Below are 56,809 nucleotides of genomic sequence, written 5' to 3' on the forward strand. Positions count from 1 at the left end.
AGGCCGGTGGAGAGCGAACCGATGGAGCTCGTAGCCGACGACAAACCGGTCGAGGTCGAAGTCGAGAGCGACGTGATCGAGCTATTGGCCGTGGACAGACCCGTCGAAGTCGAAGTCGACAGCGAGGTGATCGAGCTGTTGGCCGACGACAGGCCCGTCGAAGTCGACGTGGACAGCGAGGTGACGGAGCTGTTGGTCGAGCTCAGGCCGGTGGAGAGCGAACCGATGGAGCTCGTAGCCGACGACAAACCGGTCGAAGTCGAAGTCGAGAGCGACGTGATGGAGCTGTTAGCCGACGACAGACCCGTCGAAGTCGACGTGGACAGCGAGGTGACGGAGCTGTTGGTCGAGCTCAGGCCGGTGGAGAGCGAACCGATGGAGCTCGTAGCCGACGACAGACCCGTCGAAGTCGACGTGGACAGCGACGTGATCGAACTGTTGGCCGTCGACAGACCCGTCGAAGTCGAAGTCGAGAGCGACGTGATCGAGCTATTGGCCGTGGACAGGCCCGTCGAAGTCGAGGTCGACAGCGACGTGATCGAGCTGTTGGCCGTGGACAGGCCCGTCGAAGTCGAGGTCGACAGCGACGTAATCGAGCTGTTGGCCGTGGACAGGCCCGTCGAAGTCGAGGTCGAGAGCGACGTGATCGAACTGTTGGCCGACGACAGACCCGTCGACGCCGACGTCGACAGGCTCGTGATGCTCGACGTCGTCGTGCTCGCAACCGAATAGAGCTGGCTGCCGTTGATCGCGTCGGTGCTGGTTGCGGTGACGAGACCTGCCGCGACGTTCTGGATGCGGCGTTCCGAGCCCGACTGCCCGACGCTGACCACACCGCCCGCCGAATTGGCGCCGGCGAAGTTGCCGAACGTCTGGCCGCCGATCGTGGCGCTGCTGACGGTGGTGGTGCCGCCGGACGTCGCCGTTGCTGCGCTGGTCGTCAGCGCGTTGTAGCCGAGGGCGACCGAGTTTGCGACGCTTGCGGTCGAATTCGAACCGAGTGCCGTGCCATAGTTTGCAGACGCCACGGCTGCCGCGCCGACGGCGACCGCGCCGGAGGTGCCGCTGGCCGTCGAGCCGTTACCGAGCGCGAGTGCGTCCGCACCGCTTGCGATCGAATTGGCGGCAAAGCTGCCGACGTTACCGAGCGCGATTGCGCCGGTGCCGTTCGCGGTTGCCGCATTACCGATGGCAACCGCGCCGTTGGTACCGGTCGCCGACGCCGAGCTGCCGATGGCGACGGAGCTGTTGGTCGCCGTGCTGCTGTTGCCGAGCGCAACGGAACCCGTGCCGCTCGCGGAGTTGTTGTTGCCGAGCGCGATGGCGCCGGAACCGTTCGACGTGTCGTTCGCGCCGATTGCCAGCGCGCCCGTGCCGGTCGCGCTGTTCGGATCGCCGATCGCAACGGCGCCGTCGCCGCTGGCGCTCTGGCCCCGGCCGATCGCGACCGCGCCGCCGGCCGAGGTCGCGCTGTTCGCCGTCGTGCCCGACGAGCCGATTGCGACGTTTCGGCCCGTTGCGCCGGAGACGACGCCATCGCCTTGCGCGATGCCGTACGCACCGTTGACGGTCGCGCCACGGCCGACTGCGATACCCGACGTGGCAGCCGATGCGACCGACGACTGCCCGCCGATCGCGATGCCGTCCGACGCGGCGGACTGCGCGCCCTTCGTCGCGTTGCTGCCGATGGCGACTGCGCCCGCGCCCGAAGCGATGGTCGAGTTTGCATAGGAAAGCGGGGTGGTGCCGTTACCGGCTGCACCGCCGATCGCGACCGAATTCAATGCGTTGGCCGTTGCCCCGAAGCCGAGCGCGGTAGAACCGGCGCCGCTGGCGGTCGACTCGAGACCGGCAGACGTGCCCCAGAGCGCAGCAGACGACAGAAAGCCCGTCGCCGTACCACCGGTGCCGGTCACTTGCGCGAATGCACCATAAACCGTGGCCGCGAGATTGTTGTTGCCGCTGGAGTTGCAGCCCGCAACCGTGGAGTAGGTGCCGGAGCCGTCGACGGGATAGGCATTGGTGTTGCCTGTCGTCGTGCGGCCGACGGTGCCGCTGCCACCGCTCGACGTACACGACGACACGGTGAATTGGGTACCGTTCGTCGTGCCTGGCACGAAGGTATTGGCGCCGGCGAGCGACGGGAGCATGGCGACGGCGGCCAATACTGCGGCAGCAACGGCCGACTTGTTCGGCTTGCCCCGTGCCGAATCGAGTTCCGATGCCGCTACCCAGGCGCCAAGCGCTTCGTTCCAGATCGAGCGGTATGTGCGGTTCATGTCCTGCTACCTCCAAATGTGCACGACACACACCGGTCTCTTTCGTTAGAGGATTGCTCCGTGCGCTCGCGCGAATCTCAAAATTGATGGGCGGAGTTTATTGGAGGTGGATTTTAGAGATTGACAAACAGTGATAAATGAGGCGGTTTTAAAGTTAAAGAATGGTTAATGCATCGTGTTTTGATGCATCTGGAGCGAATGAATTTGAAAGACCGTGGAACGCTAGATGTAGGGGGCGGAATCGTCTGTTGCAGTAAAAAATTTTCCTTCTAAATCAATGCGTTGATCGAGTTTTGTGCGAGAGGTTACACATCGGAGCGCTCAAAAAGTAAGACAAATGAAATAGCAAACGTTTGCGCGCCATCGAATCCTTTCATGTTTGTAATATAAATGGATGTGCTGGCGAATAATGCGTTCGTCATTTACTTAACTTGTTAATATTTTGGTTTTGATCGGATTTGAGTTTGTATTTCGTGGTTATCTGATAATTAAATTTATCCGATTCAGAGGGAATTGAATTATGCCGATATGCGCATCTCGGCCGGCGCAGGAGCCCGCGCGGCGGGCATTCCGGGGCGACCGGTCGGGGGAAGTTGTAAAAAAGTGCTACAGGGCGCGGTGATGAAACAATTCGCGTCAATTTATCGGATTTGTCCTATTGACGATTGCATCGAAGCGGCGTCAAGGCGGAATAGGCGCACATGCCGGAAGTCGAGCTGGCGCGCTCGCGGCAGGCGTTTCGCGTGATGTCGACAGGGCGTCAGATACGGTGGGTCAGCGTCGGGCCGGCGGCGCCTGAAATGTCAGATCCAGGGCGCGGCAATGTGTCGCCCATGCCGTTCGCGTGCTGGCGTGGCGAAGAAAAATAGGGATGGATTGAATGTGTCGGACACGCCACATTCGTTCCAGGGCCGTGGACTGAATGAACCAGGCGCTTGCCGCACGACCGGCGGCAAGCGCCCGACTTTACTTCTTCATGAACCGCAGCGCGAACCGCGCCATGCGCGGCACGAACATCGGGCGCAGCAGGCGCTCGTCGTAACCGGCCATCCGACGGTCGTTTTCCGCGAGACACAGCTCGATCAGCTCGCGCGGGTTCAGCGCATCGCCGATGTCGGCGGTGCTCGTTGCCGGGAAGTTCGCGTCGTGCGCGACGCCATCGGCGTCGATGCCGCGCGCAATGCCGATGCGCTCGCGGATCAGGTGCACCCATACGGCCGCGACGCGTACGAAGAACCACGGCCGGCGCCACCACGGCAGGTTGCGCCAGTGCCACGCGAACCAGTTCACGAAGAACAGGATGTGGCGGCCTTCTTCCTGGATCACCGGTTCGAAGGTTTCGACGAGTTCGGGCGGGAAATAGCCGGAGCGCTGCGCGGAACGGAACAGGCCGAACGCGAAGAAGCTGTCGATGCACTCGCTGAAGCCCGTGACCATCCATGCCCATTCGGCATGCTTCGGCGCCGGGTAGGGCGGTTCCGGCGCGAGCGCGATGCCGTACGCCTCGACGAGCTTCGACAGCACGACCTTGTGGCGGGCCTCCTCGCCGCCGTCCATCTCGAGCGCGCGGCGCAGCAGCGGATCGTCGACCGTCGCGGCGTAGGTCGCCACGCGGATCGACGCGCGGCCTTCGGTTTGCACGGCGATGTCCCAGATCGGCAACGACGTGAGCCGCCGGAGTTCGGCCGGCTGGAGCGTCGGCCAGTCGATCACGGCCGGCTTGTACGGGTTGTGTGTGTCGAGCAGCATCCGACAGAACATCTGCTTGTGCGCATCGGAACCGATTCGGACCGGGCCTTGCCTCTCGAAGGTCCAGTTGCGCATCGCGTGATCTGCGGCTGCATGCTCTTCGTGCAGCGTGTCGGTCATGGCTATTGTTATGCGATTACGGATCGAAAGATTCTTGCACAGCTTCCGTCATCGCGTATTTTCGAGCGGCCATGGGCACGCCGGCCCCGCGCGCGTCACGGTCACGCGTTCGTGTCGACCCAGAGGCGGCCCCAGCGCGACGCGTAGGCGAGGGCGTGTTCTTCCTCGAAGAAGAAATCGATTGCGTCGAACGACACGGAGCGCGGCGACGGCCCGCCGCTCGCGCGTTCGATCGTCAGGTTGGCGGCGAACAGCCCGTTCGGCAACCGGGCGGCAGCGGGAGCGACTTCGTAGCCCTTGTAGCGGATCGTACGGTTCATGGGGTGGCGCGCAAAAAAGTTCGGACTTTCAGCGTACGAAAACGGGCCGCCTGCGTGAACCAATCTTTCGGCCAATGCAAATGACGCGCGGAGCTGAATCGTTATCGGGGCGGTGCGCGGGAATCGTGCTTTCGGGAGGCGTGGCGGCGCGCCCCGGCACCTCGCCACGCGTCGGAAGAGGCGGCGCGCACGCCCTCGTCGAATCCTGTCGAGTGAGGGCGCGCGGCGGAATGCGGAGGTTACTGGTTGGCGACTTTCAGCACGGGTGCGAGCGCATCGACCGATGCCGCATGCGAGGCCGCACGATGCGACGCGAACGCGAGCGCGAATTCGGCGGCTTGCGCACCGACCGTCTCGAGTTGCGCGACGACCTTCGGATCCGAGCAGCTATCGGCGCTTTCGAAGCGGGTTTCCAGCGTGTTGACGGTGGCGCCGAACGGCGTCGGCCAGCCGCGCAGCGCATGGACGATCGAGCGCAGCGACGTCAGTACGGTGCCGGCCGCCTGCCAGCCGTACGCGGTGACGATCAAACCGACCGCACGGCCGTCGAGATACGGGCGGTCGTCCGCGCGCAGCTCCTCGAGCGTGTCGAGCGCGTTCTTCACGAGACCGGACACGCCGCCGTGATAGCCGGGCGTGGCGATGATGATCGCGTCGGCCTGACGCACGGCGTCGATCAGCTCGCGCTGCGCGTCGGTCAGCGTTTCGTGTTCGGGGGCGTAGTGCGGCAGCGTATGCAGGAACGGGCCGTCGAACAGGCGCGTGCGCGCGCCGGCGGCTTGCGCGCCGCGCAGTGCGAACGACAGCGCGCGTTCGGTGGACGACGCGGCTCGGGTGGTCCCGCCGATGCCGACGACGAACGGGCGGCGGTGTTGATCGAATGCAGTCAAGGGGCGCTCCTCGGGAATGGCTTGCCCAGCTAAGCACAGGCTTAAAACCAGATGGTAACGACCCCGTCGCCACTCTGAAAACGACTTTTCGTTCTATCGATATGCCGCGCGGCGACGGCACGCGTGCGCGCGGCCCCGCAGATCGATAGCAGAAATGCTTGGTTGGGACGGTGCGCCACGGTCGATAAGATGGGCTCGTCTCCTCCATGATGTCTCTACTGACATGGGTTGGCCCCGCCGCGCGGATGCTGGCGGGGCTTTTTTTCGTCCTCGGCCGGAAAACGGGGCGGGATGCGCGGTGGCGCGGGTTCGTTACTCGAACACCGGCCGGAAGAAGCTGCGCTCGTAGCTGACGATGCACCGGGTTTCCTCCGCGTAGCGGAACGCGGCTTGGCAGGCGGGATCGTCCTTCGAGCGTTCGCGGTAGCGCTCGTATTCGGCGAGGCTCGGGAACGAGAACATCGCGAGCGCGATGTTGCTCGCGCCTTCGGACGGCAGGAAGTAGCCGTGATGCGTGCCGCCGAACTGCTCGACGAGCGGAATCCACATCTTGCCGTAGGTTTCGAATTCGTCGAGTTTGTACGGATCGACGACGTAGCGAAGGAAGCAGGTGATCATGGGCGCTCGCGGTGGGGTGACGGAGCGGCGAGTCTGGAGCGCGGGGCGGCACGTGTCAACGGCGAGCGCGCCGGACAGGCGCATCATCACGCGACGTCATCGCACGACGCGCTGCCTGCGCGGACGACGATCGATGCTTCGATGCGCTCGTACGCGACGCGCACGAGGTGCGTTCCCTCCGCCAGCTGCGTTACCCCGGGATCTACTCGTCGCGGCTGCGCGTTTCGCCGCCGCCTTTCGCGAGGCGCCATGCGATCGCGCCGAGCACGCCGGCCGCGACGATCAGCGCGCCCCACAGCACGTAGCGGCGCCCGGCATCCGCATCGGCGGCTGCCGCCGGCACGACCGCCGATGCCGGCAGCGCCGCGCCGACGCGGGCGGGCCGCACTTCCGGCACCATGCCGACCAGCAGTGCGTCGCGGCTCACGGCCGACGATACGAGCGACGCGTCGCCGACGCCGAGCGTAAACGGCGGCGTGCCGCGCGCGACGAAGGTCAGCACGGCCGGATGCCAGCCGAGCGCGACGGCCGGCTGGCCGCCGCCGAGCCCGCCGTTGAGCATGTCGACGACGATTCGCCATGCGCGATCCGTGTTCGCGACGAACTCGAGCGGCGGATTGCGCTGCTCGCCGCCCTTGCCCTGCAGCCGGAACAGCACGGCGGCCGCGACGTCGCGCCACGGCGCCTGCGCATCGGCGCGGCTTTGCAGCGTCGCGCGCGCGACGGTGTTCGGCTGCGGCAGGTCGATGCGCACGCGGTCGACCGGATACGCGCCGTCGGTGTCGAACAGATACTCGCCCGGCGCAGCGCCGGCGCGTATCCGCACGGCGTCGCGCCACTGGCGCGGCACGGATGCCGTGTCGACGCCGCGTGCGTCGCGCGGATGCGTCTCGACGTCGACCGACGCGATCGACGGCGCGCCGTCGGGCCAGTCCAGCCGAAGATAGCGCGGCGCCGCGCCGTCGAGCGCGATGCGCTCCTGCACCAGCATGTCGTTGCCGCGGCCGACCTTCAGCAACTGCGTGCTGCCGAGCGGCCGCCAGGTGCGCAGGTCGTCGCTGGCTTCGACGGACACACGTCCCTGGTAGCTGTCGTCGCCCACGTGTACGAGCAGCGCGTCGACGCTGCCGTCGGCATGCGACAGATCGACGAGGTCCGCGCCGTGCCGGGTGAGCGAAGGCGTCGCGACGGCCGCGCGCAGCGCGCCGTCCGGGCCGACCGTCACGCCGGGCGGCGCGTTGCCGTGTTCGGCGCGCGTGGGCGGCAGCGAGAACCAATGCACCGGCGTGCGGGACGGCGGCACGGCGGGCGCGGCCGCGGCGGGTGCGTCGAGCGAGTACGGCACCGGCTCGCCCGCGCCGTTGAAGACGCGCACGTCGCCGAGATCGTCGCGCCGGCTCGCCGCATACACGGGCTGAGGCACGGTGAGCTGGTAATACGCGGCGCTGCCGTCGAGATCGAGCGCGAAGCGCTGCATGGCGCGTCCGGCGTTCGGTGCGCCGTCGGCCGCCGCGAACGACGCGAGCAGGCTCAGCCCGAGCAGGGCGGCGCGTCGCTTCATGGCCGGCCGTCCTGTTGCGCGGCGGCCTTCGGCGGCAGCGGCGAAAAATAGCCGATCAACAGCAGCAGCACGCCGATGCCGATGAACGACACGATACGCTCGATGCCGGTGACGTGCGACAGGTCGAACAGGAACAGCTTGACGACCGTGAGCGCGAGCAGCGCGGCGCCGACGAACCACAGCGGTCGCAGCCCGCGGCGCGTGGCCCAGATCGTGATGGCGAGCGCGCAGACCGTCCAGTACACGGACACCGATGCCTGCACGAGCGTCGATTCGGTCATCGCGCCGAATGCGTACGGCACGCCGGCCCAGTGATGCAGCGTGCGCAGCATCAGCACGTTGAACCACAGGAACACGGTCGCGATCGCCAGATAGCCGACGACGCGCGGATGCCACGCGATGCCGAGCGCTTTCAGGCGACGCAGCCACGCGGCGAATGCGACGAAGACGAGACCCTGCGCGACGTCGAGCGGATTGAGCAGCGGCAGCCAGAAGAGCGGCGCTGCGTCGCCGTCGCTCACCGTGCTGGCGAGACTCCACAGCCACAGCAGCGCGGCGAGCGGCGCGGCCCCCCACACCTGATAGGCGCGCGGGAACGCCGCGACGGGCCAGCGCGCCGAAGCCGTACGCCCATGCGCTCCAGCTCCATGCGCCTTCCGGGACGAACGCGCGCAGGCGCCAGAAACCTTCGAGCGACAGCAGCGCGCACAGGGTCCAGAACGTCAGCGTATGCAGCGGCGCGAGCAGGCGCGCTGCAACGGAGGGCGTTGCACCGCGCGCGTCGGCGGCGCCGGTCGTGCCGCGCGACTGGCGCCACAGCAGCGCAAGTCCCGCGCCGACGACCACGGGCCACGCGAACGCGCCCATGCCGGACAGCGGCGCTTCGTGCGCATCGAACGCACGCAGCGCGAGCAGCGCCAGCACGGGCGCGAGCGCGAGCGCGGGCCATTCGGCGAGCGGCCACGCGAGCCGGCGGCGCGTGGCGTGCGCGAGCCACGCGGTGCCGGCCGCGAACAGCGCGGTCGTATCGACGACGAAGCGCTCGACATGCAGGTCGACGTGTCGGCTCGCATAGACGAGGATCTCGTGCAGCCCGCCGCTGACCCACCACAGCAGCCCCCACGCGGCGGCCGCGACACCGATCTCGGGCATCCATGCGTGCCAGGCGCGCGCTTCGCCGCGTCCGTGCAGCCACCAGCCGGTGAACAGGCCGGCGAGCGCGATCAGCAGCATCGCGACATACGGGCTGTTGAGCACCGGCAGCGCGGCCGTGTCGGCCGGGCCAAGCAGGCTCGTGAAGAACGCGCCGGCCGCGGCGACCTGCATCAGCAGCCCGAAGCCGAACGGCAGCGGGCGTTTCTGGCGCACGCCGAGCCACACGACGGCCGCGCCTTCGATGGCCCACGCGGCGCTGGTCGTCGGCCCCGAGAACGCGAACGGCACCGCGAGCGTCGCGAAGATCGCCGCGAGCGCGAGCATCGATTCGAACAGCAGCCCGAGGCGATCGCGGCGCCGCGCGAGCCAGGCGGCCACCGCGACGTAGAACGCCGACAGCGCGACCGCGCTCCATGCGAGCCCGAACGGCATGCCTTTCACGAGCGACGCCTGCAGCGCGGTCGCGACGATCGGCGTGCCGAACACGAGCGTGCCGTCCACATAGTGTCGCAGCGCGAGTTCGCGTTTCACCGCATACAGCAGCGCGATGCCGACATACATCAGGAAGAACAGGACGAGGAACGGCTCGGTGCTCGCGAACAGCGTGGGGCGATAGGCCGTCACGCCCCACGCGGAGCCGATCGCGAACGTGAACACGAAGCCGAGCAGGTTCAGCGGGCGCCAGGCCTTGAACCACGCGATCGCGAAGATGCCCGCGTTCAGCAGTGCGTAGTAGCTGAACAGCGCGACGTGGTTGCCGTGGCCGGTCGACAGCAGGATCGGCGCGAGGAAGCCGCCCGCACTGCCCATGAACGCGAGCGGCAGCGCGTTCTGCCGCACCGCGAGGAATGCGCTCAGCGCGCAGACCGCGACCATCAGCGGGAACGCGGCGCCGACGGGCAGCAACGCATCGAGCCTGGTCGCGGCGAAGATCGTCAGGTACAGGATGCCGACGCCGCCACCCTGCAGCACGAGGCCGTATGCGGCGCGGCGCGCACGCACGCGCCAGCCGATCGCGAGCAGCGCGGCCGCCGCGAGCGCCGTGCCCGCGAGACGGAATTCGATCGGCAGCATGTCGTTGTCGGCCGCGTACTTGAGCAGGAACGCGACGCCGAAGAACAGCACGACGATCCCGACACGCACGACCGTGTTGCCGCCGAGCAGCCAGTCGCGCGCGGCGCCGAACGCGCGTTCGGCGATGCCGGGTTCGCGCGGCGCGGGCGGTTCGGGCGGAGCGGCAGGCGCGCCGGCGGGGGTGTCGGCGCGAGCGGACGCCGCTGCGGCGCGTGCCGCGGTGGCCGGCGCGGGCGGTGGAGTGGGCGCCGGCGTCGAAGAGGAGGCCGGCGTGTCCGCGCGTGCGGCGGCCGGTCGTGGCGCGGGCGGTGTCGGGAAGTGCGTCGGCAGCGGTGCGGAGGCGGCCGAAGCCGTCGACGCGATGCCGCCGGATGTCGCCGCGCCGGCCTTCGCACCCGCCAGTTGAGCGCGCAGCGCGTCGAGTTCGCGCGTGAGCGTGTCGACGGTGGCTTCGAGGCGCGCGACGCGATCGGCGAGCGGTAACGAGGTGGGAGGCGGCGCGGCGGCGGCCCATGCGTCGGGCATGGCGCGCCGGCTCTGCAGCTTGCGTCGCCGCAGCGTTTGCCCGACCCAGAACCCCGCGGCGGCCCCGAGCAGCGCGCCGCTCGCGGCCGGGAAGTCCCCGATCAAGGCGGCGATGCCGCCCACGACGAAACCGATTACGGCGAATGCCCAGTTCAACGCCTTGCTCCCTCTCACTATCGTTATCGTCCTTCGACCGGGATCGCACCGGATCGAGGCGGTTTCGGCACGGCCGGCAGGCGAACCGGCATGCGCGCGCCATGCGGCTGGCGCCCTCGTGCGGAAGGCCCGCGGCAACGTCGCGATCGGCGTGTTTGCGGCGAATGTATCACAGCGTGCCTGCCCGGATTTCCGCGGTTGGCGCGGTATCGCGGCGTGCGCCGTTCGGTGTCGCCAAACGGCTTTTTTGCACGATCATGCTTTTTATCGGCGCATGCGGTGGGCGTTTTCGTCTGAGTAGAGGCGCGTCGGAACGGACGTCAACTTGTCGGAAAGCGACGCGTGCCGGATGCGGCCTGGCGCAAAATCCCATGTGCCGTTCGCCGCGCTGCTGCGCACAAGTCCGAAGGGCGATGCCCGTCGCAGCGGGCCGTGCGCGTATTGCGCCGCCGCAATCGGCCGCGCGGCCCGCCGGACGGGGCTGCCGGCCGTGTCGTATTTGCGCAAGCGTTTGTCGTAATTCGTCGGCAGGCCGGGGTTTTTTCTGGCAACTATGTAGGCACGCTATGACAAGCGCGAGTCCCCGCTACACGAGGAGAAGGTTTCGATGGATGCCCCCAAGGTTGTGGTCGAAGGTCTGTGCAAGGTGTTTGGAAGCAATCCGCAGCAGGCGCTCGACATGCTCGCCGCCGGCGCGACGAAGGACGATGTGCTCAAGCGCACCGGTCAGGTCGTCGGCGTGCACAACGTCTCCTTCGATGTGCAGGAAGGCGAAATTTTCGTGCTGATGGGCCTGTCCGGTTCCGGCAAGTCCACGCTGATCCGCCTCGTGAACCGGCTGGTCGATCCGAGCGCCGGCAAGGTGCTGATCGACGGGCTCGACGTCGCATCGGCGCGCCGCTCGGCGCTGACCGCGCTGCGCCGCAAGGACATGAGCATGGTGTTCCAGTCGTTCGCGCTGATGCCGCATCGCACCGTGGTGTCGAATGCCGCGTTCGGGCTGGAAGTCGCGGGCATGGGCAAGAAGGAGCGCGAGCGCCGTGCGATGGAAGTGCTCGAGCAGGTCGGCCTCGCACCGTTTTCGCACAAGCTGCCGTCCGAGCTGTCGGGCGGGATGCAGCAGCGCGTCGGCCTTGCCCGCGCGCTGGCCGTGAACCCGTCGCTGATGATCATGGACGAGGCGTTCTCCGCGCTCGATCCGCTCAAGCGCCGCGAAATGCAGGACGTCTTGCTGCAACTGCAGAAGGACCAGCGCCGCACGATCATGTTCGTGTCGCACGATCTCGAGGAAGCGCTGCGCATCGGCAACCGCATCGCGATCATGGAAGGCGGCCGCCTCGTGCAGGTCGGCACGCCGCAGGACATCATCGCGAACCCGGCCGACGATTACGTGCGCGCGTTCTTCGACGGCATCGACACCAGCCGCTACCTCACCGCGGGCGACCTGATGCAGACGGGCGCCGTGCCTACCATGTCGAAGTGCGATGCCGCGAACGTCGCCGCGTCGCTGAACGGCAGCGCCGACTACGCGTTCGTGCTCGATGCCGAACGCAAGATTCGCGGTTTCGTCACGCGCGAGGCGCTCGGTCAGGACACGCCGTCCGTGCGGCCGATCGAAAGCATCCGGCGCGATGCATCGCTCGAACACGTCGTCGCGCGCGTGGTCGCGAGCCCGAATGCACTGCCCGTCGTCGACGACGACGGCTGTTACTGCGGCTCGGTCGATCGTGCGCTCATCCTGAAGGCCATCACGCGTTCGCGAGGTTCCCATGTCTGAAATGATTCCGCTCGGTACCTGGGTCGACCAGTCCGTTCACTACCTGCTCGACCACGACGCGAAGACGTTCGACGCGATCGGTCGGGCGATCGAGGGGCTCGCGGCATTCGTCGAGCATGGCCTGCAGGCGATCCCGATGTGGCTGATGATGGCGATCTTCATCGGCGTCGGGCTGTGGCGGGTGGGCTGGCGTTTCGCGCTGTTCACCACCGCGTCGCTGCTGCTGATCTTCGCGACCGGCTTCTGGGACCAGACGGTCATCACGCTCGGCCTCACGCTGTCGTCGACGATCATCAGCCTCGTGCTCGGCATCCCGCTCGGCATCTGGGCCGCGAAGAGCAAGTGGGTCGCCGCGATCGTGCGCCCGATTCTCGACCTGATGCAGACGATGCCCGCGTTCGTCTACCTGATTCCGGCCGCGATGCTGTTCGGTCTCGGCCGCGTGCCGGGGATCCTGTCGACGGTGATCTTCGCGATGCCGCCCGCGGTGCGTCTCACGAGCCTCGGCATCCGCCACGTGAACCGCGAGATCGTCGAAGCCGGCCAGGCGTTCGGCTGCACGCCGTGGCAACTGCTGTACAAGGTGCAGTTCCCGAACGCGCTGCCGTCGATCATGCAGGGCGTGAACCAGACGATCATGATGGCGCTGTCGATGGTGATCATCGCGTCGATGGTCGGCGCGGGCGGCCTCGGCAACGACGTGCTCGCGAGTATCCAGCGTCTCGACATCGGCCTCGGTTTCGAAAGCGGTCTGTCGGTCGTGCTGCTCGCGATCATTCTCGACCGCATCACCGAGAGCTTCGGCCGCGCGCCGGGCACCGTGAAAGCGCCGCTGTTCTCGGGCCTCAAGCAGCTCTTTCGCGTGAAGGCCGAGCCCGCGCAGGCCTGATCTCCGGCGGCCGGACACGCTCCGGCCGCTCCCCCTCGTCGAACACGGCTCCCGCGGCTCGCGCCGCGGGGCTGGCTCCCTGCAACCTCCTCGCCAGGAGACCGATGTGACGTCCGCCGTCGCTGTCGCGCCCGCCGCCTGCGTTTCACCGGTTTCGTCCCTCGCCCATTTCGGCTTCCTGACGCTGCCGAACTTCTCGATGATCGCGTTCTCGAGCGCGGTCGAAGTGCTTCGGATGGCGAACTACGTCGGGCGGGCGGAACACTACAAGTGGTCGATCTACTCGCTCGACGGCGCGCCCGCGCATGCCAGCAACGGCATCGCGGTGCGGCCCACGCAGGCGCTCGACTACGACGACCTGCCCGACGTGATGATCGTGTGCGGCGGCATCCGCATCCGCGACATGGTCGACGAGCGCGCGCGCGATACGCTCGCGGCGCTTGCCGCACGCGGGCTGCCGCTCGGCGGCATCTGCACCGGCGCCTACGCGCTGATGGCGAGCGGGCTGCTCGACGGCTATCGTTGCACCGTGCACTGGGAGAACCTGTCCGCGCTGCATTCCGAATTTCCGCAGGTCGGATTCGCCGACGAATTGTTCGTCGTCGATCGCGACCGGCTGACCTGCACCGGCGGCACCGCGCCGCTCGATCTGATGCTGAACCTCGTCGGCATGCGGTTCGGCCAGCAGCTGGCCGCGCAGGTATCCGAGCAGTTCATCCTGGAGCGCATCCGCAGTTCGACCGATACGCAGCCGATTCCGGTCGATGCGCGGGTCGGTTTCTCGCGCGCGGAGCTGATCGAGGTCGTGCGGCTGATGGAGGCGAACATCGAGGAGCCCCTGTCGCTCGAGGAGCTCGCGCGGCTCGTGCGGCTCTCGCAGCGGCATCTGCAGCGCATGTTCAAGGTGTATCTGAACGTATCGCCGACCCACTATTACCTGACGTTGCGCCTGAAACGCGCACGCGACCTGCTGCGTACGACCGACGCATCGATCGCGCGCGTGACGACGGTCTGCGGCTTTCACTCGCCGTGTCATTTCAGCAAGGCATACCGCGCGCAGTTCGGCCATGCGCCGAGCTACGAGCGCCGGCTGCCGGGGCGCTGAACGGGGCGATCAATCGGTCCGCGACGTCGCCGGGATCGCGGCGCGCGGCTTCAACAAACGATCCCGCATTCAAGCAAACGACATCACTTTGAGGAGAAGCAAGATGAAGCGCCTATTGATCGCAGCGGTGTGCGGGATCGGGATAACCGCGCCGATGTCGGCCGTTTATGCGGCCGATCCGCCCGTTTGCAAGAACGTGCGCTTCGCCGATGTCGGCTGGTCCGACATCGCGGCGACCACGGGCCTCGCATCGACGATGCTGCAGGGGCTCGGCTACACCCCGACGAAGACGATCGCGTCGGTGCCGATCACGTTCGCGGGGATCAAGAGCAAGCAGATCGACGTGTTCCTCGGCTACTGGTCGCCGACGATGGACCCGATCATCCAGCCGTTCACGAAGGCCGGCACGATCAAGGTGCTCGCGACGCCCAACCTGACCGGCGCGAAATACACGCTTGCGGTGCCCGACTACGTGTATCAGGGCGGCCTGAAGTCGTTCGCGGACATCCAGAAATTCGCGGACAAGCTCAACGGCAAGATCTACGGGATCGAGCCGGGCAACGACGGCAACGCGCTGATCAAGAAGATGATCGACGGCAACCAGTTCGGCCTCGGCAAGTTCAAGCTGGTCGAGTCGAGCGAGGCCGGGATGCTGGTCGAGGTGAACCGCGCGATCCGCGACAAGCAGTGGATCGTGTTCCTCGGCTGGGAACCGCATCCGATGAACGTGCAGATGAAGATCGACTACCTGACCGGCGGCGACGACGTGTTCGGCCCGAACTACGGCGAAGCGAAGGTGCTGACGGCGACGCCGCCCGACTACGCGCAGCGCTGCCCGAACGTCGCGAAGTTCGTGTCGAACCTGCAGTTCACGACGTCGATCGAGAACCACGTGATGGTGCCGATCATGAACAAGCAGGATCCGAACAAGGCCGCCGCCGAATGGCTGAAGGCGAATCCGCAATCGCTCGACAAGTGGCTGGCCGGCGTGACGACGATCGACGGCAAGCCGGGCCTGCCGGCGGTGAAGGCCTACCTCGGCGTGCATTGAGCGCGATGCGTCGGGCTTTGCGGCTTCGGCCCGAAGCCTGACGTGAATGTCGAGCCGACGCAAGCAGGACGACCTGCTTGCGTCGGCTTTTTGCTGCGTGCCGCGCACGCGCACGCGCGCCGACGGCCGGCGGGCAATGCGCTAGACTGCTCGATCCGCGCTCAGGAGACGGCAATGACCCGCAACCCGCTCGATGCATCCCGACGGCTACACGCAGCCGGCACGCGGCCGAACGGCGCGACCGCTTCGGTCGACGCAGGCCGCAACCGGACGCTCCGATACTTCGGCCGTTCATTCGCATGAACCGCATCGGGCAAGTCGTGCTCGCCGCCGATCTCGCGGGCACGGCGGTGTTCGCGATCGAAGGCGCCAATGCGGCGATCGGCGCCGGACTCGATCTGTTCGGGGTGATGGTGCTGTCGCTCGTCGTCGCGCTCGGCGGCGGCGTGATTCGCGACCTGCTGATCGGCGCCCGCCCGCCGAGCGCCGTGAGCGACTGGCGTTATCCGGCGCTCGCGTTTGCCGCCGGACTGTTCGCATTCGTGTTTCATGCACGGGTCGCGTCGTTCTCGCCGTCGCTGCTGACGACGCTCGATGCGGCCGGCCTCGCATTGTTCGCGGTCGCGGGCGCGGTGAAGGCGCTCGAATTCCGCGTCCACCCGTTCATTGCGACGCTGATGGGCGCCGTGACCGGCTGCGGAGGCGGCGTCGTGCGCGATCTGCTGCTCGCGCGGATACCGGTCGTGCTGGTCACGGATATCTATGCGAGCGCGGCGTTGCTCGGCGCGGTCGTCGTCGTGTCGTGCCGGCGACTCGGTTGCCCGCCCGTCGTCGCGGCCGTGCTCGGCGGCGTCGCGTGCTTTGCGCTGCGGATGGCGGCGGTGCGCTTCGGCTGGCAGTTGCCGAAAATTGCCGCGGGGGCGTAGGGCCGGCGCAAGCGCGCGATTAGCGCGAGCAGGACCCAAGCGCCCGTTCACGACCCCTTCGTCGCCGCCGGCGCGTCGAACACGCGATCGAACACCCACTGGAACACGAACGCGTAGCAGAAGAAGAACGCGAACAGCCCGATATCGACGACGAACGCATCGAGCCACGAGATGTCGAGCCACCACGACACGACCGGCACGAGGATGAAGATCAGCCCGCCTTCGAAGCCGGTGGCGTGCAGGATCCGCCGCCCGAGCGTACGCGCCGGTTGCCGCCGCGACGCTTCCCAGCGTTCGAACAGCGCGTTGAAGATCATGTTCCACAGCATCGCGATCGCCGACATCGTCGCCGACAGCGCACCCGAATAGACGAGGTCCTGCTGGAAGATCGCCGCGATCGCGGGCGAAATGCAGGAAATGGCGATCGCTTCGTAGAGCACCGCCTGCGTGATCCTGCGCGGTAGGCCTTGCACGGGGTTCCTCCGGTTCGACGGCGGCGCCATGCCGCGACGTCCCGCAAGGCTAGCCGCGTTGCGCACCCGCTTCAATTCACCTAATCTCACCCCGATTGAATCGAATTCAACCCGGCCGCATCCGGCCCGCGAGGCTCCGTGTTCTCGAAAATCCCCCTGACCGCTTTGCGCGTATTCGAATCGTCGGCACGGCTGGGCACGTTCAAGGCCGCCGCGGACGAGCTGTCCGTGACGCCGGCTGCCGTGTCGCACCAGATCAAGTCGCTGGAGAGCCGCGTCGGCGTGCTGCTGTTCGAGCGCGGCGTGGGCGGCGTGCGGTTGACCGAAGAAGGCGAGCGGCTGTTCCGCGCGAGTCACGATGCGTTGCTGGCATTGAGCCGCGGGCTCGACGCCGTGCGTCCGGATGCGGCCGACGAGCGCCCGCTCGTGCTGACCACCACGCCGGCCTTTGCGGCGATGTGGCTGATTCCCCGTCTCGGTGCGTTTCGCCGCGTCGATCCGCACCTGCACATCAAGGTCGAAACGGGGAACGCGCTCGTCGATCTCGAACGCGATGCGCGGATCGATCTCGCGATTCGCGCGACGTCGCGCCAGTTTCCCGCGCTGCACGAGATTGCGTTGATCGACGAGTATTTCGGCGCGTATGCGGCCGCCGGCTTCGACGCGGATCGCACCGACGAGCCGCTCGACCTGATCGAGACCGTGTGGGATACGCCGCTGCCCGTGTCGGTCGACTGGGCGTCGTGGTGTCGTGCGGCGGGCCGGCAGGCGTGGCTCGAACGCGCGGTGTTTCGCCATTACGACGACGAGCATTACGCATTGCAGGCCGTGCTGCACGGGCAGGGTATCGCGCTGCTCAGTTCGGTGCTGGCCGCCGAGCATGTCGAGCGCGGTGCGTTGATGCCGATCGAGCCCGCGGTGCGGCTCGACGGTGCGCGCTTCGTCGCGCTGTGCCGGCCGGGGCGCGAGCGCGAGCCGCAGGTCAGGCGGTTTCTCGACTGGCTCGACGCGGAAATCGCACGGACGCGCGATGCGGTGGCGCGGATGGCGCCCGACGCGTCTCGCGCCGCTACCCGAACCTGACGCAATACACCGGCGGCAAATGCGCCGATACCTGTCGCCAATGGTCGCCGCCATCGACGGACGTCCATAACCCGCCCGTCGTCGAGGCCATCGCGAGGCGCGTGCCGGAATCGTCCACCGCGAGCCCATGCCGGTACACGAGGTCGTACGCGGGCGATGCCGGCAACCCATTCGACAGGCTCTCGAAACTGCGGCCGCCGTCGCGTGTGCGCGTGACGACGAACCGGCCGTTCACCGGAATCCGGCATTCGTCCTTCACGGCCGGCACGAACCACGCGGTATCCGGTTCGTGCGGATGCACGGCCACCGCGAAACCGAAGCTCGACGGTTGCGCTTCAATGCGGCGCCAGTGTTCGCCGCCGTCGGTCGAGCGGAAGATCGCGCAGTGATGCTGCGTCCACAGCACGTCCGGATTGGCCGCGCACTGCACGACGCGGTGCGGATCCTGCATGTTCGGCTCGCCGCGTCGCTCGGGCGGCATGTAGTCGGCTTCCATGCCTTCCGCGGTCACGCGCCACGTCGCGCCGCCGTCGACGGTCTGCCAGACGCCGCCGCACGAGATGCCGACGGCGACGTGCCGGCTGTCGCGCGGATCGACCATCACCGAATGGATGCCCGGCGCGTCGTACCCGCCGCCGCCCCATTCGGCGCGTTCGGGGCGATCCCACAGCGCGCGGTTGAGTACCCATGAATCGCCGTGGTCGTCGGAGCGGAACAGGCCGCCGGGAATTGTGCCGGCCCACAGTACGCCGGGCTCGTCGGTGCCGCCGGCTTCGAGCGACCAGATCTGCTGAAGCGTCCACGGCGGCTGCGGCGGCCCCGCAGGCTCGTCGTCGGCGTCGCCGCTGCCCGTGTGCGTGTCGGTGCGGGCGGCCGACGCGTCGGCGGGCTGCGGCGGATAAACCGGGGCCGCACATTCCTCCCAGTCGGTGGCGCCTGCGCGCAGCCGGTGCAGCTTCACGCCGAAATGGCCGAGATTGAGCGCCGCATACAGCGTGCCGTCGCGCGGGTCGGCGAGCGCCATGCTGACGGGCTCGCCGATGAAATGCGGTTCGCCGAGCGTCCAGCCGTCATGACCGTCGGGTTGCAGGACGAACAGGCCCTTGCGGGTGGCGACGAGCAGTCGATCGTTCATGCGATGTCTCCGGATGGTCCGCCTTGGCGCGACGGCGCTCGGTATGAGGGAATGCGGCGGTGCATCGGTCCCTTTATCCGCCGGTCAGCGCCTGCACGACATATACGCGGCTGGCGGCCTCGAGCGCGTCGGACAGGCGCTGCCGGTCGCGGATCGGCTGGCCGTCGATGAACACCGACAGGTGCTTTCGCAGCGCGCCCTGGTCGTCGACGATGTAGCCGCGCAGCCGCGGTTGCTCGCTGAAAATGGTGTCGAATGCTTCGCCGACCGTGTGCGCGTCGATGTCGCGCTCGGGCGTTTCGACATGCCGCTGGATCGATGCGGCGAAGAAGAGATGCGCCATGGCGGTAGCTGGCAGGAGCCGCACGAAGGGACGGCTTGTAGTTTAGGCGATCCGGCGGGCGCCGAAAGGGGAAACGGCGGAGGGAACGGCGCTGGCGCGCGCGAAGCGGCGGCTAGACCGGAATCGACCGCCCCCTGATCCGGATGCCGAGCCGCACGACGCCGATCACCGCCGTCGACAGCCACGTGAGCCAGCGCGGCATCCCGCGCCGGCGGATATCGAGCAGCAGCACGATCCGCACGGCGTCGCTGTCGTTCCATACCTCGTGCGTGAACGTGTCGTCCCACAGCAGGAAGCGGCCTTCGTCGAGCCGGTATTCGCGGCCGTCGACCTTCAGCACGGCGGCCGGCGTGCCGTCCGCGCGCCTGGGCATCGACAGCACAAGGTACCCGCGCAGGATGCCGCGAAACGGTCCGCGATGCGGCGGGATGTGCTTGCCGGGCGCGAGGAACGACAGCGACGCGGACAGCACGTCCGGCGACGCCGCGACGAGCGACGCGACGGTCGGGCAGCGCGACAGGTTGCGCGCAAACGGCTGTCCGTACGCCTGCATGATGAACATGCGCCAGTCGCGTGCGTCGTTGGCCGAGATGTCGTACTGCTCGCGCATGATGTCGTGAAAGCGCGGGATGCGCGGCATGTCGCGTGCGACGTCGAGCGCCTCCGCACGGATCGCGGGCCACGCGCGCACGAATCGCTCGGCATCCGGGAACGCGGCCGTGTCGAGCACCGCACCGCTGTCGATATGGCGGTCGTACAGCCTGCGCAGCAGGGCGGCTGCATGGTCGTAAGCGGCGGACATGGTCGATCGATGAGCGGTCCGGATGAAGTGGTGGTCAGTCTGCCCGAAGCACGACGGGCGCTGCGTTACGTCACGTTACGCCGGCTGACGAATGAATGACAGTTCGATGAAGGTCCGGCGGGGGCGGCCCGACGGGCCGGGAATAAACACGCCTCGTCCGTCGTCATACGGGTGTAGCACGTCGTCTCGTTGACTTCCGAAGGAGTGGAACATGAACAAGCACTGGCTGGTGGCCGCCACGATGGCGGCGATGTCTCTCGCAGGTGTCGCGACGCAAGCGTCGGCACAGGCGCTCACGCGCGAACAGGTCCGGCAGGAACTGGTCGATGCGGAAAACAACGGGCTGCGCTTCGTGACCGATACGTCGTATCCGGATGTGAGCTCGCTGTTCCGGCAGCAGGCCGATCAGTTGCCGCAGCGGCAGGCCAGCACGGCAGTCGGCGGCGATCCGGCCATGTCGTCCGAAGCGGGCAAGCCGGCGGCGATGTCGCCCCATCGAGGCGCCGCCGCCTGCGTCGGCCCCGCGAGCTTCTGCGCGATCTATTTCGGAAGCTGATCCAGCCGCCTGCGTCCGCAGGTCACGCGTATCCCGTGGTCGATCGATACGTCACATTGAAGGAGTTCATGATGAAAACTTATATCGCAGTCCTGACTATGGTTGGCTCAATCGCCGGTCAGGCAGCATTCGCACAATCGGCCGCGCCGCTCACGCGTGCGCAGGTTCGCGAGGAGTTGATGCGTCTGGAAGCGGCCGGGTACGACCCGGCGAAGGGCGACGACGGCGAGTATCCGGCCGACATCCAGGCTGCGGAAGCGAAGCTCGCCGAGCAGGAACGGGCGCGCATGGCGGCGTCGGTTGCGCACGCACCGGACGCCGGTATGCCGGCGCAAACCGGCGACTAGGTGTCGACATGATCGTGTGTCACGGCTGGCCGCCGTGTTCGCGGGACGGCAAATCGCACGCGCTTCGCGCCGCGCGACGTGCCCGAAGGGCGCCGGCTGAGACGCCGGTCGTGGCGCACCGCTTTGCGCGGCGTCGCGATCAACTCGTCAACCGGTTCCGACCGGCGGCGCGATCGATCACCACGGCATCATGCGCTGCACGACCTGGTCGCGCAGCACGAAGCGGTGCATCAGCGCGGCCGCCACGTGCACGCAGATGCCGGCGAACAGGACCCACGCGAGAATGCCGTGCACGTCGCCCATCGCGTGACCGAACCCCGAGCCGGCCGCCGACAGCGCCGGCAACGGAAGGATGCCGACGAGCGTCACGGCCCACGCGCGCGACGACGCGTTGATCCATCCGAGCAGCGGCACCGCGATCAGCAGCAGGTAGAGTGCGCCGTGCGTGATGCCGGACAGCGCGCGCATCGCGGGCGACAGCTCGCTGGCAGGCGGGCGATGCGTCGCACGCCACAGCACGCGGCATGCCATCGCCGCGAGCAGCGCCGTGCCGACGATCAGGTGCGCGGCGATCAGGCCGACCGGCTGCGTGTCGCGATGCACGTCGGGCATCGTCCAGCCGATCGCGTATTGCGCGACGACCAGCGCCACGATCAACCAGTGAAGAAAACGGGCAACGGCGTCGTAACGAGTGGGTGTGGACATGAAGGCTCCTGACGGGCATGGCGGGGCAGCGTGCGGCGGATTCTACGGCCGAATCCTTAACGAAACGTTAAGCACGCGGCGCCGGTCGGCCTGCATCCGCCGACGGCAGCGTGATCGCCACGCCGAGGCCGTGGCCGCCGATGCCGGATTCGAACCGGACGGTGCCGCCGAAGTATTGCGCGATGCGGATCACGATCGACAGTCCGAGCCCGCTGCCGGGCGACGGCGTGCCGCTGCCGCGATAGAACCGGTCGCCGAGCCGTTCGCGCTCGCCGGGCGCGACGCCCGGCCCGTCGTCGCGCACGACGATGCATTGCTGCGGGCCGTCGTCGTGTACGCCGAGTTCGATGCGTCCGCCAGGGCGGCCGTACTTGATCGCGTTGTCGACGAGATTGTCGAGCAGGATGCCGATCAGGATCGGATCGGCGTCGATCATCCGTGCAGACAGGTCGCCACACACGATGTCGATGGCCTTGTCCGCGGCTTTCGACAGATGGCGGTCGACAGCGGCATCGACGAGTTCGCGCACGACGAGGGCACGCGCCGGAATGCGTTCGTACTCGTCGAGCCGTGCGAGCAGCAGCAATTGTTCGGCGAGCCGCGCACTGCGGTCGACGCCCTGCACGACGCGCTGCATCGCCAGTTGCTTGCGCGCGGGATCGTCGGTCGCGATGGCCACCTGGGCCTGCACCTTGATCGCGGCGAGCGGCGTCTTCAGTTCGTGCGCGGCGTCGGACGTGAACGCGCGCTCCCGGACGATCGATTGCCGCAGCCTCGCGAGCAGGCGATCGATCGAGTCGACCAGCGTGCGGACTTCGTCCGGCACGGTCGCGATGCCGAGCGGTTCGAGCGATCGGGCATCGCGTGCGCCGATCAGCGTGGACAGCGTCTTCAGCGGGGCGAGACTGCGCTCGATCGTCACCCACAGCAGCAGCGCCAGCAGCGGCAGTGCGATGACGAGCGGCTGGACGATGCCGCGTGCGATGCCGGTGGCCAGATCGCTGCGCGTATTCGACATCTCCATCACGCGCACCCGGCGCCCCGACGCGGGCGCGCGCAGCGCGTGCGTGCGCCATCGCACGTCGCGAATGACGATCGTTTCCGGTTTGCCGGACGCGCCGGGCGCGTCCGGCAAACCGGTGGCGTCGGCCGGCAGGCTCGACGCGACGACGTTGCCCTGTGCGTCGCGCACCTCGAACAGCACGTCGCGCGGCACGCGATCGCCGTCGGCATCGGGGCCGGACTTCGCATCGCCGCGGGCCAGTTCGACGCGGGCGTCGGGCGGGAAGCGCGCGAGACGGCCGAGGTCGGCCGCCGACAGATCGACGAGCAGCGACGCGTATTCGGCGAGGCGCGCGTCTTGCCATTCGCCGATCTCGCGTGTCGCGTGCCGGAAGCTGCCGAACACGGCGACGAGCCAGACGACGGTCACGCAACCGATCGCCATCAGCGACACGCGGCGCCGTATCGAGCCGGCGATCATGGAAGTTCGACCACGTAGCCGATACCGCGGACGGTACGGATCAATTCCGAGCCGAGCTTCTTGCGCAGGTTCGACACATGGACCTCGATCGCATTGCTTTCGATGCCTTCCTGCCAGCCGTACAGGCCGTCCTCGAGACGCGCGCGCGACTGCGGGATGCCCGGGTGCGTGACGAGCTGAACGAGGATCGCCCACTCGCGCGACGTGAGCGCAATGCGCGCCGCATGGCGCGTCACGGTATGCGCGGTCAGGTCGATCGTGATGTCGCGCCATACGATCTCGTCGCCGGCACGGCCCTGCGAGCGCCGCACGAGCGCGCGGCAGCGGGCGAGCACTTCGGACAATTCGAACGGTTTCGCGAGATAGTCGTCCGCGCCGTCGTCGAGGCCGCGCACACGGTCCGCCACGGTGCCGCGTGCGGTCAGCACCAGCACGGGGACCGTATCGCCGGCCTCGCGCAGCGCGCGCAGCAGTTCCGTGCCCGATTTGCCGGGCAGCCCGAGATCGAGCACGACGAGTGCGAAGCGCGTCGTCGCGAGCGCTGCCGCGGCCGCATGACCGTCGCGCAACCAGTCGACGTGATAGCCGGCCTGGCTCAGGCTGGTCTCCAGGCCGCTGCCGATCAGGTCGTCGTCTTCAACAAGGAGGAGTCGCATGGTCGATTCGGGGTGCAGGCGTCTGCGATTGTACGAGCATGACTCTGCGGACCGTGAAACGGATTGTAATTGCGCTGCCGCAAATGTCGGCCGATTCTGAAGAACGCTTAAGGTTTGGCGCCGGCAATCCCGTTACCATCGGCGACGACATTTCCGGGGCGGCGTTCCGCTTCCCCCGATCCCGAATCGCTCGGGCGCGTCCGGCGCGAGCCGCCCGCACCCGGGCGCCAACCCGCGCCCCTTTCGACCGATATCCGTTCGATGCGCGTCGCCCGTACGGGAGGTTCGATCCTGATGGCATCCTCGACGATCGAGCGCTGGCGCGCCCACCTGCTGATCGCCGCACTCGCCGCCATGTTCATTCAATGCTTCGTGCTGGTTTCGTTGCTTGCATGGCGCGTACCCGAAGCATTTTTCACCACGATGACGTTCCGCGTCTGGACCGTCGTTGCCGTCGCCGCCGCGATCCTGTCGGCCCGTAAGCTTGCCGACGCGGCGTTCAAGGCTGCGCTGGCGTGCGGTTGCGTGCGTGTGACCGGAATCGATCGCCGCACGGTAGTCGTGTCATCCGATTGCGCGTACCGTCGGCTGGTCGTTCTTCATATCCGGCTCAACGGGAACCGGTACGGCGGCGTGCATGGGTGAGCCCGCGTGTGCGCCGCCGTTCGCTGCCATTGTGGTCGTACGGGTCATCACCGGGGGAAAGCATGGTTGTGTTGCATGTGCTGCGCGCGCTGGCCGGCGCGATGTCGATCGTCTGCGGGCTCGCCGTGGTGCTGGGCGTCGCGTACACGCTTACGGCGGGCGTGCTGGTCGGCCGGTTCTTTTCCCGGGCGATGGCGCCGCCGCGCACGTATCCGGGCGTCACCGTCGCGCAGCCGCTGCACGGCGACGAATGGGATCTCGTACAGCATCTCGAAAGCTACTTCGTGCAGGATTATCCGGGGCCGGTGCAGCACCTGTTCGGCGTGCACGATGCGGGCGACGCGGCACTCGCGGCGGTCGAGACGTTGCGCGCGCGGTATCCGGGCGCGAACGTCAAGGTCGTCGCCGATGCGCGGCTGTACGGGCCGAACCGCAAGATCGCCAATCTCGTGAACATGCTCGAACACGCGGAGCATTCGGTGCTCTGTCTCGCCGACAGCGACGTGGTGGTCGAGTGCGATTATCTGCGCGCCGTCGTCGGTGCGCTACAGCAGCCGGATGTCGGCATCGTGACGAGCGTGTATCGCGGCGTCGCAGCGCCGGGATTCTGGCCGGGGGTCGCCGCGGCGATGACGAACTACCATTTCCTGCCGGGCGTGATCACCGGGCTCTTCATCGGGCGCGCGCGGCCCTGCTTCGGCCAGACGATCGCCATCACGCGCGCGACGCTCGAACGCATCGGCGGGCTGACGCGCTTTGCCCATCATCTGGCGGAAGATCACGCACTCGGCGAAGCCGTGCGGCAAGCGGGCGCGCAGGTCGTCATTCCGCCGTTCGTCGTCGGGCATGCGTGTGTCGAAGAGACGTTCGCGCGGTTGTACGCACACGAATTGCGTTGGAGCTGCACGATCCGCGCGGCGGACCGGCTCGGTCATCTCGGATCGGTACTGATGCATCCGGTGCCGCTGGCGCTGCTGGCGGTGCTGTGCTCCGGCGGCACGGCCGCCGCGTGTGCGCTCGCGGTTGCGGCGCTGGCGTCGCGCGCCTGGTTGATGCTGAGAACGAGCCGCGCGACCGGCGCCGGCCTGCGCCGCGCATTCTGGCTGCCGTTCGTCGATCTCCTGCAGTTCGTGATCTTCGTATCGAGCTTCTTCTCGTCGCACGTCGTATGGCGCGGCACGCGCTTTCGCGTCGACCGGCAAGGCCTGCTGTCTCCGGCGGGTGAGTCATGACGACGGAGCCGAACCTCGACGCCGCGGCGGCCGGCCGGGTCGCCCTGCGCGGCGACGCGCGGCTTCGCCATGCGGGGCGCGCGATCGCACTCGGCGGGCTGGCGCTCGCGGTGTGGCTCGTCTGGCGCGAGCATCCGCAAGACATCCTGCATCGGCTGCGGACCGCCGGCGCCGGGCTGCTGGTCGCCGCGCTCGCGCACATCCTGCCGATGCTCGCGAACGCGTGGGACTGGCGGATGCTGATCCGCGGTCCGCGCCGGCCGTCGTTGCCGACGATGCTGAAACTCGTGTGGATCCGCGAATCGATCAACGGGTTGCTGCCGGTCGCGCGCATCGGCGGCGAGATCGTGTCGTTCGGATTGCTGCGGCAGGCGGGCGTGCGTCCGGCGACCGCCGTGGCCAGCCTCGTCGCCGACATGCAGCTCACGCTGATCAGCCAGCTGATCTTCGCGCTGGTCGCGATCGGCTATGTGCTCGAACGCGTGTCGTCCGATGCGGCGCGGGTGGCGGCCAACCTCGCGATCGGCATGGCCGCGCTGGTGCCGGTGCTGCTGCTGTTCGCGCTGGTGCAGCACGCGCGGCCGTTCGAACGCGCGATGCGCGTGCTCAACCGCGTCACGAGCGGCAAGGTGGTGGCGCTGGTCGGCGAATCGGCACGCACCGACCAGTCGATCCGGATGATCTGGAGAAAGACGGGCGTGGTCGTCCGCTATCTCGGGATCTGGCAGACGCTGCAGTTCGCGGGCTATGCGCTGGAAATCTGGCTGGCGCTGGTCTTCCTCGGCGCCGATCCGAGCTTTGCGCAGGCACTGGCGATCGAGGCGCTGATCCAGCTCGTGAGCAGCATCGCGTTCCTGATGCCGGGCGGCCTGGGGGTGCAGGAGGGCGGGTTCGTGCTGATCGGCGGGCTGCTCGGGTTCGACGCGCCGACCTGTCTCGCGTTGGCCGGCGCGCGCCGCGTGCGCGACCTGCTGTTCTATCTGCCGGGGCTGATCGCATGGCAGTGGGCGGCGGGTTCGGCGGCCCGGCCGGGTGGACCGACACGTGCGCCGTTGCCCGCCGGGGACGCCGCCGGGCCGCAGTGACGCGGCCCGACGCGACGCAGCCGGATTCAGCGCCGCTCGTCGGCGAGATGGCTGCGGATCACGTCCGCGAACGACGTGTCGCCTTTCAGCCCGAGCGCTTCCGCACGCGACGTATCCCAGCGGCCCGGCCAACTGCCGACGATCTTCTCGACGCGTTCGTCGGGCACATGGCGGATCAGCTTGACGACCGCGTCGCCCGCGACTTCGCGCAGCGCCGCGATCATCTCGTCGACCGACACCGACAGCCCCGGCAGATTGATCACGCGCTTGTTGCCGAGCTTCGCGGCATCGATCTCGCAACCGGCGACGAGCGCGTCGATCGCGCCGCGCGGCGACAGCAGCCACAGCCGTGTCGAGCCGGGCACCGGGCATACGCTTTCCTCGCCGTTCAGCGGCTCGCGGATGATGCCGCTCGCGAACGACGACGCGGCCGCGTTCGGGCGGCCGGGCCGCACGCTGATGGTCGGCAGCCGCAGCACGCGGCCGTCGACGAAGCCGCGGCGCGCGTAGTCGCACAGCAGCAGTTCGGCGATCGCCTTCTCGGCGCCGTATGACGATTGCGGGTTCAGCGCGGTGTCGTCCTGCACGACGTCGGGCAGCGCGCCGCCGTACACCGCGACGGAGCTCGTGAACACCACCCGCGGCCGGTGGCCGCGCGCGCGACACACCTCGAGCAGCGTGCGCGATGCGTCGAGGTTGATCCGCATGCCGAGATCGAAATCGGCTTCGGCTTGCCCGCTGACGATCGCCGCGAGGTGGAAGATCGCGCCCGTGCGCGTGTCGATCGCGCGTTCGAGCACCGCGCGATCGGCGATGTCGCCGACGATCCACGTCACGCGCGCATCGCCGAAATCGCTGCCCTGGACGACGTCGAGCAGCACCAGCTCGTCGATTGTCTCGACACGGCCGTCAGGGCCGGTCAGTTCGCCGCGCTCGAGCAGCTTGCGCGCGAGACGCTGGCCGAGAAAGCCGGCGCCGCCGGTGATCAGTACTTTCATGTTCTTCATCCTTTCGGGGAATACGGGAGTCACAGGTACGGCCGGAGCCAGCCGAGGCCTTCGGACGTGCCGGCCTTCGGCCGATATTCGCAGCCGATCCAGCCGTCGTAGCCGAGCGCGTCGATCAGCGCGAACAGGTACGGGTAGTTGAGTTCGCCGACGTCCGGCTCGTGGCGTTCCGGCACGCCCGCGATCTGGATATGGCCGATGCCCGCGAAATCGCGCTCGAGTTTCATCGCGAGATCGCCTTCGACGATCTGGCAGTGATAGCAGTCGAACTGCACCTTCAGGTTCGGCGCGCCGACTTCCGCGCAGATCGCCTGCGCGTCGTCCTGGCGATTCAGGAAATAGCCGGGCATGTCGCGCGGGTTGATCGGCTCGATCAGGATCGTGATGCCGTGCGCGGCGCCCGCTTGCGCCGCATGCCGCAGGTTCGACAGATAGGTGTCGCGATGGCGCGCGCGATCGGCGCCCGGCGGCACCATGCCGGCCATCACGTGCAGCTTCTTGTTGCCGATCGTGCGTGCATAGTCGAGCGCCTGGTCGATGCCGCGGCGGAAGTCGTCCTCGCGGCCCGGCAGCGACGCGATGCCGCGTTCGCCCGCGGCCCAGTCGCCCGGCGGCGCGTTGAACAGCGCCTGTTCGAGGCCGTGCGCGTCGAGGCGCGCGCGGATGTCCTCGGCGGCGAAGTCGTACGGGAACAGGTACTCGACGGCCTTGAAGCCGTCGTGGGCGGCAGCGGCGAAGCGTTCGAGAAACGCATGCTCGGTGTACATCATCGAGAGGTTGGCGGCGAAGCGTGGCATGACGGCGGGTCCTGTGAATGAATGGGGCGGGGCGCCGTGCGCCCCGCGTCGAATGACGAATCGGCCGACGACGGATCAGCGGTTCACGAGTTTCGCGGGCGTGAGCCACACGGCGATCGCGCCGATCACGAGCATCGCGGCCAGCACGTACATGCCGGACGACGTGCTGTGCGTGACGTCCTTCAGGTAGCCGATCACGTACGGGCTCGCGAAACCGGCGAGGTTGCCGACCGAGTTGATGATCGCGATCCCGGCCGCGGCCGCGGAGCCTGCGAGGAACGCGGTCGGCAGCGACCAGAACAGCGGGGCGCAGGTCAGCACGCCGCCTGCCGCGAGCGACAGGAACACGATCGACACGGCCGTATTGTGCGAGTACGACGCGGCGACCGCAAACCCGAGCGCGCCCATCAGCGCCGGCACGATCAGGTGCCAGCGGCGTTCGCGGCGCTTGTCCGCGCTGTGGCCGAACAGGTTCATCACGACGATCGCGACGACGAACGGAATCGCCGACAGCAGGCCGATCTGCAGCGTATCGGTGATACCGGTCGATTTCACGAGCGTCGGCATCCAGAAGGTGAGCCCGTACTGGCCGGTGACGAACGCGAAGTAGATCAGCGACATCCACCACATGCGCGGGTCCGAGAACACGGCCTTCAGCGAATGGCCGTGCTTCTGCCGTTCCTGCGGCTGCGCGGCGATTTCGTCTTCGAGCAGCTGCTTCTCGCGCTCGTCGAGCCACTTCGCGCCGCGGATGCCGTTGTCGAGATACAGGATCGTCGCGATGCCGACGAGCACGGCCGGCACGGCTTCGATCATGAACATCCATTGCCAGCCGTGGAAGCCCGAGCCGCCGTGGAAGCGCTCCATGATCCAGCCCGACAGCGGGTTGCCGAAAATGCCCGACACCGGAATCGCCGACATGAACACCGCGATGATCTTCGCGCGGCGATGGGACGGGAACCAGTACGTGAGGTACAGGATCACGCCCGGATAGAAGCCGGCTTCCGCGAGGCCGAGCAGGAAGCGCAGCACGTAGAACTGCGTCGGCGTCTTCACGAACGCGAACAGCGCGGACAGCACGCCCCACGTGATCATGATCCGCGCGATCCAGATGCGCGCGCCGAGGCGGTGCATCAGCAGGTTGCTCGGCAGTTCGAACAGAAAGTAGCCGAGGAAGAAAATCCCCGCGCCGAGCCCGAACACGGTTTCGCTGAACGCGAGATCCTGCGACATCTGCAGCTTGGCAAAGCCGACGTTCACGCGGTCGAGATACGCGACCACGTAGCAGAGCATCAGGAACGGCACGATGCGCCAGAACACTTTCCTGTAGGTGCGGTCCAGTTCGCCCGACTGGGCGGCGGCGGGCGAGCGGCTTGCGGCCGCGTCGAGAGCAGTCATCGTCGTGTCTCCAAGGACGTCGTGTGCCGGCGGCGCGTAGGCTGCCGGTTCGTATGTGTGTGCTGACGGAAGGGCCCGCGCACACTGCGGGCAGGTGAATCGGTATCGGGTGCGCGGCGCGTCACCAGCGCGCGTCGAAGGTGCGGCGCAATTCGTCGAGCGCGGCGTCGGACAGCGGTTCCGGCTTCGGCTGCGTCATCAGCCACAGCCGCGCCGTTTCCTCGAGCTCCTCGAGCGCATACGACGCATGCGACACCGACGGCCCCCACATCACGGGGCCGAGGCGATCGAGCAGCACGCCGCGCACCTGGTCGGCCAGCGCCGCGACTTCGGCCGCGACGGCGGGGTCGCCGGGGCGGCGGTAACGGATCAGCGGGATGTGGCCGACCTTCATCACGTAGTACGGCGTGATCGGCGGCAGCACGTCGGTGTCGCGCCACACGCCCGCGAGCGTCAACGCGACGAGATGCGTCGAATGCGTGTGGACGACGCCATGCGCGTCCGCGTTGCGCGCGTAGATGCCGCGATGCAGCGCGAGCGTCTTCGACGGCTTGCCGCCCGATACGGGCTGGCCGTCGGCGCCGACCTTCGCGATGTCGTTCGGGTCGAGCCGGCCGAGGCAGGCGTCGGTCGGCGTGATCAGCCAGCCGTCCGCGAGACGCGAACTGATGTTGCCGGCGCTGCCGACCGCATGGCCGCGCGCATACAGGCTCGCGCCGACCACGCAGATCTCTTCGCGCAGTTTCGCTTCGTCGCTCATCGTGCGGCTCCGTCCAGCGCGCGCAGCGCCTTGTCGAAAAAGTCCGTCGTGCCGAAGTTGCCGGATTTCAGCGCGAGGCCGAGCGGCTGCGCGTCGATGGTGGCCGTGGCCGGCACGCCCGGGTCGATTTGCGCGCCGATCTGCAGCGACTTCACGTCGAGCGCCTGCACGACCGCGCCGGACGTCTCGCCGCCGGCGACGACGAACTTGCGCACGCCGAGTTCGCGCAGCCCGCGGGCAATCGCCGCGAGCGTGCTTTCGACGAGATGGCCGGCCGCGTCGACGCCGAGCGCTTGCTGCACGGCTTTTACTTCGTCGGGCGTGGCCGTTGCATAAATCAGCACGGGGTGCGGCAGGTGCGAGTGCGCAAACGCGAGCGCCTGCTCGACGACCGGCTCGCCGCGCGAGGCCGCGAGCGGATCGATGCGGAAGGCCGGTCGCGTCGCGCGCCACGCGGCGACCTGTGCGTGGGTCGCCTTCGACGCGCTGCCGGCGAGCACGGCCGACAGGCCGTCGATGCGCGGCAGCGACGCCGCGTTGTCGCGCTCGGGCAGTTGCTCCGCGCGGCGGAAATTCGCGGGCAGGCCGAGCGCGATGCCCGAGCCGCCGGTGACGAGCGGCAGGCCCGCGCACGCTTCGCCGAGGACGTAGAGGTCGCGGTCCGACAGCGCGTCGGCGATCGCGAAACGCACCCCTTCCGCGCGCAGCTGGTCGATCCGCGCGCGCACGGCGGCCGCGCCGAGCGCGATCGTGTCGTAGCGGATCAGGCCGACCGGCGACTTCGTCTGCTGCTGCAGCACGCGTACGAGGTTCGCATCCTTCATCGGCGTGAGCGGATGATGCTCCATCCCCGATTCGTTCAGCAGCACGTCGCCGACGAACAGGTGGCCGCGATAGATCGTGCGGCCGTTCTCGGGGAACGCCGGGCACGCGATCGTGAAGTCGCCGCCGGCCGCATCGAGCAGCGCGTCGGCCACCGGCCCGATGTTGCCCGCGGCGGTCGAATCGAACGTCGAGCAGTATTTGAAGAAGAACTGGCGGCACCCTTGCGCGCGCAACCATTCGTACGCGGCGAGGGATTGCGCGACGGCGTCGGCGGCGGGAATCGTGCGCGACTTCAGCGCGACGACGATCGCGTCGGCGTCGACGATCGTGTCGGCGGCCGCGCCGTCGGCGGGCACGCCGATCGTCTGTACGGTGCGCATGCCGCTCTTGACGAGCATGTTCGCGAGATCGGTCGCGCCGGTGAAATCGTCGGCGATGCAGCCGAGCAGGGGACGGGAAGCGGAAGCGGTCATGGCAGGAACGTCGGTCGAATCAGCGGGCGGGCGGCAGCGTGATGCCGGGGAAAGTCTTGATCACGGCGGAATCGTCCTCGCCGCCGTGGCCGGCGCTCGACGCGCTCATGAACATCTGGTGCGCGGTGGCCGACAGCGGCAGCGGGAATTTGCTGCGGCGCGCGGTATCGAGCACGAGGCCGAGATCCTTCACGAAGATGTCGACGGCCGACAGCGGCGTGTAGTCGCCGTTCAGGATGTGCGGCACGCGGTTCTCGAACATCCACGAATTGCCGGCGCTGTGCGTGATCACGTCGTACAGCGCGTCGGCATCGACGCCTTCGCGCAGGCCGAGCGCCATCGCTTCGGCCGCCGCCGCGATATGCACGCCAGCCAGCAATTGATTGATGATCTTCACTTTCGAGCCGATGCCGTGCGCGTCGCCGAGGCGGTATACCTTGCCGGCGATCGCCGCGAGCACGTCCTCGCAGCCCGCATACGCGGCGGCCGGGCCGGACGTCATCATCGTCATCTCGCCGGCGGCCGCGCGCGCGGCGCCGCCCGACACCGGCGCGTCGAGCATCTGCAGGCCGGCCGCCTCGATGCGCGCGCCGAGCGCGACCGCGAATTCGGGCGCGACGGTCGCGCTCGCGATCACGACGCCGCCGGGCTTCATCGCCGCGACCGCACCGTGTTCGCCGAACAGCACCGTTTCCGTCTGCGCGGCATTGACGACGAGCGTGACGACGACGTCGCACTGCGCACCGAGTTCGGCCGGCGTCGCGCACGCGATGCCGCCTTCGGCGGCGAATGCCTGCAGCACGGTGTCGCGCACGTCGCATGCATGGACGCGCAGGCCGGCGCGCAGCAGCGAGCGTGCGACGCCGAGGCCCATCGCGCCGAGGCCGATGACTCCAACATTTCTTGACATGGTCAACCTTGATCGATTCGGGAGAGGTTCCGGACAGCGGCGGCGGGCGCCGCCGGTTTCAGCAGATGCCGGCTTCCGCGAGGCGGCGGGCGGCGTTGTACATGTGCGTGCGCGCCGCGTTGCGGGCGGCCATCGGGTCGCGCGCGCGGATCGCGTCGGCGATCGCCGCGTGCTCGTCGCGCACCTGCCGCGAGAAATCGTCGCGCGTCGCTTCGTTGCCTCGCGTGACCTTCACGCCGGCTTCGAGGTACTGGTTCAGGAATTGCAGCGTCTTCAGGAAATACGGGTTGCCGGTGACGGCCGCGATCGTGCGGTGGAACGCGACGTCTTCCGCGACGCCGTCGCGCCCTTCGGCCACCGCTGCGTCAATCTTGCGCAGCGCGTCGTCGATGTCGGCCATGTCGTCGTCGGTGTGGTGCAGCGCGGCTTCGGCCGCGACTTCGGCCTCGATCGCGCGGCGCACCGCGAGCAGGTGCGGCAGCGAGCTCGCCTCGACGGCTTCCGCGTAGTCGATGCGCAGCGGCCGGATCGCGCCGTGCTGGTTCACGAACACGCCGCTGCCCTGGCGCGGCTCGACCACGCCTTCGTTCTTCAGCCGCGAGATCGCCTCGCGGATCACGGTGCGGCTCACGCCGAATTCCTGCGCGAGCACGGCTTCGGTCGGCAGCTTGCCGGTGGCCGAGAAACTGCCCACTTCGATCTGCTTGAGCAGTTGCTGCGCGACATGGTCGCTCATCGCGCGGGCCGGAATTTTCTCGAACATGATGCTCAGGTTTGTAAGGTGATGTGGTCATCATACAAATTTGAGTGCGCATCAGCATCCGGGATAACCCTCGCTTTACAGCGGACAACGTCGGCTAAATTGACTGAAACCGGTTCCAAAAACGCGGAAAGCGATGCGAACGCGTCGGTTCTGCAATCAGTCGCTCAAGGAAGGGGGCCGGCGCCCCGGAGTCGTCAGTCCGCGATGTCCTCGACGGCGTCGACCGACGCATCGGGCGTCGCATCGACTTCGGCCACGTCGCCGCCGCGCTCGCGATAGGTCGCCGGCGGCACGCCGAACTGCTTGCGGAATTCGCGCCCGAGGTGCGACGCATCGGCGAATCCGCAACTCGACGCGATATCGGCGACCGTGCGGTCCGAGCTCGTCAGCAGCCACGCGGCCGTGCGCAGTCGCACCTGTTTCGCGAAGGCCTGCGGACTCTTGCCGGTCTCGGCCTTGAAGAGCCGCTCGAGCTGCCGCGTCGACAGGTCGAGCTTGCACGCCAGTTCCTCGAGCGGCAGCGCGCGCCCCACGTGCTGTTCCATCAGAAGAATCGCGCGCTTGACCTTCGGATGCGTCGCCGGTTCGAGGCCCGGCGGATGCGGCTGCGGCGCGTTGCCTTTCTGCATCTCGCCGACGAGCAGGATGCGCAGCGCCTTCTGCACGGTCGCGTGATCGAAATGGCGCAGCAGGATCGCGGCGGCGACGTCGATCGACGCGCGGCCGCCCGAGCACGTGATCCGGCGCCGGTCGATCACGAACAGCCGGTCGGCGATCAGCAGGTCGGGATCGGCGGACGGAAAGCGCTCGATGAAATCCCAGTAATGGAACCAGCTCACGCAGGTGCGATAGCCGTCGAGCACGCCGGCGCGCATCAGCGTGAACACGCCGGTGCAGATGCCGACGACCGTCGCGCCGCCCGTCGCCGCGCGGCGGATGAAGTCGAGCGTTTCGGGGCCGGCCTGCGGCCCCGAATGCAGCAGCCCGCCGACCACCACCACGTAGTCGAACGGCTCGGCCGCGTCGAACGTCTCCCACGGCGTGATCTGGATCCCGCAGCTCGCGCGCACCGGCGCGAGCGTCTCGCCGATCACGCTCCATGCGCAGCGCACGGGCTTGCTGTAGTCGCCGTCGTCGGCCGACAGCCGCAGCATGTCGACGAAGCCCGAGAAGGCCGTCAGCGTGAAGTTCGGCAGCAGCACGATGCCGAAGCGGAGGCGCCGCGGCGCGGGTTCTGCGAGGGGGGAAGCGGGTACGTCGGGGATCATCGCGGCCAATCTCGTCACGCCGGGAAGGCGGTCTCACTCGTTTCACTCTGTTTGCGGGCTACGGCTACCGGAGGGCGGCACGGATGCAGCCAGCGTCGCCGATCGGCCGCGGCCGGACTTGTGGTTTTTCGTCGCGAACCATCGCCAAAACGCACTTTCCGGGCGGCCGGCGCGGCGCTTGGCGGCGCTATCCCACGCCGATGCCGTTTTTGTTCTATCGGCCGATTTTACGCCCTGATGTACTGAGGCCCAACGACATTTCACGCATGCAACCCAAAGGAAGCCAGATGAACGTCAGCGTGTTCGACCTGTTCAAGATCGGCATCGGCCCGTCCAGTTCGCATACGGTCGGACCGATGATCGCCGCGTGCCGCTTCGCGTCGCACGTCGAGGACGCGAACCTGCTCGGCTTCGTGCGCCGCGTGCGGGTCGAGCTGTACGGCTCGCTCGGCGCGACCGGCAAGGGCCACGGCACCGACAAGGCCGTGCTGCTCGGCCTCGAGGGCCACCTGCCCGACACGATCGATCCCGACCTGATCGAGCCGCGGCTCGCCGCGATCCGCGCGGAGAAGTCGCTGACGCTGCTCGGCAAGCAGACGGTCCGCTTCGACGAGAAGGAACACATCGGCTTCTATCGCAAGCTGATGAGCGGCACCGGCATCGTGCACCCGAACGGGATGCGCTTCCAGGCATTCGACGAACACGGCCAATTGCTCGTCGAGAAGGAGTATTACTCGGTCGGCGGCGGCTTCGTCGTGAATCGCGACGGCGATCGCGTGAACGGCGTGCGCGCGGCGGTCGACGTGCCGTATCCGTTCCGCACCGGCGACGACCTGATGCGCCAGTGCCGCGAACACGGGCTGTCGATCGCCGAGCTGATGCTGCGCAACGAATCCGCGCTGCGTCCGGCCGACGAGGTGCGCGCCGGGCTGATGGCGATCTGGCGCACGATGGCCGCGTGCGTCGAGCGCGGCTGCAAGGTCGAGGGCGACCTGCCGGGCCCGATGCGCGTGAAGCGCCGCGCGGCCGAACTGAACGCCCGCCTGCGCGCGCGTTCGGAAGAGTCGCTGCGCGACCCGCTGTCGATGCTCGACTGGGTCAACCTGTATGCGATGGCCGTGAACGAAGAGAACGCGGCCGGCGGCCGGGTCGTCACCGCGCCGACCAACGGCGCGGCCGGCGTGATCCCCGCGGTGCTGCACTACTACGTGAAGTTCGTGCCGGGCTCGAACGAAGCCGGCATCGTCGAATTCCTGCTGACGGCCGCGGCGATCGGGATCATCTACAAGGAAACCGCGTCGATCTCCGGCGCGGAAGTCGGTTGCCAGGGCGAAGTGGGCGTCGCGTGCTCGATGGCCGCCGCCGCGCTCGCCGCCGTGATGGGCGGCACGCCCGACCAGGTCGAGAACGCGGCCGAGATCGGCATGGAGCACAACCTCGGGATGACCTGCGATCCGGTGGGCGGGCTCGTGCAGATCCCGTGCATCGAGCGCAACGCGATGGGCGCGATCAAGGCGCTGAACGCGTCGCGCATGGCGCTCAAGGGCAACGGCCAGCACTACGTATCGCTCGATTCCGTGATCAAGACGATGCGCGAAACCGGCGCCGACATGAAGACGAAATACAAGGAAACGTCGCGCGGCGGCCTCGCCGTGAACGTCATCGAATGCTAACGAAGGATCCAAACATGAGCCGCTACTCGATATTCAGCCTGTTCCGCAACGGCCTCTCGTATCACGAGAACTGGGAGAAGCAGTGGAAGAGCCCGGAGCCGAAGAAGGAATACGACGTCGTGATCGTCGGCGGCGGCGGCCACGGCCTCGCGACCGCGTACTACCTCGCGAAGGAGCACGGGATCACGAACGTCGCGATCCTGGAGAAGGGCTGGATCGGCGGCGGCAACACCGCGCGCAACACGACGATCGTGCGCTCGAACTACCTGTGGGACGAATCGGCCGCACTGTACGAGAAGGCGATGAAGCTGTGGGAAGGCCTGTCGCAGGATCTCAACTACAACGTGATGTTCAGCCAGCGCGGCGTGATGAACCTCGCGCATACGCTGCAGGACGTGCGCGACACCGAGCGCCGCGTGAACGCGAACCGGCTGAACGGCGTCGACGCCGAATTCCTGACGCCCGCGCAGATCAAGGAAATCGAGCCGACGATCAACCTGAACAGCCGCTACCCGGTGCTCGGCGCATCGATCCAGCGCCGCGCGGGCGTCGCGCGTCACGACGCGGTGGCCTGGGGCTTCGCACGCGGCGCGGACCGCGCCGGCGTCGACATCATCCAGAACTGCCAGGTGACGGGCATTCGCCGCGAAGGCGGCGCGGTGGTCGGCGTCGACACGGTGAAGGGGTTCATCAAGGCGAAGAAGGTCGCGGTGGTGGCCGCCGGCAACACGACGACGCTCGCCGACATGGCCGGCATCCGCCTGCCGATCGAAAGCCACCCGCTGCAGGCGCTGGTGTCCGAGCCGATCAAGCCGGTGGTGAACTCGGTGATCATGTCCAACGCGGTGCACGCGTACATCAGCCAGTCCGACAAGGGCGACCTCGTGATCGGCGCCGGTATCGACCAGTACACGGGCTTCGGCCAGCGCGGCAGCTTCCACATCATCGAAAGCACGCTGCAGGCGATCATCGAGATGTTCCCGGTGTTCTCGCGCGTGCGGATGAACCGCCAGTGGGGCGGCATCGTCGACGTGTCGCCGGACGCGTGCCCGATCATCACCAAGACCGACGTGAAGGGCCTGTATTTCAACTGCGGCTGGGGCACCGGCGGCTTCAAGGCGACGCCCGGTTCGGGCTGGGTGTTCGCGCACACGATCGCCCGCGACGAACCGCATCCGCTGAACGCTCCGTTCGCGCTCGACCGCTTCTACACGGGCCACCTGATCGACGAGCACGGCGCCGCCGCCGTCGCGCACTAACCCCCGCACTGAAGGAGAAACAAACATGTTGCTGATCGAATGTCCGTGGTGCGGGCCGCGCGCCGAATCCGAATTCACGTGCGGCGGCGAAGCCGATATCGTGCGCCCGGTGGCGAACGAGACCATGACCGACCGCGAATGGGGCGAATACGTGTTCATGCGCGAGAACAAGCGCGGGCTGCACAAGGAGCAGTGGCTGCATACGCAAGGCTGCCGCCGCTGGTTCAAGGTGACGCGCGACACGGTCACCTACGATATCAAGGGCTACGAAAAGTTCGGCGGGGCTGCCAACGGTGCAGCTGCCGGCAACGCACACGAAGAGGGCACGAGCAAATGAGCCAGAAAGACCGCCTCGGCACCGGTGGCCGGATCAATCGCGCGATTCCGTTGACGTTCACGTTCAACGGCCGCACGTACCAGGGCTTCCAGGGCGACACGCTCGCGTCCGCGCTGCTCGCGAACGGCGTGCATTTCGTCGCGCGCAGTTTCAAGTATCACCGTCCGCGCGGGATCGTGACGGCGGACGTGGCGGAACCGAATGCCGTCGTGCAGCTCGAAACCGGCCCGTACACCGTGCCGAACGCACGCGCGACCGAGATCGAGCTGTACCAGGGGCTCGTCGCGACGAGCGTGAACGCCGAGCCGACGCTCGAGAACGACAAGTACGCGATCAACCAGAAGTTCTCGCGCTTCATGCCGGCCGGGTTCTACTACAAGACGTTCATGTGGCCGCGCAACATGTGGCCGAAGTACGAAGAGAAGATCCGCGAAGCGGCCGGTCTCGGCAAGGCGCCCGAGGTGCTCGACGCCGATCGCTACGACAAGTGCTACGCGCACTGCGACGTGCTCGTGGTCGGCGGTGGCCCGTCGGGCCTCGCCGCCGCGCATGCGGCCGCCACGGCCGGCGCGCGCGTGATCCTCGTCGACGACCAGCGCGAACTCGGCGGCAGCCTGCTGTCGTGCCGTGCGGAGATCGACGCGAAACCCGCGCTGCAATGGGTCGAGAAGATCGAGGCCGAGCTGCGCAAGCTGCCCGACGTGACGATCCTGTCGCGCAGCACCGCGTTCGGCTATCAGGACCACAACCTCGTGACGGTCACGCAGCGCCTGACCGATCACCTGCCGGTGTCGATGCGCAAGGGCACGCGCGAGCTGCTGTGGAAGGTCCGCGCGAAGCGCGTGATCCTCGCGACCGGCGCGCACGAGCGGCCGATCGTGTTCGGCAACAACGACCTGCCGGGCGTGATGCTGGCGGGCGCGGTGTCCACCTACGTGCATCGCTTCGGCGTGCTGCCGGGCCGTAACGTGGTCGTGTTCACGAACAACGACCGTGCATACCAGAGCGCGCTCGACCTGAAGGCGTGCGGGGCGAAGGTGACGGTCGTCGATTCGCGCGCGTCGTCGAACGGCGCGCTGCCGGCCGCGGCCAAGCGGCAGGGCGTGACGGTGATGAGCGGCGCGGTCGTCACGGCCGCATCGGGCAAGTGGCGCGTATCGTCGGTCGACGTCGCGTCCTACTCGAACGGCCAGACCGGCGGCAAGCTGCAGACGCTGCCGTGCGACCTCGTCGCGATGTCGGGCGGCTTCAGCCCGGTGCTGCACCTGTTCGCGCAATCGGGCGGCAAGGCGTGCTGGAACGACGAGAAGGCGTGCTTCCTGCCGGGCAAGCCCGTGCAGGCGGAAGCGAGCATCGGGGCGGCGGCCGGCGAATTCGGGCTGGCCCGTGCGCTGCGGCTCGCGGTCGATGCGGGCGTGGAAGCGGCGAAGGCCGCCGGCTTCACCGCCGCGCAGCGCCCGGCCGTGCCGCAGGTCGCCGAAGCCGTCGAAGGCGCGCTGCAGCCGTTGTGGCTCGTCGGCAGTCGCGAGGCGGCCGCGCGCGGCCCGAAGCAGTTCGTCGACTTCCAGAACGACGTGGCGGCCGCCGACATCCTGCTCGCCGCGCGCGAAGGCTTCGAGTCGGTCGAGCACGTGAAGCGCTATACGGCGATGGGCTTCGGCACCGACCAGGGCAAGCTCGGCAACATCAACGGGATGGCGATCCTCGCGGGCGCGCTCGGCAAGACGATTCCGGAAACGGGCACGACGACGTTCCGCCCGAACTACACGCCCGTGTCGTTCGGCACGTTCGCGGGCCGCGAGACGGGCGATTTCCTCGACCCGATCCGCAAGACGGCCGTGCACGAATGGCACGTCGAGCACGGTGCGATGTTCGAGGACGTCGGCAACTGGAAGCGGCCGTGGTATTTCCCGAAGAACGGCGAGGACCTGCATGCGGCCGTGAAGCGCGAATGCCTCGCGGTGCGTAACGGCGTCGGCATTCTCGACGCGTCGACGCTCGGCAAGATCGACATCCAGGGGCCGGACGCGGTGAAGCTGCTGAACTGGATGTACACGAACCCGTGGAACAAGCTCGAAATCGGCAAATGCCGCTATGGGTTGATGCTCGACGAAAACGGGATGGTGTTCGACGACGGCGTGACCGTGCGCCTCGCCGACCAGCATTTCATGATGACGACCACCACCGGCGGCGCGGCGCGCGTGCTGACGTGGCTCGAGCGCTGGCTGCAGACCGAATGGCCGGACATGAAGGTGCGGCTCGCGTCCGTCACCGATCACTGGGCGACGTTCGCGGTGGTCGGCCCGAAGAGCCGCAAGGTCGTGCAGAAGGTGTGCCAGGACATCGACTTCGGCAACGAAGCGTTCCCGTTCATGAGCTACCGCAACGGCACCGTCGCCGGCGCGAAGGCGCGCGTGATGCGGATCAGCTTCTCGGGCGAGCTGGCCTACGAAGTGAACGTGCCGGCGAATGCGGGCCGCGCGGTGTGGGAAGCGCTGATGGCGGCGGGCGCCGAGTTCGACATCACGCCGTACGGCACCGAGACGATGCACGTGCTGCGCGCGGAGAAGGGCTACATCATCGTCGGCCAGGATACCGACGGCTCGATCACGCCGTACGACCTCGGGATGGGCGGGCTCGTCGCGAAGTCGAAGGACTTTCTCGGCAAGCGTTCGCTGTCGCGCTCGGATACCGCGAAGGAAGGCCGCAAGCAGTTCGTCGGCCTGCTGACCGAGGACGAACAGTTCGTGCTGCCGGAAGGCGCGCAGATCATCGCGAAGGACACGCAGGTGTCGGCGGTCGATCCGACGCCGATGATCGGCCACGTGACGTCGAGCTACTACAGCCCGATCCTGAAGCGCTCGATCGCGCTCGCGGTGGTGAAGGGTGGCCTGAACAAGATGGGCGAGAGCGTCGTGATTCCGCTGGCCAACGGCAAGCGCATCACCGCGAAGATCTCGAGCCCGGTTTTCTACGATACCGAAGGGGTGCGTCAGCATGTGGAATGAAACGAGAAACCAGACGCAGGTGGCGGGTGCGGGCGGCGTGACGCTCGAGTCGCCGTTCGTCGGCGCGGCCGACGTGCTGAAGGCGCACCAGGCGCGCGCATCGAAGAAGTTCGCGCTGCGCGAGCGGCCGTTCCTCGATCTCGTCAACGTGCGCGGCGAGTTGAGCGACCCGGCATTCGTCGCCGCGTTCGAGCGTGTGGTCGGCTGCCGGCCGCCGGCGGAGCCGAACACGGTGGCACGCGGCGCCGAGTACGACGTGCTGTGGCTCGGCCCCGACGAATGGCTCGTGCGGTCGAACGGGCCGGTTCAGGCCGGCGTGCTCGAAGCGAAGCTGGCGGAGGCCGTGCAGGGCGCGTATGCGGCGGCCGTCGACGTCGGCAGCGGCTACACGGTGGTCGAGGTCAGCGGCGAACGCGTGCGCGACGTGATCGCGCGCGGCTGCCCGCTCGATCTGCATCCGCGCGTGTTCAAGCCGGGCCAGTGTGCGCAGTCGCACTACTTCAAGTCGCCGATCACGCTGATCCCGACCGGCGACGCGTCGTTCGAGATCGTCGTGCGTCGCAGCTTCGCCGACTATTTCGTGCGCATCATGCTCGACGCCGCGGCGCCGCTCGCATCATGAAGCCGTTCGACGAACCGTTCGTGGCGATCGACGCGCCGCGCCTGCGCGGGCGCGGCTGGAGCGTGTTCGTCGACGAACTGAAGGTGCCCGCGCGAATCGGCATCCACGCGCACGAGCATGAAGCGCCGCAGCCGATCGTGATCGATGCGCGGCTCGGGTATCGCTGCGAGCCGAGCGAGCAGGGCGAGTGGATCGATTACGACGGGTATTGCGCGCGCGTCGCGTCGTTCCTGTCGCACAAGCCGCATACGCGGCTGCTGGAGACGCTCGTCGCCGATCTCGCGGTGCTGTCGTTCCGCGAATGGCCGGCGCTGGAATCGCTGACGCTGTCGGTGTACAAGCCGAAGATCCGGCCCGGCACGAAACGCGTCGGCGTGTCGCTCGACTGGGCGCGTGGGGATTACCTGCGGTGGACGGGGGCGGCGGGGCAGTTGTGATTGGAGAGGGCCGGATCGAGGCACGAGGGAGGTATCCGGCGAACCCGGCAGCGCGGCGGCACGGATGTGCCGCCGCACTCGTTTATAGTTCCTGAAATATGCGAACAATCGGTGGTCGTTGGCTGCCGTTCGCTTTGTTCCTGAAATCCCGGAATTATGGCCCGCACGCTACCGCGACCTATTGCAAAGCCCGACCCGCTTGCGCTCGATCTCGCTGCATTGGGGGCGCTCGTGCGCAACCGGCGCGCGCAGACCCAGATGCGGATTGACGATGCGGCCGACATGCTCGGCGTCTCCAAGGACGTACTGTCGCGCCGCGAGAACGGGCGTGCGGTGAGTCTCGACAAGCTGTTCAAGGTGCTGGACGGTTTTGGCCTGAATTTGCTCGTCGTGCCGAAACGAGACGTTCAGGTGGCGCGCAACGCAGTGCGCGATCACGCGACGGCGCGCGCCGCTACCCCGGAGTCTCATGAGGGCGCGTGACTGCGCCCGAGATCAACGTTGAATCTTGCCGGTATCGGCCTGCCGCACTTACTTCGCGTTGCGGTTCGCGGCGGGCGCCGCTGACGGATCGCTGACCGGCACCATGTGCGCCTTCGGGTCGTTCCCGGTATTCGCGCTTTTTGCGTCGTCCTCGGGTTCGAGCACGAACCGGAACGAATCGACCCGCTGCATCACCTTCGCCGCATACGCACTGGATCCGCCGCTGTAGCTCTTCAGCCCGGCCTGCACGTTCCCGCCGGCCGCTTTCACGTAGCCCGACAGAATGCGCGAGCCGGCGTCGACGTTCGCATTCGGCTCGGTGAGATCCTTCACGTTGCGCAGCATGCCTCGGTGCGCGGACGGCACGACCTGCATCAACCCGGTCGCGCCGTGCTGGCCGCGCGCCTTTTCCTGGAAGCGCGATTCGATCGAAATAATCGCGTAAACGAGCGCCGGCGGCAGCGAATATTTCGTCGCAGTGACGCTCACGATATCGGCGAGCTTCGCGGCCTTTTCTCTTGCGACGCCGAATTTCTTCGTCAGGTAGGACGTGATGCGGCGGTTTGCTTCGTTGGGCTGATCGTTGGCGTTCGCAAGCGGCGCGGACGCGACAGTCGGCGCGGATGCCAGTACGTCGGGCGCGGAGGCGGGCAATGCGGGCGCCTGCTGCGCCGCGGCCTGTTGCGCAATGCCGAGCGAAAGCACGATCAGCCAGAAGAACCGTCGTCGCATGGTCGAGTGCGGGGAAATGGGAGGCGCATAGTATATCGGCCAATCGCGGAAGACGGTCGAGCGCCCGCTCGAATGAAAGCGATGTGTAGGCTTGTGACGTCCACGACGATCGACGCGCCGATCGTTGCACGGACACGCATCGGAGTCCGGACGAACGCTAGTTGATGATCTCGCCGATGCCGGTTTCGATGCGGCTTCTGAGTTGCCGGATGAACTCGGGATCGTAGGGTTCCCAGCTGTCGAGTTCGCCGACGATTTTCAAAGGCGAGGTACTTCGATACGATCGCGTCGGATTGCCCGGGAATTTCTTGTCCGTGACGTTCGGATCGTTTTCGAATTCCCCGGTGGGCTCGACGATGTAGACGCGCGGTCGACCCTCGCCTTTGGCCATTTCCGCAGCCAGGCCCGCGCCTTTGGGCAGGGCCGTGAAATAAACGTGATTCATGACGACGTCGTCCCGATAATTCGATCTGAAACCCGCCGTCAGCAAATCGCCGATCCGCAAATTCGCTTTCGTGCCATGAAAAAACGGGCCGGCGTCCAGGACAGACATGGTGGCTCCTTCGAAAAATTCCGTGACCGATGCTAAGCGCGTCGCGCGCTCGCCACCCGCGCAATCGCGCCGATCGCGTCGCTGACGAGTACCGCGAGCAAGCCGACGATCACGCCGCCTTGCAGCACGAACGCGGTGTTCGACGTCTGCAGGCCCGCGATGATCACGTCGCCGAGCCCGCGCGCGGCGACCGTCGAGCCGATCGTCGCGGTGCCGAGATTGATCACGACCGCGAGGCGGATGCCGTTGACGATCACCGGGAACGCGAGCGGCAGCTCGACGGACACCAGTTGCTGCCAGCCGCTCATGCCCATCCCGCGCGCGGCGTCGACGACGTCGCGCGGCACGTCCTCGAGCCCGGCGATCGTGCTTTCGAAAATCGGCAGGAGCCCGTACAGCACGAGCGCGATCAGCACGGGCTTCAATCCGAAGCCGACCGCCGGCACGGCAAGCGCGAGCACGGCGACCGGCGGGAAGGTCTGTCCGATGTCGACGACGCTGCGCGCGACCGGCAGGAAATCTGCGCCGAACCGCCGCGTGACCGCGATGCCGGCCGCGACCGCGACGATCGTGCCGATCAGGCTCGACAGCGCGACCGTGCCGAGATGCGCGAGCGTGAGATCGAGCAGGCTCGCGCGATCGTAGATCACCGGCGCGCCGTTGTCCGCGAACGGCGCGAACAGGCCGTGCAGCCACGCGGGGCGCAACAGCAGCACGAGCAGCAGCGCGAGCGCGGCCGCGCGGGCGACGTACGCGGCAAGCGAAGACCGCTTGGGCCGCACGCTGCCGCGCGTCGTCATGCGGGCTGCCTCGCGTGCGAGCGGATCGCGTCGAGCGTGATGCGGCGGGGGCCGTGCGCGGTGCCGTTGGCCGTATCGTCGACGGGCAGCGCGTCGACACCGCGCCACAACAATTCGGACACCGCATCGCGCAGCGTGCGCGTCGCCGCGATCGGCTCGCCGTCGGCGCGGCCGGCTTCGGCCACGGCGTCGATCGGCGTCAGCGCGAGCAGGCGCAGCGGACGGTCGACGCCCGCGACGAGCTGCTCGACGACACCCGCTGCCGGCTTGCCGAGAATTTCAGCGGGCGGCGCGACCTGCAGCAGCCGGCCGCCATCCATCACCGCGATCGTGTCGCCGAGCTTCAGCGCTTCCTCGATATCGTGCGTGACGATCACGACCGTGATGCCGAGGCGGCGCTGCAGCGCGAACAGGTCGTCCTGCGCCTTGTTGCGGATGATCGGATCGAGCGCGCCGAACGGTTCGTCCATCAGCAGCATCGCGGGCTCGGCCGCGAGCGCGCGCGCAACGCCGACGCGCTGCTGCTGGCCGCCCGACAGTTCGTGCGGCAGCTTGCCCGCGAATTCGGCCGGCGCGAGATGGAACAGGTCGAGCAGTTCATTCACGCGCGCGTCGATGCGGGCGGCCGGCCAGCCGAGCAGGCGCGGCACGGTCGCGATGTTGCGCGCGACGCTCCAGTGCGGAAACAACCCGTGCCCCTGGATCGCGTAGCCGATGCCGCGGCGCAGTTGCTCCGGCGCGACGGTCGCCGTATCGACGCCGTCGATGCGGATCGTGCCGCTGGTCGGTGCGATCAGCCGGTTGATCATGCGCAAGAGCGTCGACTTGCCGCTGCCCGATGCGCCCACGAGCGCGGTGATCGTGCCGCGCTGCATCGTCAGCGATACGTCGTCGACGGCGACCACGTCGCCGAAGCGTTTGCCGATCCGTTCGATCTCGATCATCCTGTACGCCCCTTCGCGAGCGACGTCGCGGCTTCGAACACGACGGCGGCCGCCAGTGCGAGCGCGATCGTCGGGATCGCGCCGAGCAGCACGAGATCGGCGGCCGATTGCCCGATCCCCTGGAAGATGAACGTGCCGAATCCGCCGCCGCCGATCAGCGCGGCCACCGCGGTCAGGCCGATGTTCTGCACGAGCACGATGCGCACGCCGCTCAGGATCACCGGCAGCGCGAGCACGAGATCGACGCGCAGCAGCCGCTGCGCGCGTGTCATGCCCATCGCGCGCGCCGCTTCGGTCACGTGCGGCGGCACCTGTCCGAGCCCGACCGCGACGCTCGATGCGATCGGCAGCAGCGAGTAGAGGAACAGCGCGAGCGCGGCCGGCGCGACGCCGATGCCGCGGATGCCGAGTGCGGCCGCGAGCGGCACGTGTGAGGCGAGCAGGCCGAGCGGCGCCATCATCAGCCCGTACATCGCGATGCTGGGGATCGTCTGCACGATATTGAGCACGGGCATCGCGACGGTGCGCACCGCCGCGAGGCGCGCGCATGCGATGCCGAGCGGCACGCCCGCGACGAGCGCGGCGGCGACCGAGCCGCCCGCGAGCGACACGTGACGGATCGCTTCGCGCCAGAAATCGTCGCTGCGCACCGCGTATTCGCGCATCACGGAGAGGCCGTCCCACCAGCCGCTCGCAAGCGGCACGGAAACCGCCGCTATCGCGACGGCGAGCGCGACGAGGCGCCGCCACGGGCCGAACGCGAGGCGGGCGAGCGCGTCGGCGATGAGCACCGCCCACGCGAACAGCAGCAGCCAGACGCCGGCGTCGGGCGACACGCGGGCCAGCATGTCGTCGGGCGCGACGACGTGCGTCGCGGCCGCGCCGACCGCATACGCGAGCGTCGCGAGCCCCGCGCAGCCGGCCGCGAGCCGCCACGCGGGACGGCTCGCCGTCATCGTCCACAGCGCGCCGGCGGTCCATAGCGCGGCGAGCGCGGCGCCCTGCATCGCGGGCAGCGCGGCGAACACCGATAGCCCGGTGCCGGCCGCGATCCGGTTCGGCCGCAGCACCGCGAACGACAGGCCGAACACGGCGACGATCGTCAGTACGCCGATCAGGATGCCGACCTTGTCGAGCGTGACGCGCCGCGCGGACGCCGCCGCGCGCTCCGTCATTTCACGAAACCCTTCGATTTCAGGTAGCTTTTCGCGACGCCGGCAGCCGGCTCGCCGTTGAGCTGGATGCGCGCGTTCAGCGATTGCAGCGTCTTCAGGTCGAGGCTCGCGAACACGGGCTTCAAATACTCGGCGATTTGCGGATGCGCTTTCAGTGCGGCTTCGCGGATCACCGGCGCCGGCGCATAGACGGGCTGCACGTGCTTGTCGTCGTCGAGCACCGCGAGGCCGCTCGACGCGATACCGCCGTCGGTGCCGTAGACCATCGCGGCGTTCACGCCGTCGGTCTGGTTCGCGGCGGCCTTGATCGTCGCGGCCGTGTCGCCGCCGGAGAGCACGACGAGCTGCTCGGGCTTCAGTTTGAAGCCGTACGCTTTCTCGAACGACGGCAGCGCGGACGCGCTGTTCACGAATTCGGCCGACGCCGCGAGCTTCACCTTGCCGCCGCCGGCCACCCACTTGCCGAAGTCGGAGAAGGTCTTCAGGTGCTGCGACTGTGCGACGGGCGCGAGCAGCGCGACGCCCCACGTGTTGTTCGCGGGCGCCGGGGCGAGCCACACGAGATGGTTCGCCGCGTAGTCGAGTTGCTTCGCGGTGTCGTAGCCCTGGCTCGCGTTCTTCCACACCGGGTCGTCGGCCTTGTTGAAGAAGAACGCGGCGTTACCCGTGTATTCGGGGTAGATGTCGATCTCGCCGCTCGTGAGCGCCTTGCGCACGATCGGCGTCGTGCCGAGCGCGATCTTTTCGGTGACGGGAATGCCGTGGGCCTTCAGCACCTGTGAAATGAGGTTGCCGAGCAGGTTGCCTTCGGTGTCGATCTTCGACGACACCACGACGGGCGTGTCGGCGTGCGCGCCGGGCGCCGCAATGGCGGCGGCGAACGCGAGGCCCAGGATCCGGGCGGGCAGGGCGAGCTTCATCGGGGCCAATCTCCAGGACGGGGGCGTACGCCGAAAGTTACTTGACTGAGCCGGCTTTGGCAAACCGCATGCGGCGGCGTGTCCACAGCCGGTGTGGGGATAACCCGCACCCGTCATGCGGGCTTGTTACACTGAAATTCGTTCCCCGCCTGCGGACATTTGCTGACATGAAGCCCGAGCTGCTGGTCCTCATCGCGTTGCGCGGCGACGCGCATCGCGAGATCGCCGCGTCGTTCGACGTGCGTTACGCCCCGACGCCCGACGAGCGCGAACGCGCGATCGCCGCACACGGCAGCACGATTCGCGCGGTGCTGACCAACGGCAGCACGGGGTTGACCGCCGCCGAGATCGACCGGCTGCCGCAGCTCACGTTCGTCAGCGCGCTCGGCGCGGGCTACGAGCACATCGATGTCGCGCACGCGAAGGCGCGCGGCATCGTCGTGGTCACGGGCGCCGGCACCAACGACGACTGCGTCGCCGATCACGCGTTCGCGCTGCTGCTCGCGGCGGTGCGCAACGTCGTGCAGCTCGATGCGAAAACCCGCGCGGGCGTGTGGCGCGACGGGCTGCCGATGCCGCCGAACGTGTCGGGCAAGAAGCTCGGCATCGTCGGGCTCGGCAAGATCGGCGAGAAATGCGCGCGCCGCGCGGCTGGCTTCGACATCGAGATCGGCTATCACAACCGGTCGGAGAAGCCGGGGCCATACCGCTATTTCGACCGGATCGACGCACTCGCGCAGTGGGCCGATTTCCTGATCGTCGCGACGCCGGGCGGCGCGGGCACGCGGCACCTGATCGATCGCACCGTGCTCGACGCGCTCGGCCCCGGCGGCTTTCTCGTCAACGTGTCGCGCGGCAGCGTTGTCGATACCGCTGCTTTGGCGGACGTGCTGCGCGAACGACGCATCGCGGGGGCGGGGCTCGACGTGTACGAAGGCGAACCGGAGCCGCCGCGTGCGCTGACGGATCTCGACAGCGTCGTGCTGACGCCGCACATGGGCGGCTGGTCGCCCGAGGCGCTCGATCGTTCGGTGCGGCAGTTTCTCGACAACGCGACGCGGCATTTCGCCGGGCAGCCGGTGTTGACGCCGGTGTAGGCGGCTCTCGGCGGTGCCGGCGCGAAACGAGGCCGGATCAGCTCGCGGGGCGGCCGCCTGCCAGGTCCGCAGCCGCCACTTCGTCGGTGGACGGTAGCGGCCGAATGGTCACCTCGCCCGAAATGAACCTTTTTCCCTTGAAATCCCGGCCGTGGTAGCGCGTGCTGATCGCGTGAAATTCGGCGTTGCCGGACGCCAGATGCTCCAGCTCGGTCACGTATGCACGCACGTCCGCGTCCTGTCCGAGCGGGCCGGCGAGGACGCGCTCGCGCGCGGCGATCAGGTTGCGCTCGTTCTCGGCAACCAGCGTGGCGAGCTTGTTCAACGCGTCCTGCAGCGTCAGGCCTTCGCGGTACATCAGCAACCAGACGGAATTGACCGAATCCGCGATGTGAATCTCCTTGCGGAACGAGTACGGGTCGTTGACGAGCGTAATCGAATCGATCGCGGCCGTTCTCATTTCCGCCAGCGACCGGTCGGCGATCAGGTGGTCGGTCATGTCCACGTCGATCGCGTACTCGGTCATGAGGGCCGCCCATTCCCCGTAATTGTCGATGCGCCGCATCTCCAGATACGCGTCGAACGTGAGCTCGTCCATCTTCAATGCCAACGGATCCGTCTGCCTGACGATCAACGTACGAAGCGATTCCTCCAGCCGTCGCCAGACGCGGGGTTTCGACGCCAGCTGTTCCTTGATGGGCAGCAGCCCCTCATACAGCAACTGCGCGATCGGCGCGCTGTCCGGCGGGCGGACGCCGGCGATCGCGTCGAAGTAATGCTGTCGCAACGTCGAACGCCGGTGCGCCTGGTCCAGCATGTCGGGGTTGGTGATGGTGTCGTCGATCAGCGTGGTGATGCTCATCATCCGCTCCAGATCGTAGATCCTGTCGTTCCGGGTGTGCGGATAGCACAGGCCGCCGAACGACGGCATGCTTTGCGCCAGATAATGTTCGACGGCCTTCTGGCTGCCGTAGTACGCGAGGATGTACGGGCTGTCCGTGAGCGCGATCCGGCGTTCCGCCTCGTCGTGATGCGGATGCCACATGGGCTTCAACTGCAGATGGAAGTCCGGGTGGAAGATTTTTTCCCCGGGCTTCGGCAGGCCGGGGAGATCGCGAACGAAGTTGGGAATCTCTTTCATGGCGGGTTCTCGGGCTGGAGGTCGGGCGGCCTGCAAGGGCACCTTCATCGATCGCGCTTGAGCACGAAGCTGTAGATCGACACGTGGCGCTTCACGATGGCGACGGCCAGGCTCTCGCACATCACGCGCAGTTCTTCCAGCGCGCCGACGGCACCCCCCGGAAAATGGCGCTCGATGTTCTCCTGCACGCTCAGCAGCCATCGTGTCGCGTCCATCCGGTTCGGCAGGATTCTCATGTCGTGGACGCGAAAGCCGCTTTGCTCGAACACCTGGCGCAGATACGCCGGCGTCTTGCGATACTTGCATGCCAGCCTGTCGACCAGATCGGGCGTATCGGAGCGGTATGCCTGGAGGTCGACGTTATACAAGTTGTCCGAAATGACGACCGTTCCGTTCGCGGACAGCCGTTGCCGCAATTTGGCCATCACGATTTCGAAAAGATCGTAGGGGAAATGGGAAATCACCCCGCGCATGATCGCAAGATCGTAGAGGTGCTCGACATCCGGGAGCAAATCGATATCCAGCGCATTACACCGGAACAGGTTGATCCTGTCGGACAAGGCGCGCGTGGCATTGACTTCGGCGCAGTATGCGAGCTGGCGTTCGCTGATGTTGATGCCGTCCAGGCGACGACAGTCGGGAAACCGTTCGGACAGATCCCGCAGCACCGTTCCCCAGCCGCACCCGATGTCGAGTACCCGGTCGATGCGCGGGCGGCCGGGCGAGTCCAGGCCGGCGAGCTTCAATTGCAGCTCGAAATATCTGAGGCCGGATTCGTCGAGGTCGATCGGTTCCGGCGATCGGGCAGGGTCGTAGATACCGAACTGGAACCACAGGCGCTCGCCGATCGCGCTGCTCCAGCTTTCCGGGTCGTCCTGGTAGGCCAATGCGACCCGCGCCTCATAGTCGTTTCGTTCCCGGCCTCGTATCGACGCGAATGGCTTGCCCGCGCGGCCACTCAATGGCGATCCCGATCCGACGGCGGTTTCCGTGCTGATAGTGTTCATTGCCATTCTCCGAGGCTGGCGCGACGTCATGCACGTGGTGGCCGGACTACCGTGTCCGGCCAGTCCGGTTGCGGCTGAATTGCGATTGCGTGATTGAAACTGGCGCATCCATTTCTTCGATCGATATGGCGAATCGGTGATACCCCATTCCAAAAAGAACAAACGATCGCCATGGGCCGCGACGCCGGCAATTGCCGGTCGGGCTGGAAACGGTAGACGGTATGCAGGTAAAGGGAATCCCCGGGGGCGACCGGTTACGAATGTCCGGATTATCGATTTTCAAATCTAGTCGATCGGATTTCGATGTCAAGCGACGGAATTCGTTTCGTTTTTTGATTTAAAGCGTCGCTTGGTTCATGAAATGCGGAATGATTATTCCGGCGCGTCTTTTTTTCGGGAAAACAGAAAATCGGACCGGACGAACGACATGATCCGGGATGCCGGCGTACCGGCATCCCGGATCAGTTCAACGCGGTACTGCCGCCGCCGCGGCTCAGGAGGCCGCGATCGGCACCGTCACCGACGTGCCGGCCGGATCGAGCGTCAAACCCGTGCCGGGCGTCGGCCGCAGCGTCGCCTCGTAGTCGCTGGAGAGGACGACGAGTCCCAGCCGGTGGCCGGCTTCCAGCTTGTAGTCGCGCGGCATGAAGGTCAGCTTCAGGTCGTACGGCATGCCGGGCAGCACGGGTTGCGACACCCACTCGGACAATCGGTTGCGCGGGTCGGTCCACGCACGCGTGACGATCGTCGCCGTGCCGTCCGGTGCGCGGTCGACCAGCAGCGCCGTCACGTTCGCGACATCCGTGAAGGTCAGCCTGACGCGCGCGGTCGCGGCGCCGGAGAGGCGCGCCGCGGCCGTCAGCGGGGCCGTCTCGAAGCGGCTGCGGTTTTCGCCCGTCGGCGTATTCGCCAGCGTGAGCGCGGGAATGCGCGCATCGTCGGTGAAGCGTACGAGCGGGCCGCCGCTCGGCAGCCGCAGCAGCGTGCCGGTGGTTGCGCCGTCGCCGCCCGCGAAGTACGTGACCGGCGTGGCGTGCCGCGCGGCCCAGTCGGCTTCCTTCAGCAGCGTGCCGTCCGCTTGCGCGATCACCGCGCGCGGATCGCGTTCGACGCCGTTGTCATAGCCGATCAGGTAGCGCGTGAACCACCGGTTCACCTCCGCGGTCCATGCGTCGGCCATCGCCGGCACACGGGTCGGATCGGTGTGTTTCAGGCGATGCAGCCACAGCTGGGTCGGCACGCCCTGGCGTCGCATCGCCAGATACCACGACGTCGACTGGTCGACGCGCACGTTGTCGTCGGTGAGCCCCTGCGCGACGAGCGCCGGTGCGACCGCGAACGCGGTCGGAATGTCGCGCGCGGCCCAGAACGGCGAATAGTCGCCGGTCTTGCGGTCTTCCTGCTGCAGCGCTTCGTCGATCAGGTGCGTGCAGCGCTCCGGATGCGCGTTCGTCAGCAGCGCCTTGATGTACACGTCGACATCCTCGCCCTGGTAGCCTTCCGGCGCGCGCACGAGGCCGCCCGAGCGGTAGTAGCCGTACATGTTCGACAGCCCGGCGATCGGCACGATCGCGTCGAGCCCGCGCGTGCGCAGGCTCGCGACCATCTTCGGCAGCGTGCCGTCGTACGACACGCCGTACATGCCGACGTGGCCGGTCGACCAGTTCGCGACGACCGTCTTGCCGTTCGCGTCCTTCGCGGTCGCGTCGCGGCCGAGCCAGCGGATCACCGACGCCATCGCGACCGATTCGTCGCGCGTCAGGATCGTCGGGCAGCCGTCCGAGCCGGCGGTGCCGAGCGAATCCGCATAGACGATCGTGAAGCCGCGCGGCACGAAGTAGCTTTCGATCCACGAGCGGCCGGCGGCGGCCGCCTCGACCTGCTGCAGCATCCGCGATTGCGGCGCGGCGGCCAGGATGCGGGTGGACGCCGAGGCTGCGGCGCCGGCCGTCGCGGCCGGATGCGGCGTGCCGTCGAGTTCGACGTCGACGTCGTGGTCGGGGCTGTCGGCGAGCCCCGCGTAATACGGGCTCGCAAGCACGATGACGGGCGTGCGCGCGCCGTTCGCGGTCTCGGACGGCCGCACGATGCGCACGTGGATGCGGTCGCGCGTGCCGTCGCCGTCGGAGTCGACCGGCGTGTCGACCCACGCGTGCTCCTCGATCGTGCCGCCCGACAGCGACGGCTGCACCTGGCCGTTGCTGATCACCGGCTTGTAGCGTCCGTTGCTCGCGGGATTCGCGTAGGGAACGCCGGACGGCGAAAAGTGCGACGCGAGCGATTGCGTATCGGCCGTATCGGCCGCGGCGGCGGCCCCCTCCCGTTGGCCCTGCGCGAGCGCTGACACGCCCGCCACGCTGCCGTCGTCGCCGCCGCACGCGGCGAGCGTCGCGGCCGCCACGAGCGCGGGCAGCCATGCGCGCCGCACTCCGGTTCGATGAATGTTCATTGAATCGACCTCGTCTCTTGTGTTTGTCTGGAACCGGCCGGCTCGCGATACGCCCCCTGCGGCCTGGCCGGGTGCTGCGTCGGATGAAGCGGAACTGCACCATCGAACAACGACGGGCGAGACGTACGGGACGCTCGCCCGATGCCGGCGCGCGTCAGGCGACGCGCAGCCGGCCGGCGTCGAGGCGAGCGCATCGCCCCGAACGGAAATCGTCAGTGCGGCGGTTCGCTGCGAACGCCGTGAATAAAGGAGTGCGAATCGAATGCGGGCATGCCCGGGCTTCCTTCAGGTTTCGGATGAAACGGAACGGCACGATGCAATGAGGCGGGAATGTTGCGAACGACGGTGCTGCAACGGCAGGAAAGCGCGACGCGAGCCGCGCACGCTGGCCGGATTGCTTTCCGGAAGCTTGCGCAAAAGTTATCGCAGTGAAATGTCCGTGTCAAACTTTTTTAGTTCATGTCAAACAAAGTTTCGATCCGCGCGCGGGACGCGGCCTCAACTTCCGCGAAATCCCTCCGTAAACAGTGAAAAACTTGCTGAAAAACGAGAGAGAGGGCAATGACGATTCCGGTCACGGCGGCGGGCGGCCTGACGCTCGCGCAAATGGCGCAGGCGGCGCCCGATGGGCGCCGGACAACGGACACGACCGCGTCCGGCGCGTCGCAAGACGAGCCGATGAGCATCCGCGCGATCGACCCGGAGGCGATGCAGGCGGCGATGACGAAACAGTTGTCGATGGTGGGCGACCTGTCGATGAAGCTGCGCGGCGTGACCGACGCGCTCGCGACGAGCCTGCAGGACATCGTCGCGAAGCGCCCCGATCTGGCCGATGCGCAGTTCGACTTCACGACCGACAACGGCCGGATCAAGGTCGTGTCGGAGACGCTGACGGACAGCGACCGCGCGTGGGTCGAATCGACGCTGAACGCGAACGCCGGCCTCGTGCTCGCGACGCGCGATTTTCACGAGCAGGCCGTCGACCTCGCCGCGCAACGCGCGGCCGTGCGCGGCGACACGTTCACGGACACCGATCGCGCGGCGGCGAGCCGGGGCGCCGATGCGCGCTTTCACTTCATGAGCCTGCTCAACCGGTCGGTCGCGGACAACCCGCCGCCCGTGCCGCCCGGCGGACACTTCACCACGCAGGACGGCGCGCTGCTGAAGATCGCGCCCTCGGCCGGCAGCGCGCGCGGCACGCTGGCGCTGCTGAACACCGCGCGCCAGTTGTCGTCGGGCACGGCGATTTTCGTCGACGCGTCCGGCAACGTGTCCTACGGCATGCGCACGGAGCTCGTCAACGTCGGCTTCGACGTGCTCGCCGACTACGCGCCGGACGGCGGCAACAGCATCGGCTTCCACGAGATCGCGTAATGCCGCGCCGCTCGCGCCTATTCGTCGCGCAGCGCCTCGGCCGGCCGCACCCGCGCGGCGCGCCAGCTCGGGTACAGGGTCGCGACGCACGACATCAGGAACGCGGCCGACGCGATCTCGATCACGTCGATCGCCGACAGCTTCGACGGCAGCGCGCTGAGGAAATACACGGACGGCGTCAGGAAGCGGATGCCGAGCCACTGCTCGATCGCCGGCAGCACCACCGGGATGCTCACCGCGATCGCACAGCCGAGCGCGACGCCCGCCAGCGTGCCGGCGAGGCCGATCGTCATCCCCTGGATCGCGAAGATCTTCATGATCGAGCGGGGCGGCGCGCCGAGCGTGCGCAGGATCGCGATGTCGCCCTGCTTCTGCGTGACCGTCATCACGAGCGACGACACGAGGTTGAACGCGGCGACCGCGACGATCAGCATCAGGATCAGCGACAGCATCCGTTTCTGCAGCCGCTCGGCTTCGAACCACGTGCGGTTCTGCCGCGTCCAGTCGCGGATGTACAGGTTGCCCGACAGCGTGCGCGACAGCGCGAGCGCGATCTCCGGCGCACGCTGCAGATCGTCGACGCGCAGCCGGATGCCGGTCGGCGCGCTCACGTTGGCCAGTTGCTGCGCGTCGCGGATGTGGATGTACGCGAGCGCGCTGTCGTACTGGTAGTGGCCCGATTCGAACGTGCCGACCACGTTGAACTGGCGGAACCGCGGCAGCGCGTCGCCCGGGCGCGCGGTGTTGCCCGGTGCGAAGAACGTGACGCGGTCGCCGATCTTCGCGTGCAGCGCGTCGGCGAGCGCGGCGCCGAGCACGATGCCCATCTCGCCCGGCACGAGCGCGTCGAGGCGCCCCGTCTTCAGCTTGCGCGCGATCTCGGACACGCGCGGCTCGAGCACGGGATCGATGCCGCGCAGCGCGACGCCCGTCACGTTGCCCGCGTTCGTCAGCAGCGCCTGCGCGTCGACATAGGGCGCGACGGCACGCACCGCGCCGTTCTGTAACGATTCGTGCGCGGTCAGCCGCCAGTCGGGCATCGAGCCGGACGGCGAGAAGATTTCCACGTGCGCGAGCACCGCCAGCATCCGGTCGCGCACCTCGGTGCGAAAGCCGTTCATCACCGACAGCACGACGATCAGCGCGGCCACGCCAAGCGCGATGCCGGCCATCGCGGCGCCGGCGATGAACGACACGAAGCCGTCGCCGGCCGAGCGCCGGCCGCCGCGCGCGTAGCGCAGCCCGATCTGCCATTCGAACGGGAGTTTCAAGCGGTTTCCTTTCATTTCGATTCAATCCTGCCGAGCCGCGCATTCTAGCGAACGCGGCGCGAGCGCGTGCAGAGGGCGGATGGCGGTCGGAAACCCGTGAATATCCGTCCGACCGGGCGGGCGTCGGCGTGGCGAGCCGGCTCGCCGATATTTCCATCGTTTCGGGTCTGGTCGGTAATGGCGCCCAGCATCCGGTCGGCCGTCGAACGTGCCCGTGTACTGGAAGATCGGCACGTCGTGGTCGTTCCGCGATGCATGGACGGCCGACGTGCTCGGCCCGTACGTACTGGCAGCCGCGCACGGCCGTCAGTTATACGGTGCGGGGCGTCGACGATCACGGGCGCAGCGACCAGCGGCCGCTGGGGTGGGGCTGAAGCAGTAGGCGCGGCCCGGCGCCGATTCAGACGCTGTAGCCGATCCGCAGCACACCCCATGGCCGGCCGCCGACGACGATCGGCGCGGACACGTCCTTCATCAGCACGAACTGGCCGTTGCCCATGTCGCGCCGATAGGTCTGCAACAGGAACGGCTTGTTATGCGATACCGACATGCGCGCCGTGCGGTCCGTGTAGATCCGGCGGTTCCG

Annotated in this window: 51 protein-coding genes and 2 pseudogenes (1 of these 53 cut by a window edge); 20 read left to right on the top strand and 33 right to left on the bottom strand. The window is 67.8% G+C overall.

Annotated features, from left to right (window positions below; genetic code table 11):
* From WT53_RS33685 to WT53_RS26675, 7 genes and pseudogenes are all read right to left on the bottom strand, one after another.
* Positions 1–2,279 (bottom strand): ESPR-type extended signal peptide-containing protein (locus tag WT53_RS33685; RefSeq protein WP_257127879.1); only part of this gene is annotated, 2,279 nt, incomplete at its 3' end.
* Positions 2,280–3,245: 966 nt separating this feature from the next.
* Complete coding sequence (locus WT53_RS26650) at positions 3,246–4,148, bottom strand: hypothetical protein (RefSeq protein ID WP_034204168.1); 903 nt, start codon at positions 4,146–4,148, stop codon at positions 3,246–3,248.
* 101 nt (positions 4,149–4,249) lie between these two features.
* A complete protein-coding gene (locus tag WT53_RS26655) occupies positions 4,250–4,468 on the bottom strand; it encodes a hypothetical protein (RefSeq protein ID WP_006480563.1) in 219 nt (72 codons plus the stop codon).
* Positions 4,469–4,707: 239 nt separating this feature from the next.
* The gene (locus WT53_RS26660) at positions 4,708–5,358 is read right to left on the bottom strand and encodes an NADPH-dependent FMN reductase (RefSeq protein ID WP_034204169.1); all 651 of its coding nucleotides are present in this window, start codon (positions 5,356–5,358) and stop codon (positions 4,708–4,710) included.
* A gap of 312 nt (positions 5,359–5,670) precedes the next feature.
* Positions 5,671–5,976, bottom strand: a complete 306-nt coding sequence (locus WT53_RS26665; protein WP_034204170.1) for an NIPSNAP family protein — start codon at positions 5,974–5,976, stop codon at positions 5,671–5,673.
* Positions 5,977–6,178: 202 nt separating this feature from the next.
* Positions 6,179–7,537: a DUF3999 domain-containing protein gene (locus WT53_RS26670; RefSeq protein ID WP_034204171.1), complete on the bottom strand. Its 1,359-nt coding sequence runs from the start codon at positions 7,535–7,537 to the stop codon at positions 6,179–6,181.
* Positions 7,534–10,447: pseudogene (locus WT53_RS26675) on the bottom strand (DUF2339 domain-containing protein). The gene WT53_RS26670 and the pseudogene WT53_RS26675 overlap by 4 nt, the downstream one beginning before the upstream one ends.
* Positions 10,448–10,783: 336 nt before the next feature.
* Here WT53_RS26675 and WT53_RS26685 point away from each other — a divergent pair.
* The 5 genes and pseudogenes from WT53_RS26685 to WT53_RS26705 all read left to right on the top strand — a co-directional run.
* Positions 10,784–12,224 (top strand): annotated as a pseudogene (locus tag WT53_RS26685) (glycine betaine/L-proline ABC transporter ATP-binding protein); the annotation flags it as partial.
* Positions 12,217–13,113 (top strand): choline ABC transporter permease subunit, encoded by an 897-nt coding sequence (choW, locus tag WT53_RS26690; RefSeq protein WP_059781119.1) that lies wholly within the window; start codon positions 12,217–12,219, stop codon positions 13,111–13,113. The pseudogene WT53_RS26685 and the gene choW, both read left to right, overlap by 8 nt.
* Before the next feature lie 106 nt (positions 13,114–13,219).
* Positions 13,220–14,218 (top strand): GlxA family transcriptional regulator, encoded by a 999-nt coding sequence (locus tag WT53_RS26695; protein ID WP_034204175.1) that lies wholly within the window; start codon positions 13,220–13,222, stop codon positions 14,216–14,218.
* A 103-nt stretch (positions 14,219–14,321) separates the two neighbouring features.
* Positions 14,322–15,269, top strand: coding sequence for a choline ABC transporter substrate-binding protein (locus tag WT53_RS26700; protein ID WP_034204176.1), 948 nt, complete (start codon positions 14,322–14,324; stop codon positions 15,267–15,269).
* 299 nt (positions 15,270–15,568) lie between these two features.
* Entirely contained in the window at positions 15,569–16,195 is a 627-nt protein-coding gene (locus tag WT53_RS26705) for a trimeric intracellular cation channel family protein (protein ID WP_059823438.1), read from the top strand.
* A 47-nt stretch (positions 16,196–16,242) separates the two neighbouring features.
* Here the strand turns inward: WT53_RS26705 and WT53_RS26710 are convergent, their stop codons facing one another.
* On the bottom strand, positions 16,243–16,668 hold the full coding sequence (locus tag WT53_RS26710; RefSeq protein ID WP_060262360.1) for a PACE efflux transporter: 426 nt from the start codon (positions 16,666–16,668) through the stop codon (positions 16,243–16,245).
* A gap of 138 nt (positions 16,669–16,806) precedes the next feature.
* Between WT53_RS26710 and WT53_RS26715 the strand changes: the two genes are divergently transcribed.
* Positions 16,807–17,751 carry a LysR substrate-binding domain-containing protein gene (locus tag WT53_RS26715; protein WP_060262304.1) on the top strand — a complete coding sequence of 315 codons (945 nt, stop codon included), beginning with the start codon at positions 16,807–16,809 and terminating at the stop codon, positions 17,749–17,751.
* Here WT53_RS26715 and WT53_RS26720 read toward each other — a convergent pair.
* The 3 genes from WT53_RS26720 to WT53_RS26730 form a co-directional block, all read right to left on the bottom strand.
* Positions 17,738–18,886 (bottom strand): hypothetical protein, encoded by a 1,149-nt coding sequence (locus WT53_RS26720; protein WP_060262306.1) that lies wholly within the window; start codon positions 18,884–18,886, stop codon positions 17,738–17,740. The two genes, WT53_RS26715 and WT53_RS26720, sit on opposite strands and share 14 nt — an antisense overlap.
* Positions 18,887–18,959: 73 nt before the next feature.
* Positions 18,960–19,229 (bottom strand): MoaD/ThiS family protein, encoded by a 270-nt coding sequence (locus tag WT53_RS26725; protein ID WP_034204180.1) that lies wholly within the window; start codon positions 19,227–19,229, stop codon positions 18,960–18,962.
* Positions 19,230–19,341: 112 nt separating this feature from the next.
* Positions 19,342–20,031, bottom strand: a complete 690-nt coding sequence (locus WT53_RS26730) for an aspartyl/asparaginyl beta-hydroxylase domain-containing protein (RefSeq protein ID WP_060262308.1) — start codon at positions 20,029–20,031, stop codon at positions 19,342–19,344.
* 211 nt (positions 20,032–20,242) lie between these two features.
* Between WT53_RS26730 and WT53_RS26735 the strand changes: the two genes are divergently transcribed.
* Both WT53_RS26735 and WT53_RS26740 read left to right on the top strand, forming a co-directional pair.
* Positions 20,243–20,587: a DUF4148 domain-containing protein gene (locus tag WT53_RS26735; protein ID WP_060262310.1), complete on the top strand. Its 345-nt coding sequence runs from the start codon at positions 20,243–20,245 to the stop codon at positions 20,585–20,587.
* A gap of 71 nt (positions 20,588–20,658) precedes the next feature.
* Entirely contained in the window at positions 20,659–20,934 is a 276-nt protein-coding gene (locus WT53_RS26740) for a DUF4148 domain-containing protein (RefSeq protein ID WP_034206109.1), read from the top strand.
* A 177-nt stretch (positions 20,935–21,111) separates the two neighbouring features.
* On the opposite strand, the gene WT53_RS26745 is transcribed toward WT53_RS26740, so the two are convergent.
* From WT53_RS26745 to WT53_RS26755, 3 genes are all read right to left on the bottom strand, one after another.
* On the bottom strand, positions 21,112–21,639 hold the full coding sequence (locus WT53_RS26745) for a cytochrome b (protein WP_034204183.1): 528 nt from the start codon (positions 21,637–21,639) through the stop codon (positions 21,112–21,114).
* A gap of 67 nt (positions 21,640–21,706) precedes the next feature.
* The gene (locus WT53_RS26750; protein WP_060262313.1) at positions 21,707–23,122 is read right to left on the bottom strand and encodes an ATP-binding protein; all 1,416 of its coding nucleotides are present in this window, start codon (positions 23,120–23,122) and stop codon (positions 21,707–21,709) included.
* Entirely contained in the window at positions 23,119–23,778 is a 660-nt protein-coding gene (locus WT53_RS26755; protein ID WP_060262315.1) for a response regulator, read from the bottom strand. The genes WT53_RS26750 and WT53_RS26755 overlap by 4 nt, the downstream gene beginning before the upstream one ends.
* Before the next feature lie 261 nt (positions 23,779–24,039).
* Between WT53_RS26755 and WT53_RS26760 the strand changes: the two genes are divergently transcribed.
* From WT53_RS26760 to WT53_RS26770, 3 genes are all read left to right on the top strand, one after another.
* Positions 24,040–24,423 carry a hypothetical protein gene (locus tag WT53_RS26760; protein WP_034204186.1) on the top strand — a complete coding sequence of 128 codons (384 nt, stop codon included), beginning with the start codon at positions 24,040–24,042 and terminating at the stop codon, positions 24,421–24,423.
* Positions 24,424–24,485: 62 nt separating this feature from the next.
* Entirely contained in the window at positions 24,486–25,655 is a 1,170-nt protein-coding gene (hpnI, locus tag WT53_RS26765; RefSeq protein WP_060262317.1) for a bacteriohopanetetrol glucosamine biosynthesis glycosyltransferase HpnI, read from the top strand.
* Positions 25,652–26,740, top strand: coding sequence for a lysylphosphatidylglycerol synthase domain-containing protein (locus WT53_RS26770; RefSeq protein ID WP_034204188.1), 1,089 nt, complete (start codon positions 25,652–25,654; stop codon positions 26,738–26,740). The genes hpnI and WT53_RS26770 overlap by 4 nt, the downstream gene beginning before the upstream one ends.
* A 26-nt stretch (positions 26,741–26,766) precedes the next feature.
* Here the strand turns inward: WT53_RS26770 and denD are convergent, their stop codons facing one another.
* The 8 genes from denD to WT53_RS26810 all read right to left on the bottom strand — a co-directional run bounded on the left by denD (position 26,767) and on the right by WT53_RS26810 (position 34,941).
* Positions 26,767–27,738 carry a D-erythronate dehydrogenase gene (gene denD / locus WT53_RS26775; protein WP_034206110.1) on the bottom strand — a complete coding sequence of 324 codons (972 nt, stop codon included), beginning with the start codon at positions 27,736–27,738 and terminating at the stop codon, positions 26,767–26,769.
* A gap of 29 nt (positions 27,739–27,767) precedes the next feature.
* Complete coding sequence (otnI, locus tag WT53_RS26780; RefSeq protein ID WP_034204189.1) at positions 27,768–28,544, bottom strand: 2-oxo-tetronate isomerase; 777 nt, start codon at positions 28,542–28,544, stop codon at positions 27,768–27,770.
* Between the two features lie 75 nt (positions 28,545–28,619).
* The gene (locus tag WT53_RS26785; protein WP_034204190.1) at positions 28,620–29,942 is read right to left on the bottom strand and encodes an MFS transporter; all 1,323 of its coding nucleotides are present in this window, start codon (positions 29,940–29,942) and stop codon (positions 28,620–28,622) included.
* Positions 29,943–30,063: 121 nt separating this feature from the next.
* A complete protein-coding gene (locus WT53_RS26790) occupies positions 30,064–30,702 on the bottom strand; it encodes an aldolase (RefSeq protein ID WP_034204191.1) in 639 nt (212 codons plus the stop codon).
* Positions 30,699–32,000 (bottom strand): 3-oxo-tetronate kinase, encoded by a 1,302-nt coding sequence (gene otnK / locus WT53_RS26795; RefSeq protein ID WP_034204192.1) that lies wholly within the window; start codon positions 31,998–32,000, stop codon positions 30,699–30,701. Before otnK ends, WT53_RS26790 begins: the two co-directional genes overlap by 4 nt.
* Positions 32,001–32,019: 19 nt before the next feature.
* On the bottom strand, positions 32,020–32,910 hold the full coding sequence (gene ltnD, locus WT53_RS26800) for an L-threonate dehydrogenase (protein WP_034204193.1): 891 nt from the start codon (positions 32,908–32,910) through the stop codon (positions 32,020–32,022).
* 58 nt (positions 32,911–32,968) lie between these two features.
* Entirely contained in the window at positions 32,969–33,673 is a 705-nt protein-coding gene (locus WT53_RS26805) for a FadR/GntR family transcriptional regulator (RefSeq protein WP_034204194.1), read from the bottom strand.
* 194 nt (positions 33,674–33,867) lie between these two features.
* Entirely contained in the window at positions 33,868–34,941 is a 1,074-nt protein-coding gene (locus WT53_RS26810) for a GlxA family transcriptional regulator (protein ID WP_034206111.1), read from the bottom strand.
* A 287-nt stretch (positions 34,942–35,228) separates the two neighbouring features.
* Here WT53_RS26810 and WT53_RS26815 point away from each other — a divergent pair, with 287 nt between their 5' ends.
* From WT53_RS26815 to WT53_RS26845, 7 genes are all read left to right on the top strand, one after another.
* The gene (locus WT53_RS26815) at positions 35,229–36,614 is read left to right on the top strand and encodes an L-serine ammonia-lyase (protein ID WP_034204195.1); all 1,386 of its coding nucleotides are present in this window, start codon (positions 35,229–35,231) and stop codon (positions 36,612–36,614) included.
* Positions 36,615–36,628: 14 nt separating this feature from the next.
* Positions 36,629–37,873 carry a sarcosine oxidase subunit beta family protein gene (locus tag WT53_RS26820; protein ID WP_034204196.1) on the top strand — a complete coding sequence of 415 codons (1,245 nt, stop codon included), beginning with the start codon at positions 36,629–36,631 and terminating at the stop codon, positions 37,871–37,873.
* Between the two features lie 25 nt (positions 37,874–37,898).
* Entirely contained in the window at positions 37,899–38,210 is a 312-nt protein-coding gene (locus WT53_RS26825; protein ID WP_034204197.1) for a sarcosine oxidase subunit delta, read from the top strand.
* The gene (locus WT53_RS26830) at positions 38,207–41,218 is read left to right on the top strand and encodes a sarcosine oxidase subunit alpha family protein (protein WP_060262318.1); all 3,012 of its coding nucleotides are present in this window, start codon (positions 38,207–38,209) and stop codon (positions 41,216–41,218) included. The genes WT53_RS26825 and WT53_RS26830 overlap by 4 nt, the downstream gene beginning before the upstream one ends.
* Positions 41,208–41,840 carry a sarcosine oxidase subunit gamma gene (locus WT53_RS26835; RefSeq protein WP_034204198.1) on the top strand — a complete coding sequence of 211 codons (633 nt, stop codon included), beginning with the start codon at positions 41,208–41,210 and terminating at the stop codon, positions 41,838–41,840. Before WT53_RS26830 ends, WT53_RS26835 begins: the two co-directional genes overlap by 11 nt.
* Positions 41,837–42,277 carry a dihydroneopterin aldolase gene (locus WT53_RS26840; protein ID WP_034204199.1) on the top strand — a complete coding sequence of 147 codons (441 nt, stop codon included), beginning with the start codon at positions 41,837–41,839 and terminating at the stop codon, positions 42,275–42,277. The genes WT53_RS26835 and WT53_RS26840 overlap by 4 nt, the downstream gene beginning before the upstream one ends.
* 156 nt (positions 42,278–42,433) lie before the next feature.
* Positions 42,434–42,760 (top strand): helix-turn-helix transcriptional regulator, encoded by a 327-nt coding sequence (locus WT53_RS26845; protein WP_034204200.1) that lies wholly within the window; start codon positions 42,434–42,436, stop codon positions 42,758–42,760.
* A 48-nt stretch (positions 42,761–42,808) separates the two neighbouring features.
* Here WT53_RS26845 and WT53_RS26850 read toward each other — a convergent pair whose 3' ends face one another.
* The 6 genes from WT53_RS26850 to WT53_RS26875 form a co-directional block, all read right to left on the bottom strand.
* Positions 42,809–43,492: a lytic transglycosylase domain-containing protein gene (locus WT53_RS26850; protein WP_034204201.1), complete on the bottom strand. Its 684-nt coding sequence runs from the start codon at positions 43,490–43,492 to the stop codon at positions 42,809–42,811.
* 157 nt (positions 43,493–43,649) lie between these two features.
* The gene (gene arr, locus WT53_RS26855) at positions 43,650–44,045 is read right to left on the bottom strand and encodes an NAD(+)--rifampin ADP-ribosyltransferase (RefSeq protein WP_034204202.1); all 396 of its coding nucleotides are present in this window, start codon (positions 44,043–44,045) and stop codon (positions 43,650–43,652) included.
* Between the two features lie 32 nt (positions 44,046–44,077).
* A complete protein-coding gene (locus tag WT53_RS26860; protein ID WP_034204203.1) occupies positions 44,078–44,845 on the bottom strand; it encodes an ABC transporter permease in 768 nt (255 codons plus the stop codon).
* Positions 44,842–45,789: an ABC transporter ATP-binding protein gene (locus WT53_RS26865; RefSeq protein ID WP_034204204.1), complete on the bottom strand. Its 948-nt coding sequence runs from the start codon at positions 45,787–45,789 to the stop codon at positions 44,842–44,844. The genes WT53_RS26860 and WT53_RS26865 overlap by 4 nt, the downstream gene beginning before the upstream one ends.
* Positions 45,786–46,964, bottom strand: a complete 1,179-nt coding sequence (locus WT53_RS26870) for an ABC transporter permease (protein ID WP_034204205.1) — start codon at positions 46,962–46,964, stop codon at positions 45,786–45,788. Before WT53_RS26870 ends, WT53_RS26865 begins: the two co-directional genes overlap by 4 nt.
* Positions 46,961–47,884, bottom strand: coding sequence for an ABC transporter substrate-binding protein (locus tag WT53_RS26875; RefSeq protein WP_034204206.1), 924 nt, complete (start codon positions 47,882–47,884; stop codon positions 46,961–46,963). The genes WT53_RS26870 and WT53_RS26875 overlap by 4 nt, the downstream gene beginning before the upstream one ends.
* 167 nt (positions 47,885–48,051) lie before the next feature.
* Between WT53_RS26875 and WT53_RS26880 the strand changes: the two genes are divergently transcribed.
* On the top strand, positions 48,052–48,981 hold the full coding sequence (locus tag WT53_RS26880) for a 2-hydroxyacid dehydrogenase (protein WP_060262320.1): 930 nt from the start codon (positions 48,052–48,054) through the stop codon (positions 48,979–48,981).
* Positions 48,982–49,018: 37 nt separating this feature from the next.
* Here the strand turns inward: WT53_RS26880 and WT53_RS26885 are convergent, their stop codons facing one another.
* From WT53_RS26885 to WT53_RS26895, 3 genes are all read right to left on the bottom strand, one after another.
* Positions 49,019–50,122: a methyltransferase type 12 gene (locus WT53_RS26885; protein WP_156447908.1), complete on the bottom strand. Its 1,104-nt coding sequence runs from the start codon at positions 50,120–50,122 to the stop codon at positions 49,019–49,021.
* A gap of 44 nt (positions 50,123–50,166) precedes the next feature.
* Entirely contained in the window at positions 50,167–51,129 is a 963-nt protein-coding gene (locus tag WT53_RS26890) for a cyclopropane-fatty-acyl-phospholipid synthase family protein (protein ID WP_060262324.1), read from the bottom strand.
* A gap of 493 nt (positions 51,130–51,622) precedes the next feature.
* Entirely contained in the window at positions 51,623–53,578 is a 1,956-nt protein-coding gene (locus WT53_RS26895) for a Xaa-Pro dipeptidyl-peptidase (RefSeq protein ID WP_060262326.1), read from the bottom strand.
* Between the two features lie 561 nt (positions 53,579–54,139).
* On the opposite strand from WT53_RS26895, the gene WT53_RS26900 reads away from it, so the two are divergent.
* Positions 54,140–54,952: a hypothetical protein gene (locus WT53_RS26900; RefSeq protein WP_060262329.1), complete on the top strand. Its 813-nt coding sequence runs from the start codon at positions 54,140–54,142 to the stop codon at positions 54,950–54,952.
* A 17-nt stretch (positions 54,953–54,969) separates the two neighbouring features.
* Here the strand turns inward: WT53_RS26900 and WT53_RS26905 are convergent, their stop codons facing one another.
* Both WT53_RS26905 and WT53_RS26910 read right to left on the bottom strand, forming a co-directional pair.
* Positions 54,970–56,238 carry a lipoprotein-releasing ABC transporter permease subunit gene (locus tag WT53_RS26905; RefSeq protein WP_082727536.1) on the bottom strand — a complete coding sequence of 423 codons (1,269 nt, stop codon included), beginning with the start codon at positions 56,236–56,238 and terminating at the stop codon, positions 54,970–54,972.
* A gap of 385 nt (positions 56,239–56,623) precedes the next feature.
* Positions 56,624–56,809: the 3' end of a methyl-accepting chemotaxis protein gene (locus WT53_RS26910; protein WP_060262331.1), read on the bottom strand. Its footprint extends 1,221 nt past the window's final position; the window shows 186 of its 1,407 coding nt (coding positions 1,222–1,407); the start codon falls outside the window, past its right edge — the gene reads right to left on this strand; the stop codon is at positions 56,624–56,626.

Origin of the sequence: Burkholderia sp. MSMB2157WGS (assembly GCF_001532755.1) — a bacterium.
Taxonomy (GTDB): Bacteria; Pseudomonadota; Gammaproteobacteria; order Burkholderiales; family Burkholderiaceae; genus Burkholderia.

Excerpts from the sequence above, each read along its gene's own strand:
- WT53_RS26650 (WP_034204168.1), bottom strand. The coding sequence starts at position 4,148 with ATGACCGACACGCTGCACGAAGAGCATGCAGCCGCAGATCACGCGATG.
- WT53_RS26655 (WP_006480563.1), bottom strand. The coding sequence starts at position 4,468 with ATGAACCGTACGATCCGCTACAAGGGCTACGAAGTCGCTCCCGCTGCC.
- WT53_RS26665 (WP_034204170.1), bottom strand. The coding sequence starts at position 5,976 with ATGATCACCTGCTTCCTTCGCTACGTCGTCGATCCGTACAAACTCGAC.
- WT53_RS26670 (WP_034204171.1), bottom strand. The coding sequence starts at position 7,537 with ATGAAGCGACGCGCCGCCCTGCTCGGGCTGAGCCTGCTCGCGTCGTTC.
- choW (WP_059781119.1), top strand. The coding sequence starts at position 12,217 with ATGTCTGAAATGATTCCGCTCGGTACCTGGGTCGACCAGTCCGTTCAC.
- WT53_RS26700 (WP_034204176.1), top strand. The coding sequence starts at position 14,322 with ATGAAGCGCCTATTGATCGCAGCGGTGTGCGGGATCGGGATAACCGCG.
- WT53_RS26705 (WP_059823438.1), top strand. The coding sequence starts at position 15,569 with ATGAACCGCATCGGGCAAGTCGTGCTCGCCGCCGATCTCGCGGGCACG.
- WT53_RS26720 (WP_060262306.1), bottom strand. The coding sequence starts at position 18,886 with ATGAACGATCGACTGCTCGTCGCCACCCGCAAGGGCCTGTTCGTCCTG.
- WT53_RS26725 (WP_034204180.1), bottom strand. The coding sequence starts at position 19,229 with ATGGCGCATCTCTTCTTCGCCGCATCGATCCAGCGGCATGTCGAAACG.
- WT53_RS26730 (WP_060262308.1), bottom strand. The coding sequence starts at position 20,031 with ATGTCCGCCGCTTACGACCATGCAGCCGCCCTGCTGCGCAGGCTGTAC.
- WT53_RS26735 (WP_060262310.1), top strand. The coding sequence starts at position 20,243 with ATGAACAAGCACTGGCTGGTGGCCGCCACGATGGCGGCGATGTCTCTC.
- WT53_RS26740 (WP_034206109.1), top strand. The coding sequence starts at position 20,659 with ATGAAAACTTATATCGCAGTCCTGACTATGGTTGGCTCAATCGCCGGT.
- WT53_RS26745 (WP_034204183.1), bottom strand. The coding sequence starts at position 21,639 with ATGTCCACACCCACTCGTTACGACGCCGTTGCCCGTTTTCTTCACTGG.
- WT53_RS26750 (WP_060262313.1), bottom strand. The coding sequence starts at position 23,122 with ATGATCGCCGGCTCGATACGGCGCCGCGTGTCGCTGATGGCGATCGGT.
- WT53_RS26755 (WP_060262315.1), bottom strand. The coding sequence starts at position 23,778 with ATGCGACTCCTCCTTGTTGAAGACGACGACCTGATCGGCAGCGGCCTG.
- WT53_RS26760 (WP_034204186.1), top strand. The coding sequence starts at position 24,040 with ATGCGCGTCGCCCGTACGGGAGGTTCGATCCTGATGGCATCCTCGACG.
- hpnI (WP_060262317.1), top strand. The coding sequence starts at position 24,486 with ATGGTTGTGTTGCATGTGCTGCGCGCGCTGGCCGGCGCGATGTCGATC.
- WT53_RS26770 (WP_034204188.1), top strand. The coding sequence starts at position 25,652 with ATGACGACGGAGCCGAACCTCGACGCCGCGGCGGCCGGCCGGGTCGCC.
- denD (WP_034206110.1), bottom strand. The coding sequence starts at position 27,738 with ATGAAAGTACTGATCACCGGCGGCGCCGGCTTTCTCGGCCAGCGTCTC.
- otnI (WP_034204189.1), bottom strand. The coding sequence starts at position 28,544 with ATGCCACGCTTCGCCGCCAACCTCTCGATGATGTACACCGAGCATGCG.
- WT53_RS26785 (WP_034204190.1), bottom strand. The coding sequence starts at position 29,942 with ATGACTGCTCTCGACGCGGCCGCAAGCCGCTCGCCCGCCGCCGCCCAG.
- WT53_RS26790 (WP_034204191.1), bottom strand. The coding sequence starts at position 30,702 with ATGAGCGACGAAGCGAAACTGCGCGAAGAGATCTGCGTGGTCGGCGCG.
- otnK (WP_034204192.1), bottom strand. The coding sequence starts at position 32,000 with ATGACCGCTTCCGCTTCCCGTCCCCTGCTCGGCTGCATCGCCGACGAT.
- ltnD (WP_034204193.1), bottom strand. The coding sequence starts at position 32,910 with ATGTCAAGAAATGTTGGAGTCATCGGCCTCGGCGCGATGGGCCTCGGC.
- WT53_RS26805 (WP_034204194.1), bottom strand. The coding sequence starts at position 33,673 with ATGTTCGAGAAAATTCCGGCCCGCGCGATGAGCGACCATGTCGCGCAG.
- WT53_RS26810 (WP_034206111.1), bottom strand. The coding sequence starts at position 34,941 with ATGATCCCCGACGTACCCGCTTCCCCCCTCGCAGAACCCGCGCCGCGG.
- WT53_RS26815 (WP_034204195.1), top strand. The coding sequence starts at position 35,229 with ATGAACGTCAGCGTGTTCGACCTGTTCAAGATCGGCATCGGCCCGTCC.
- WT53_RS26820 (WP_034204196.1), top strand. The coding sequence starts at position 36,629 with ATGAGCCGCTACTCGATATTCAGCCTGTTCCGCAACGGCCTCTCGTAT.
- WT53_RS26825 (WP_034204197.1), top strand. The coding sequence starts at position 37,899 with ATGTTGCTGATCGAATGTCCGTGGTGCGGGCCGCGCGCCGAATCCGAA.
- WT53_RS26830 (WP_060262318.1), top strand. The coding sequence starts at position 38,207 with ATGAGCCAGAAAGACCGCCTCGGCACCGGTGGCCGGATCAATCGCGCG.
- WT53_RS26835 (WP_034204198.1), top strand. The coding sequence starts at position 41,208 with ATGTGGAATGAAACGAGAAACCAGACGCAGGTGGCGGGTGCGGGCGGC.
- WT53_RS26840 (WP_034204199.1), top strand. The coding sequence starts at position 41,837 with ATGAAGCCGTTCGACGAACCGTTCGTGGCGATCGACGCGCCGCGCCTG.
- WT53_RS26845 (WP_034204200.1), top strand. The coding sequence starts at position 42,434 with ATGGCCCGCACGCTACCGCGACCTATTGCAAAGCCCGACCCGCTTGCG.
- WT53_RS26850 (WP_034204201.1), bottom strand. The coding sequence starts at position 43,492 with ATGCGACGACGGTTCTTCTGGCTGATCGTGCTTTCGCTCGGCATTGCG.
- arr (WP_034204202.1), bottom strand. The coding sequence starts at position 44,045 with ATGTCTGTCCTGGACGCCGGCCCGTTTTTTCATGGCACGAAAGCGAAT.
- WT53_RS26860 (WP_034204203.1), bottom strand. The coding sequence starts at position 44,845 with ATGACGACGCGCGGCAGCGTGCGGCCCAAGCGGTCTTCGCTTGCCGCG.
- WT53_RS26865 (WP_034204204.1), bottom strand. The coding sequence starts at position 45,789 with ATGATCGAGATCGAACGGATCGGCAAACGCTTCGGCGACGTGGTCGCC.
- WT53_RS26870 (WP_034204205.1), bottom strand. The coding sequence starts at position 46,964 with ATGACGGAGCGCGCGGCGGCGTCCGCGCGGCGCGTCACGCTCGACAAG.
- WT53_RS26875 (WP_034204206.1), bottom strand. The coding sequence starts at position 47,884 with ATGAAGCTCGCCCTGCCCGCCCGGATCCTGGGCCTCGCGTTCGCCGCC.
- WT53_RS26880 (WP_060262320.1), top strand. The coding sequence starts at position 48,052 with ATGAAGCCCGAGCTGCTGGTCCTCATCGCGTTGCGCGGCGACGCGCAT.
- WT53_RS26885 (WP_156447908.1), bottom strand. The coding sequence starts at position 50,122 with ATGAAAGAGATTCCCAACTTCGTTCGCGATCTCCCCGGCCTGCCGAAG.
- WT53_RS26890 (WP_060262324.1), bottom strand. The coding sequence starts at position 51,129 with ATGAACACTATCAGCACGGAAACCGCCGTCGGATCGGGATCGCCATTG.
- WT53_RS26895 (WP_060262326.1), bottom strand. The coding sequence starts at position 53,578 with ATGAACATTCATCGAACCGGAGTGCGGCGCGCATGGCTGCCCGCGCTC.
- WT53_RS26900 (WP_060262329.1), top strand. The coding sequence starts at position 54,140 with ATGACGATTCCGGTCACGGCGGCGGGCGGCCTGACGCTCGCGCAAATG.
- WT53_RS26905 (WP_082727536.1), bottom strand. The coding sequence starts at position 56,238 with ATGAAAGGAAACCGCTTGAAACTCCCGTTCGAATGGCAGATCGGGCTG.